The sequence below is a fragment of the Shewanella sp. Arc9-LZ genome, assembly GCF_010092445.1.
Taxonomy (GTDB): Bacteria; Pseudomonadota; Gammaproteobacteria; order Enterobacterales; family Shewanellaceae; genus Shewanella.
Genome location: NZ_CP048031.1, coordinates 2,652,884 through 2,710,554, shown reverse-complemented (window position 1 = coordinate 2,710,554; position 57,671 = coordinate 2,652,884). Strand labels below are relative to the sequence as shown.

Below are 57,671 nucleotides of genomic sequence, written 5' to 3'. Positions count from 1 at the left end.
CAGAACGAAGTTATTCACCAGCACTGTGCCGATCAACAAGAGAAGATACTCTGTCATTGCTACAATTTTTTGACCAATAGATCCTAGTATTATCTTAGGTTTGGCGCCGATAAACAACGGATAAAAAATAAGGTTAAACATAAAATGTTTAACCTTGACATAAAATCGTTATTTTTACCGTTTGTTAACGTTGTTTTTACTGTTTAGTTAACAACGCTTCAGGTTTAGCAATATAATATCCTTGTAGTCCATCCACTAAAAGTTTTTCAAGGGTGAGTTTTTCATCTTGTTTTTCAACACCCGTGGCAATGACTCGAATACTAATGCGTTTGGCGATATCAACAATCATCCGGATAAAGAATTTATTGTTGTTATCCTGTTCAATATTATCACTATAACTGCTGTCCAATTTGATAAAGTCAGGACGGACCTCTCGGAAAAATTTAAATGAGGTAAAACCTAAACCAAAGCGTTCGACAGCGACTTTTGCGCCAACTTTATGGATCTCTGTGACAAATTTATGACTAGACTCTAAGTTAGCCTGCATTCCAGACTCATTGAGTTCAAACACTAATCTAGCCGCAGTACCACGGTGTTTAGATAATATATCCTTCAACCACACGGTAAAACTCTCTTGCAGAGCAGAAGAAGCACTAATATTTACCCCCATTTGGCCTGAAATACTGGGGTTTTCACTTAACACTTTAATGGTTTGAGTGACTATCATTTTATCGAGTTCTACACTCATACCATAACGCTCAGCCATCGCAATCACAGTGGTTGTGGGTAAAGGTTTACCTTCGGAGTTATAAAATCGAGCCAAAAGTTCACGGTAAACTTCGGTGTCATTATTACAGGGCTGAATAGGTTGTTGATAAAATTTAATACTTCGACGGTTAATTAAGTCGTCAATGGTCACTTTCCAATGGTTATTACCAAATTGTTCATTCGCTGATAATTTTTCCAATTGATAGTAGCGATTGGGTCCGAGCGTTTGTGCCACGCTGACAGCGGTATCGGCTAATGCCATCAATGCTAATGGTTCATTTCCTTGTTGATAAGGCACCATACCCGCATGAGCAATAGAGTCACTCTTGATACTCTGGGCATATTCATCAAGATGACGCTTAAGTTGCTCTAAAAATCGTTCACCCTCTTTAAGAGTAATACTTTCAATGAAAACAGCAAAATCACCGCTAGATACCCGAAAACACTCACTCAATCCGAGGTTTGTAACTGACTTTCGAATACAAGTAGCCAGTTTAGCTAAATAATCATCACCAGCAGCACGGCCATGTAGTTGGTTAATCGTTGCCAGTTCTGCGGCCTTAATAACAACGAGGACACCATGCTGTTGTTTATCTGTTTTGCTTATAGTGTCAATATGTTGTGTAAAGCGTTGTCGAGTAGAAAAACCACTCACGGGATCTTGATATGCCGCTTTAGTTAATTGTTCATTTTCTTTGCGTACGCGATCTAAACTGAGTTTTAATTGGCTACGACATGTTTCTAATGCTTTGCCGATGGGATGGAGCACACCTGGGAAGCGAGATTTCTCAATGGCTAGGAACGATAAGTCTGGAATATGAGTAATGTATTCGGCGGCATAGTTAATTCTTTTACGATGTAATTGCATTAACACCGCAAATAACAACATCAAAGCAATATAAGCGGTAATCAATAACGTCGCAGTTTGCTCTAAGTCATTAAAACTAGGGGACAACACACTCGCGGTGTCTAATCTAACTTGTAAACGCCCGTCAGGAAAATCATGCACATGGCCTAATTCAATATTAAAAATCTCGCTGGCAAAATCATCAGAAGGGCGAAGTAAACTGCCATGAGTATAATTTTCATTGCTGTCAGTATTATGGATATATTGGAAAAATTGAAAAGAAAACGCTGTAGACATACGTTGGTATAGCGCTTCTCCGCTACCCTGCCATTGATCAATGGTTTGCACGTATTGCTGGTAATTAGCTCGTGCTATTTCACCTTGTTCTTGTACTTCGTTGTTTTCGACCGTGTAAATTCGAAAAATTAATAAACCGAACACGATAAAAAGGACAAGCTGAAAGGATTTCGATAAGCCCATAAAACAACAATTCCCATGAGTGTATGGCTAAATTTGCTCGGTCTTGCACAAATGTCGTGCTGTAGATGTTCGACCGTGGTATTTAATCAATAATATAATGCTTTAAATAATAATGCTTTAAATAGTTTATATAATAACCAATATCATCATAGCAGAAATGAGATTAAATGATTACTAATCTAAGGTATTATTTATAATAGAAAAACTAGCGATTTAGTACTAATTAATACCGATGAATAAGCGATTATAGCTAAGGTAAATTAAACTATTGATTAAAATATTGAAATTATAGGGTAGATTAAGCAAGAGTGTGTTTTGCAGATGATAACGTTGCGGGATTTCTGTGGCTATTGTTGCGTTTCATGTTGCGTTTAATAATGGCTCCCCAGACTGGACTCGAACCAGTGACATACGGATTAACAGTCCGCCGTTCTACCAACTGAACTACTGGGGAATTAATTATTACTATAAATACTTAATTTGAAATGGCTCCCCAAACTGGACTCGAACCAGTGACATACGGATTAACAGTCCGCCGTTCTACCAACTGAACTATTGGGGAAGCGTATTATTTCAAATGTGTTATCTCGATGGCTCCCCAAACTGGACTTGAACCAGTGACATACGGATTAACAGTCCGCCGTTCTACCAACTGAACTATTGGGGAATTATTTCGATAACAGTAAACGATGGCTCCCCAAACTGGACTCGAACCAGTGACATACGGATTAACAGTCCGCCGTTCTACCAACTGAACTATTGGGGAATTACGCTTACATCTCAACTCTGCATACTAAATTGGCTCCCCAGACTGGACTCGAACCAGTGACATACGGATTAACAGTCCGCCGTTCTACCAACTGAACTACTGGGGAAGCGTTTTTAGCAATGTATTGCTGAGAACGGAGCGCATAGTAAAACGCTCTGGTAACTGAGTCAACTCGAGTTATAAAAAAAAACGCATTTATGTGACTAATTGGTTACCAAACACACATCGTGAACGACTTTTGGGCATTTGTGTCGATTTTTAAACAATGAAAACAAAATGAATCACTTACTCTCAACATTCATTTCCTCGATTATAAAGACAATATTTTTGTATACATCATGTTTTTGATGTCTATCGTTGCGTTTTTTCGGCTATCTCGTCGGTGTGGTTTTATGGTGGAACTGAAAACCGTGTTGATATAAGTTCAATTCGGGATACAGAGATTGTATAGATCGGTAAAAACGGATTTTTGGCAAGTCAGCAATATCAAACTTACTATTTGTTGCACTCATTAAGCAGATTTTACATGTGAAAAGGGTGCTTATTGCAAGTCAATGTCACTTTAAGCAAACTGATAGTGCAAACTTTGTGATGTGATAATTCTTTATTATCCTAAATTAAGGTTGATCTTATGAGATTGAGTTATGAGATTAAGTTATGTTTTTATCGACAGCTTCTTGAGTCAAAGTATGTTAATGATATTTAACTCAGCAAAGCATCGATACATAGCGCAAACGAGCTTTTAAACCGAGTAATACATTGTTGTACATTGTTGTTTTTAGCCGTTGAGATTACCCAGTTATCACCAGTGGCATTATAACTATATTGTTGACACCTTGATGAGTCCTATAGTGCAGTTATCACTAAATACTAAGACTTGCCTGAAAAGCAATCAATTTGAGTATGGTTGATATTCACCAGCCATAGCTTCGGCTGAGTCAACCATGCTTAGCGATACGAGGGAGGTGATATTTGTTGAATGTGTACCAGCGTCAGCGCTCACTGATCGCAATGTTGATCGGTGTTCAAGGCGTTGCTAATATATGAGGCGACTACAAATTTAAAACAGCAACTGAACTATTGTCGCTATCTTTCGTATTAATGTGCAAATGTAATTAAATTTCATCACAATTTTCTTACGTTTTTATGAAACTCACTTGGTCGCTACCCCGCAGTAGTATTGGGCTTTTGTGACTTATCCACTAAATCTGTGGATAAACTTGTGGACTTCTACTGTAAATAAGCGGCTAACCCTTGTTGCGCTTGAGTCGGACTTAAATTGGTACAAATATTTAGCGATAAGTTAAGTTGTTTTTAATCAAACAGATACAAAAATCAACAACTTTATTTTTTCACTGTTCTGTCAATTGCAAAATTGTAATCTCTTTGAATAGTAGATTGTGTATTAAATTGTGCTTTAAGCTCGATTTTTAGCGCATTTGTGGCCTAAAATACTGATCGAATCGATTTGTTTATAACTTTCATATTACGATCATTATGCTGTCATATTGAAGAACCAAGTGACAGAGAATGATCTGCATGAAACACACCAATATTAAATAATATTCTGCAATTTTTCCTTCAATATAGTTACTGCCTCAAGTAAAAACACCAGAGATTTAGTACTATTATGTATCGCCATTAACCTGTGTTTAGGTATATGATAATTGGTTCAATAGAATAGGAAACCATGTTGTGTCAGAGTCAGTATTTTCCCTAGAGTCCAAATTCGAACCCGCCGGCGATCAACCTACAGCAATAAAAAAATTAGTAGAGGGCTTAGAGTCTGGCGTTGCTAGCCAAACGTTATTAGGCGTAACAGGGTCAGGTAAAACCTATACTATCGCGAATGTGATTAAGCAAATGGGCAGGCCAACCATTATTATGGCGCCTAACAAAACACTTGCCGCGCAACTCTATGGCGAAATGAAAGAGTTTTTTCCACATAATGCGGTTGAATATTTTGTTTCTTATTATGATTACTATCAACCAGAAGCTTATGTACCCGCTTCTAATACCTTTATTGAAAAAGATGCATCGGTGAATGCCCACATCGAGCAAATGCGTTTATCGGCCACTAAAGCGTTATTAGAGCGTAAAGATGTGGTGCTTATTGCCTCTGTGTCAGCCATATATGGTTTAGGCGATCCCGATTCTTATATGAAGATGTTATTGCATTTGCGTCAAGGCGATTTTATGGGCCAACGTGACATCCTCATTCGGCTCAGTGAATTACAATACAAACGCAATGACATTGAGTTACAACGCGGGACATATCGAGTTCGCGGTGAAGTGATAGATATTTTTCCAGCAGAATCTGAACGCGAAGCCATTCGAATAGAATTATTTGACGACGAAATAGAACGCTTAAGTGAGTTTGATCCCTTGACCGGACAGATTAACAAACGAATAGCGCGTGCCACCATTTATCCCAAAACGCATTATGTGACACCAAGAGAGAAAATTTTAGCGGCAACTGAAGATATTAAAGAAGAACTCAGAGAACGTCGTCAATATCTACTCGATAACAATAAATTGATTGAAGCTCAGCGGATCACTGAGCGAGTTCAATACGACATAGAAATGATGGTCGAGCTAGGATATTGCTCCGGGATTGAAAACTACTCTCGATATTTATCAGGCAGATCGCCTGGAGAAGGTCCACCAACATTATTAGATTATTTACCTGCAGATGGTCTACTGATTATTGATGAGTCACATGTGACGGTACCGCAAATTGGCGCTATGTACAAAGGTGATAGAAGCAGGAAAATGAACTTAGTAGAGTATGGGTTTCGATTACCATCAGCACTAGATAATCGGCCGTTAATGTTTGAAGAGTTTGAACGATTAATGCCGCAAACCATTTTTGTTTCAGCTACACCTAGTTTATACGAGCTTGAAAAAAGTACCGGCGAGATTGCTGAGCAGGTTGTAAGGCCAACCGGATTACTCGATCCTGTATTGGAAGTTCGGCCTGTGGGCATTCAAGTTGACGATCTTTTGTCTGAGATCCACAAACGCGTGGCGGTTAATGAGCGTGTGCTGGTGACCACATTAACTAAACGGATGTCTGAAGATCTGAGTGAATACCTTGACGAGCATGGGGTTAAAGTTCGTTATTTACATTCGGACATTGATACCGTTGAACGAGTTGAAATTATTCGTGATTTACGCTTGGGACGTTTTGACGTACTGATTGGCATTAACTTATTACGTGAAGGGCTAGATCTACCTGAAGTGTCATTAGTGTGCATTTTAGATGCAGACAAAGAAGGCTTTTTACGTTCAGAGAGATCACTTATTCAGACCATCGGCCGTGCTGCTCGTAACGTTAACGGTAAAGTTATTCTATATGCGGACCGAATAACAAACTCAATGGCTAAAGCCATGGGGGAAACAGAGCGTCGCCGTGAAAAGCAACACCTACATAACCTTAAACTCGGTATTGTGCCTCGTGGAGTAGTGAAGAGTATTACCGATGTAATGGATGTAGGTGACACTAACTTCAGTAAAGGTACTCGTAAAAATCACTCTAAATTTGCTGAAGTGGCAGAAGAGCGAGCGAAATACACCAGTATTGCCGATTTGAGTTATCAAATTGATAAATTGGAAAAACAAATGCATGAACACGCTAAGAACCTAGAGTTTGAACAAGCTGCTGCCGTGCGTGATGACGTCAAACATTTACGTGACCTGATCATTGTAAACAGTTAATTTACTGAAAAATATAATTTTAGGTGAAAATAGATAGCCAGTTTATCAATGAAAATATGAAAAACTGGCTGAGAATGTTCTCTAGATGACATTGTAGCGTCAGTTAATTGATTTTAAATTGACCAATTTGAGCTCTTAACTGTTGTGATAACTGACCAACTTGGATACTGGCAGTATTTGATTGCTGGGCATTGGTCACTGTCAAACGAGCTTCATCGCTAATATTGACAATATTACGATTAATTTCATCGCTTACTGCAGTTTGTTCTTCTGCTGCGGTCGCTATTTGAGTCGCCATATTGGCTATTGTCGCCACAGACTGAGTAATTTTGGTTAGCGCATCACCAGCTTGCGCCGCTTGCTCCGTACTGTTAATGGCTTGCTCTCGACTCGATGCCATTACTGTCACGGCTCCTTTTACGCCTGATTGTAATTGGCCAATCATTTGCTGAATTTGGTTAGTCGAATCTTGAGTTCGTTTTGCTAGGGTGCGCACTTCATCAGCGACAACAGCAAAACCTCGTCCTTGCTCTCCTGCACGCGCAGCCTCAATCGCAGCATTCAGAGCCAGTAAGTTGGTTTGATCTGCAATGCCTCGAATGACTTCTAAGATAGTGCCAATATTATCGGCATCTTTTTGCAATTGATAGAGTGCATTAGCGGCTTGTTCAACCCCTTTAGCAAGATGATCAATCGAAGTAATCGTTTTCTTGACAATGTTGTCACCATGCAGTGCTTGTGCATCAGATTCTTGAGCTGCTTGAGCGGCTAACTCTGCATTATTGGCAACTTCAATGACGGTGGCTTGCATTTGATTCATAGCGGTAGCGACTTGTTCAGTTTCACTTTGTAGTCGTTGCATCCCACTCAACGTTTCGTTACTAGCCGAAGTTAATTGGTCGCTTGCTGTACCTAATTGTTGGGTATTATGATTAAAGTCAGTAATTAATTCGCCAATATTACCAACAAACGCATTAAAACTGGCGGCAACTTTGGCAATTTCATCATCACTGCTATCATCTAACCTTGCGGTTAAATCTTTGGCGCCAGAGGCCACATTGCGCATTGAATCATCAAGTTTTTTAAGTGGTGTTAAAATACGTTGGTATAGCACTATCATAATGATCACTATAAACAATCCTATGCCAATGCTTCCCCATAATTGCACTCTAGCAGCGGTAGTGGTTGCCCTGAGAGTTTCATTAACGGTGAGTATAAATTGCTGATCGAGTTTTTGAGCCAATAGATCCAAGTTATCAGCTAAATCGCCAGCCGCATCATCAAAACCACCAGCGCTTTTCATTAATAAATTGCCGGCATCAGTTCCTTGAGTCAAATAAGCATCAGCCATTTTTATGCCTGAATCATGTAATGAATTAACTTGGCGTTTAATGTTTTGTGCCTGAACGGTAAATTCAGGAGCATATTGAATCAATTTTTCAATATGTTCTAGGGCGCTTTGCTTACTTTCGAGTGCTTCTGACTTTGCTTCATCACTTTTTGTTGCACCGACATCTGTTAGAAATTGCTGTATTTGCACGACAAAATAACGAGTATCTTTTAAGGCAAATATGGCATTAACTTGTTGTTCTTCATGTTTAACATTTACATGTATACGTGATTGCTGAACACTCATAACCCAAGCTAATAGTGTCAACGCAGTTAACGTTAGCATAATGGTAATTTGGAGCATTCTCTTAATTGAGAACTTTATATTCATAGAAATATCCTTGATGTAAGCATTACGGCTAGCGACGTTATAAGAATAACGATTGGGATAATTTATGTCATTAACTGGTAGCTGTTATTTGGACCAATGTCAGATATATAAAGTATTTAATAGTCATCTTTTGGTTATGGTCACACTTATTATTTTCAGCTATTTATTTCAGACAGAAAAAGCATAGGTTAATTTTATAACAGCTTTTAATGCATTCCTTTTTATAATCAGATGCTTGGGGTGTTAAATCGAGTTGGAAAAGTAATTAAAATAACAATGCTTGGTTTCTATATTTAATTGCGAGCCATTACGATTAATGTCCATTGAGAGTGTGATGTAAGGAGTTCTCTAGTTATCTTAAATTATTCATTTAAATACCGACTACAGGATAAAAGTTATTTAAACAATTAGTAAAACAAAATGGTTTGAGTTTTTAACGCATCATTATAATAGTGTTAATGCAATTAAAGATTATATTTATTAATACCTTAAGGTGTCATTGGCTTGTAGCTGACTCTATGAGGACTAATACTTATGAGGGGGGGCTTGTTTCGAAAACTAGCCTGTTGAGGGTGAGCTTTAATACCTTAGCTGGATGTTGAAATGATGTTATCAACCCATAATCATTCACGTTAACGCAAGTTAACCCATTTATTGTTAAGCAGGATTAAGAAACCGTTCACTGTGCAAAAATAGCTTGCGTAAGTTGCATGGTGAAAGTTGTTTGGAGCGTTCAATCTTTATGGTAGAGGTGAAGATAAAGAGCTCCAGTATTTAGTAATCGCGCATTCATTATTCTTCCTGGAATAAGAATGTTGCTCAGGACAACATCATTACATTGGGATGATTTAACAGGTCAATTTATGACTCGTAAATCTCTAAATTATTTTTAAGGATATTACTGATGACAAAACTACTTCCACTAGCCGCTGCGATTGCAATGGTATTCGGTACAGCTCACGCAGCAGGCAGCTCAGCAACGACTATTCAGAGCGGTTCTGGTAACACAGCTACAACTGTGCAAGCTGGCACTAATCACACTGCAAATATTACCACCAATACTGGGACTAATAGTAATGCATCTATTGACCAAGTAGGCGATGCACAAACTGCGAATATCACACAAACAGGTGGCGTCGATAGCTCAAGTGCGATTATCAATCAAACAGTACAAGCAAATACTGCGACTATTAATCAAGTACACATGACTAACACAACGGCTGAAGTTAACCAAAATGGTTTAACTAATACTGCAAACGTTGATCAGCAACACGTAAATGATACTTCTGCCACTGTACAGCAAGACGGCAATAGTAATGATGCCGACATCAGACAGTATGGTTTTGGTATTCATAATCCTGCCGGTTCAAGTATTACCCAAACCGGGAATGGTAACGTTGCGAGTTCAGATCAAGATACTTCTACCGATGCGCTTTCCACGATTGTCCAAACGGGTAATAACAACACGGCAGATGCTGAACAAATGAACGGCTCTGAACGTTCAGAAGTGTGGATTACACAAACTACTGATGGCTCTGATGCTACAGCTAAACAGAATAATTCAGCCGACTCAAACGCAACTATTAATCAAAACAGTTTCAGTGTTGGTACTGCTTCGGTAACTCAAACTAACGGTAGTTTTAATACTGCTTTGGTTACGCAAACAGATTTTAGTAGTAATGCTTCAGCAACTGTTACTCAAAATGGTAGCAATAATGATGTGACTACTTACCAAGAGCACGTATTTGATACTAGTTTAACGGTTTCACAAGATGGTAACACTAACAACGCAACAGTAAACCAGGAGCATGTTAACGACAGTACCGCTTCTGTGAATGTTACAGGTGACAACAATACATCAACCATACGCCAGTACGGGTTCGGTTTTCATGAGCCTGCTTCAGCAACTATTATTACTGATGGTAACTTGAACAATGTAAACATTAACCAAGATACTTCTTATATGGCTGCAGCAAGCGTAACTCAAAATGGTGACAGTAACGTAGTTGTAGTGACTCAATTAAATGAATCGGATAACTCAGTTGTAACAATTACTCAACTTGATGCCAGCCAATCAGGCGATGTTAATGTAGCTCAAAATCAAGCTGCAGATTCTAGCGCAATAGTCGCGCAATCTGCTGTTTCTGGTTCAATGGTTGATATTGACCAAGGTCCTGGTTCTATGTTGATGGCTAATGTCACACAGACTGGCTCAATTGGTGGAAGTGCGACAATATTACAAGATGGTATGACTCAAAGTACTACAGTCGATCAAGGCGGTGAAGGTAACATGGCCAATGTTTATCAAACAGCATCTGAAAACATTGCTGATGTAAGCCAGTTTGGTGATTTTGGAACTGCGGATATTGATCAAACCGGTGCAAACAATGAAGGTTGGGTCAACCAGTCTAGTGGCGAGTACAATGATGCAGTTATTGCGCAAAATGGCTCTGATAACTATGGCATTATTACGCAATCAGGTTTCGGTGCAGCTCTTGCTCATAACGTAGCCTCTATCACCCAGAATGGTATGGGTGACATTGCGTCAATTACACAAAGTGGTGGTGCAGGTAATACAGCGGCTATTACTCAAAATTAATTTTTAATGAGTCTAAATGCTAACAATTTGTTTAATGCCGTTCACTTAAGGTGAGCGGCATTTTTTTATTTTCAAATTGTTCCCTCATTTTTCTGATCTTAAAAATCAGCATATCTTTTCCCTTTGGTCCTTAAGCTATACACTAATCCAGTAAAAACTAATTATGGGTCAGAGTCTTACTTTCATTTAAATCCTGTATTCCTTTATGAAGTGTACGCCTAACACAGCATCATATTTAACCAGATTTATTGACTGAAGAAGCGATTAATCTATAAGGTTTAAATGTGATGGAGGAAGAAATAATCAACATAAATAATGATGTGTGTTTATGTCACATTAATAGTCGAGAGCTGATCTACATTATGGTGAGTCCGTTATTTGACCGCTAAACTTGACAGGTGAAACACCAGATTTCGCCATGTAGATTACGAGACGAAATCATCTTAATGAACTGATCACCTCTGAAAGGAAATTTTATTATAAACTTAACTTCTGTAAATTAACTATCTGATATGGTTAATATTTTCTGGAGTTTCTATTCTCCTAGCATCGAAGGCATAAGGGGGGTTGGATTTTTTAGTCCAGAGTAGATATTAATGATAAGGCTGAGCACTATGAAATTAGTGCAGATTTACCTGGCGTAGATAAAAAAGATATTCACGTTACGGTTGATGGAGATTTGCTCACAATCGAGGCAACTACAGCCGAAGAAAATGAGCGTGTGATCAGAAAAGAACGTCGCTCTGGTAAGTATGTGCGCAGTTTACCCTTGAGAGCAGACCAAATGAAGCTAATATAAAAGCCTAACTTAAAAATGGAGTGCTTCATCTTCAAGTACCAAAAGTGAATGGCAAAGCAGCGGAAAGCAAAAAATACCGATCTTATAATTAGAAATATGTGAAAGATAAGCTTAAGCGATTGTTAGCTGCAACATAAAAATGTATGTATTAACTGCACCTTAATCTTAATGTTAAGATAATCGATAGATAATGTCTAATAAGGAGCCTAGTCATTTAACGGGCTTCTTTTATTGCTAAGCTAAACCACAACTTTGGAAGGAGATGTCTTCTAAATGCCGATTGTGCTTCTTGGTGGATAAATATTGACGATTTCTATTTCACATAAAAATTAAAGCTAATAAAAAACGCGCCAAATGGCGCGTTTATGTCATTTCATATTATCGAGATAATTAGAAACTGGCTGAACGTGGGGCGCGTGGGAATGGGATAACATCACGAATGTTGTTAACGCCAGTAACATACGACACTAAACGCTCGAAACCTAAACCAAAACCTGAATGAGGTACGGTGCCATAACGACGTAGGTCACGATACCACCAGTAATCTTCTTGGCTTAAATCCATTTCAGCTAAACGCATATCAAGCACGTCTAAACGCTCTTCACGCTGTGCACCACCGATAATCTCACCAATACCTGGTGCCAATACGTCCATTGCTGCAACAGTCTTGCCATCATCGTTTAAGCGCATATAGAAAGCTTTAATGTCTTTCGGGTAGTTCTTAACGACAACAGGCGCTTTAAAATGCTCTTCAGCTAAGTAGCGTTCGTGCTCAGATTGTAAATCAATACCCCATTCAACTGCGAATTCAAACTTCTTACCACAGTTTTTAAGGATTTCAACCGCATCAGTGTAATCCACTTGAGCAAAGTCACTGCTAACGAATGCTTGTAAACGTTCGATAACGGTTTTATCAACACGTTCGTTAAAGAAGTTTAAATCATCCATGCGTTCTTCAAGCACTGCGCTAAACGCGAATTTAAGCATTCTTTCCGCTAACTCAGCCGCATCATCTAACGTTGCGAATGCCACTTCAGGCTCAACCATCCAGAATTCTGCAAGGTGGCGAGTGGTGTTTGAGTTTTCAGCACGGAACGTTGGGCCAAAAGTATATACTTTCGATAACGCACAAGCATAAGTTTCAGCGTTTAACTGACCCGACACGGTTAAAAATGATTCTTTACCGAAAAAATCTTTATCGTAATCGACTTTACCGTCAGCAGTGCGAGGTAGATTTTCCATGTCTAAGGTCGACACGCGGAACATTTCGCCCGCACCTTCACAGTCAGAAGCGGTAATTAACGGGGTAGATACCCAGATAAATCCTTCTTGGTGATAGAAGCGGTGAATCGCTTGTGATAAGCAGTTACGTACACGGGCTACTGCACCAATAATGTTAGTACGCGGGCGTAGATGGGCAAGTTCACGTAAATGCTCAATAGAGTGGCGTTTGGCCGACATTGGGTAAGTATCTGGATCGTCTACAAAACCCGTAACCACAATTTCAGTGACTTGTAATTCAAATGCTTGACCAGCGCCAGGAGAGGCAACTACTTCACCCGTCATTACGACAGAGCAGCCAGCAGTCAATTTCAATACATCGTCATTGTAATTGGCTAGGCTATTAGGCAAGACACCTTGAATAGGGTCGAAACATGAACCGTCATACACGGCCAAGAAAGAGATACCCGCTTTTGAATCACGACGAGTTCTTACCCAGCCACGGACAGTGACTTGCGAACCAACGGCGTGTTCACCTTTAAATACAGAAGCGACAGATGCAATGCTCATTGTTGCTTTATTCTCCAACGTATAGAATATAAATATAAAATTGGGGTTTATCTTACCTTGCTGGTGGCTTTTCTCAAGCTGAAAACGCTATTCTAGGGTGATTAATGTGATACTTTTGAGTATGTCGGTTAAATATATGGCTAATTAGCCTTTATATTCTCTCGTAAACCAAGGAAAGGCCATGTCTCGTTTAGGAATTATACAGGTTGTATTGACCGTTTTGTCGTTATTAGGCTGGAGCTTAGCCATTTATGCATTGATTATTTTTGGCGAAGCCAGACCTGATCGTGCGGTAGGTTATTTTTTGAGTAAAGGCGCATCGGTACGATTAAACTGGGACCCTGAGTTAACCATTAAATTAGAATACTTAATATGGTGGTGTGCTGGGGTCAGCTTTTTGAATCTGCTGGTAAACTTTTATGCAAAAGCCACCACTCGAATTGGTTTTTGGGTCAATATTCCATTGTTGTTTTTGGTATCACTCGCAGCAGGTTTGTATATTCGTTACGTGGTGTAAAATAACGCTGATGATGCTTGGAACAATAGTTCTAAGCTAATCAACCATCAATTGGCTGTTTACGTCATGTGCCTACAGTGATTAGTTATCTGCTATATGGTGGCACAGTAAATCTATGATGGCTGCCGTTACCCCCCAAATAAATTTGTCTTCAAATGGCATAAAGTGCACTTGATAATGTGCGCCGTGGCGATAATGAAACATTTTATGACGGTTACTGCGCTCAATAAAAAAATTCAATGGTACTGAGAAACAATCATCCACTTCACCGGGATCGAGAACCAGTTCAAATGGCTGCTTTATCATTGCCACGACAGGGGTGATCTCGAAACCAGTAAAGGTTTTATGAGCTGGAAACACACCTAAAATATCCACATTATCTGCCAATAAGCCAATTTCTTCGTGAGCTTCGCGCAGCGCGGTGTGGATGGCATTAATATCATTTGGCTCAACTTTGCCGCCAGGAAAGCTAATTTGCCCAGGATGGTGACGTAAATGCATCGGACGTCGGGTTAAAATAATATGTAATTGTTGCTCTATTTCGATCACAGGGATTAATACCGCGGCTTCGCGGCCAAGGTACGACGGGGGCGCAGAAGCAATTGTCGAACGCAAACAATGTAAGTTGTAGCGCAAAGTGAATTCGTGTTTATTCATTTATTACGTGTGTATCCTGTTAATGACAAGGGATGTTGTGATCTGGAATCAACCCTGCGTGGTACTTTGGAACGAAGAGATTATCACCCCACCGCTGACAATAGCGATACAGCTAGCATAACAGAAGTATTAATTGGCTATTCTATTTCAGTAACAAGCATCACTGTTAACCGTGGCGTTATAAGGCTTGAACATCTACATAGGGTAATTGAGCCAGAGCAGTTTTAAGACTTAAGCTATTGGCAATACAAAATTATAATAGCAATGATATCAACTGCCTCTTTTTAAGGCGCTTCCACTTGAAATCCGTAGATAATATGCACTGATTTGATTGTTGTGCACTATTTTTGTGCAAAAAACAAACTTAAAACAAGCGTATTAAACGAGCAATACAATCTTAACCTTTCTTTAGTAACTATATGATTTTTAATGAATAGCCATTGTCATCTTACTGCAATTAATCTGTCGTCAATTTGTTATGATGAACTGGCATGGTAACTGCTGGAATTAATGCAGTTAATTATCGCGAGGAAGACAAATATGGGACTAGAGAAGTTGCTATATTTGCAAGGCGTTGGGGCAGAGTTTATCGATTGTTTCGGTAATCTTGTTCACATACCTGCTAAGGACAGGCAGGGCATTTTAACCACAATGTTGTTGCAATCGTCGTTTGATCAACATGAGCACCTTCATGGTATGAATAAGCCTGACCAGCAACTATTCGATGTACAGGCTTTTACTCAGCAGCACTTATCACCACCAAAGATAGACGCCAGAATAGCGCAACTCGATGTACAGCCTTGGTTGGTACCGCTACATGGTTTTCAGTGGTGTACTATTGATAAGCCTCATGTTGATATCTATCTGCCAGAGCATTATTCATCTGAGTTTGTGGTGACCATCAGCGGTGAAAATATTGACACAATTTCGGTGAATGCCGATGTGAGTGATTGTGTTATTGCTGGCGAATATCATATTAATGATCAACGTTATTGCCAATATCGTTTAATACTTGATAAAGCTAAATTACATTTAGGTTATCACCAACTCGATTTAGCGTTTATTAACGATCCTCAGCATAAAGATACCTTACATGGTCAGTTGATGGTTGCACCGTCTACGGCTTATCAAGGTCGCTTAGTGCAACCACTTAACAGCAGTAAGCAATCTTGGGGGCTTAATGCGCAACTGTATGCATTGCGTAATGATGCGCAATGGGGCATTGGTGATTTTGGCAATTTAGCTGAGCTTATTGAGTACGCTGCCCATGCTGGTGCTGATTTTATTCTTCTCAATCCATTACATGCAGTAGACATAAGCCAGCCAGATAACCCCAGTCCATACAGTCCAACAGACCGCCGTCGGTTAAACCCCTTGTACATACAAATAGAAGCCGTTCATGAATATAAAGCCCTTAATGGGGAGTTATCATCACAAAAATGGCAGCAAAAAAGGTTAGTACTGAATCAAGCACATCTTATTAATTACGATGAAGTGTACAGTCTTAAATACGCAGCATTCGAGAAAATGTATCAAATATTTTGTTCTCACCACATCAAGCTAGAAACCCCAAGATACAAGGCCTATAAAGAGTTTGTTTTACAAGATGAAGCTGCGTTAATGCAGTTTGTTACCGTTGAGGTGGCATTAGCATCTAAATATTTCACTCAAGATGTTGGCTTTTATTTGTATCTGCAATTTGTCGCCGATGAACAATTACAAGCTTGTCAGTTGAATGCAAAACAATGCGGTATGAGTATTGGGCTTATTCGTGATTTGGCCGTAGGTGCGGTGAGTCATGGCGCTGAAATTAGTGCCAATGCAGATTTGTTTTGTGATAACGCCAGTATCGGCGCACCACCAGATCCTTTTGCTGAGCAAGGCCAAAATTGGGGCTTAACCCCATTCGACCCCGTGAAATTAAAGCAGCATAATTTTAGCCATTTTATCCAATTGGTTCGCAGTAATATGCAAAGCTGCGGCGCGCTGAGAATTGATCATGTTATGGGATTACTACGTTTGTGGTGGTGGCCTCTGCATGAAGAACTTGGTAAAGGTTGCTATGTATATTATCCGCTGGACACCTTGCTCGCCATTGTTTGTTTAGAAAGCCAGCGTGCTCGTTGCATCGTGATTGGCGAAGATTTAGGCATAGTACCACCAGAGATTGTGTCGTGTTTACACCAAGCGGGCATTTTATCAAATGAATTATTTTATTTCTGTAAAGACCATAATGGGTTTAAACCACCACAAGACTATAAACGTCAAAGCCTGATGATGTTGGCTAATCACGATGTACCGACACTTTCTGCGTGGTGGTTTGCTGCGGATTTACGCCTACGACGTCAACTTGAATTGATTGAAACCGATGACAAGTTACATCAGGTCATGGACCAGCGTCAGCAAGAAAAACAGCAATTGATTGACTTGCTTATCCGCGAACAAGCATTTGAGCTACCAACCCCCATGACATCAGCCGAACAATTAGATTTTGATAGTGTGTTGTTGGCTTGGATCCGCGTTGCTGCTAAGGGCAATGCACAACTATTTAGTGTGCAATTAAGTGATTTAGTCGCTGATAAACACGGGGTAAATATTCCCGGTACTTGGAAAGAGTTCCCTAATTGGCAACGCCGATTACCCCTGTCTATCAAACAAATGTCCCAAAGTCCTAAAGTGCAGCAACGTCTTGAAGCGATAGCATCGGCGCGAAAGTCCCGAACTCACGCCAGTGCAGTTAACACAAGTGCAGTAAACACATAGTCATCCGATAAACTTGCTCATTAATGGATCATTAAATATGACAGTAGCGACCCCGTATTTTCAACAAGGTAGTGAAATGGCCTTATTAAATGGTGAGTACACCGATGTGTTTTCACTGCTTGGTATGCACAGTGTTAATGATGATAAAGCGCTGGTTGTTCGTTGCTTAATACCTGGTGCGCTCAGTGTTGATGTGTTGAATGCTAAAGATCGACGTAAAGTGGCGACGCTTGAGCAAGTGAATGAACAAGGTTTATTTGCCGGTAAAATGGGCCGCAGAGTTAACCATTTTGCTTATCTATTACGGGTGCAATATCCGTTGTGTGAGCAGCTTATCACCGACCCATATCAATTTGACAGTCTACTTAATCCTGACGATGTGTATTTATTTGGCGAAGGAAGCCAGCTGCAAACATACCATTTTCAAGGTGCTAATTGGCGTGAACATCACGATGTAAAAGGGGTTCATTTTTGTGTTTGGGCGCCAAATGCTAAGCAAGTTGCGGTGATTGGTGATTTTAATTTATGGGACAATAAGCGCCATGTGTTGCGTCATCATCCAGCCAGTGGGCTGTGGGATATTTTCATTGCCGAGGTTGAACCCGATCAACACTATAAATATGCCATTAGCGATATGCATGGCAATCAAGTTATTAAGTCCGATCCTTATGCGGTCGCCATGCAACCGTCACCTCATAATGCGTCGAAAATACCTCGAGTAGAAGGCTATGACTGGCAAGATAGTCAATGGTTAACAGAACGGGCAAGTCATCAACCACATGTACAACCTATGTCTATTTATGAGGTGCAATTAGCCTCATGGCGCCGCAAGGGGGATGACGGCCAAGATTATACCGATTACTCGCAGTTAATAGCCGAGTTGGTGCCTTATATCAAAGAAATGGGGTTTACCCATTTACAGCTAATGCCAATCAGTGAATATCCGTTCGATGGCTCTTGGGGTTATCAACCCGTGGGGTTATTTGCGCCGACGTATCGCTTTGGTGATGCCAATGGCCTTAAATCTTTTATCGATGCATGCCACCAGCAAGGCATTGCGGTGTTACTCGATTGGGTGCCAGCTCATTTTCCTCGCGATCCTCACGGTTTGGTACGGTTTGACGGCAGTTGCTTATATGAACATGACGATCCCCGTAAAGGCGAACATCCGGATTGGGATACATTAATTTATAACTATGGCCGCGCGGAAGTGCGCAGTTTTTTATACAGTAATGCGCATTACTGGCTAGATGAATTTCATTTTGATGGCTTACGCCTTGATGCTGTGTCGTCAATGCTCTATCTCGATTATAGCCGTACAGCTGATCAATGGATCCCCAATGAGTTTGGCGGCCGTGAAAATCTTGAGGCAATCAGCTTTCTGCAAGAATTAAACGCACGTATGTATCAGTGTTTTCCTGGTATTAACATGATTGCTGAAGAGTCCACCGCATGGCCTGGGGTGACACAAGCCACCAGTAATAATGGCTTAGGATTCGGCTTTAAGTGGAATATGGGCTGGATGAACGACACACTGCGTTATATCAGTTGCGATCCCCTTTTTAGGCGTTATCACCATGGAGAGCTCACTTTTAGCTTAGTTTATGCCTTTACCGAACAATTTATTTTGTCACTCAGTCATGATGAAGTGGTTCACGGTAAGGGCTCGTTACTGCATAAAATTCCTGGTGATGACTGGCAGAAGTTCGCCACATTACGCGCTTATTATGGCTTTATGTGGACCCATCCGGGCAAAAAACTGTTGTTTATGGGTAACGAGTTTGCCCAGCGCAACGAATGGAATCATAACCAGAGCCTCGACTGGCATTTATTAACCTATGCACCACATCAAGGTGTGCAAGATTGGGTGCGCGATCTCAATCAATGCTATCAACAATATCCTGCCTTATATCAACGTGATCATCATAGCGACGGTTTCCAATGGCTCGACTGCAACAATGCTGAAAATAACATTTTAGTATTTTGTCGTTTTGGCATGGATAAGCAACAACATGTCGTGATTGTGGTCAACATGTCTCCACAGGTTTATCACGATTTCAGAGTGGGTGTACCTGCGGAGCAATGCTACAGCGAAATGCTCAACAGCGACCATCGTCACTATGGCGGCAGTCACGTCGTCAATGATAATCCCTGTGAAGCTCAAGCGACGCCATGGCAGGGCATGTCACACAGTATTGTCATTACTGTCCCTCCGTTAGGTTGCAGCATTTGGGCTCCAGAACTGGACGAACGAACTGGGCTAACCAGAAAGCTAGATGAGTCGACGGAATAAGTGGGTACAGACACTATGGTTTCAACTTTACAGGGGCATGTTATGGATATGACCAGCGGTTATCCTTATCCACTAGGGGCGACACTCGATGATAACGGGGTGAATTTTTCGTTGTTTTCGGCGCATGCCACTCAAGTCGTATTGTGTATCTTTGATGCCACTGGAGAAGTTGAGGTCGCGCAATACATCATGAGCGAGCAAACTCGACAAATTTGGCACTGTCATCTTGCTGATGCACAAGCAGGGCTATTGTATGGTTATCGTGTCTTTGGCCCATATCAACCTCAATTAGGTCATCGCTTTAATCATCATAAATTGTTACTCGATCCCTATGCAAAAAAGCTGGTGGGCGAGGTGATATATCATCCTGCGCTTTATGGTTATGACATTGAAGCCAGGGACGAAGATTTGTCATTTGATACCCAAGATAGTGCGCCATATGTGCCTAAAGCACAGGTTATTGATTGCGGCTTTGTCAATGATATTCCAATTGAGCCGCTTAATATTAGCCTTGCGCGCAGCATTATATTTGAAACCCATATAAAAGGGTTTACCCAACAGCATCCCAAGGTCAGCAGCGAGCAACAAGGCACCTTTGCAGGTTTAGCGAGCCAACCTATCATCGATTATTTACAAAACTTAGGCATAACCTGTATAGAGCTATTACCCGTGCATGGTTTTTTTGATGAGCCATTTTTAATTGAAAAGGGCCTCAATAACTATTGGGGATATAACAGTATTGCTTTTATGGCGCCGCACAGCGCTTATTTGTCTGCATCGGATGACATTGCTGAATTTAGGCAGATGGTTTCTACACTTCATCGAGCCGGCATTGAAGTCATTTTGGATGTGGTATTTAACCATACTGCAGAAGGTAACCATTTAGGGCCAACGTATGGTTTCCGCGGGATCGACAATGCCAGTTACTACCGTTTATTACCCAATGATAAGCGTTTTAACATTAACGATACCGGTTGTGGTAACACCTTTAATCTTAATCATCCCCAAGTACTGATGCTGGTAATGGATTCGCTGCGCTATTGGGTTGAAGTGATGGGCGTGGATGGATTTAGATTTGATTTAGCCAGTTGCCTTGGACGAGAAGCCTATGGCTTTGACCCAGGAAGTGGATTTTTTGACGCCATCACTCAAGATCCTGTGCTGTGTAAAGTGAAATTGATTGCTGAGCCATGGGACATTGGACCTGGTGGTTATCAGTTAGGCAATTACCCTGTGGCATTCAGTGAATGGAATGACCGTTACCGTGATGCTATGCGCAAATTCTGGCGCGGTGACAGTGGTTTGTTACCTGAATTTGCTAAACGATTTCATGGTTCGAGTGACTTTTTTGAACATAACGGTCGCGGGCCAGCAGCCAGTATCAATTTTATCACCAGTCATGATGGTTTCAGTTTGCATGATGTAGTCAGTTATGACGATCGTCATAACTTGGCCAACGGTGAAGACAACCGCGATGGACATCAAGAAAACTGTAGCAGTAATTATGGCATAGAAGGCGAGTGCGACGATGTCGCCATCAATGCCATTCGCAACCGACAAAAGCGCAATTTATTAACGTGCTTGTTGCTATCTCAGGGGGTGCCGATGCTATTGGCTGGCGATGAATCTAGCCAAACTCAACAAGGTAATAACAATGCCTACTGCCAAGACAATCCGATTGGTTGGTTCGACTGGCAGCAAATAGATTGGTCGTTGGTGAATTTTACCGCTCAGTTGATCACCTTACGTAAACGCTTTCCGATGTTGTGTCATCAAGCATTTATTCATAAACCAGAAGCATTATTCGATAACGGTTTAGCGTGGTTTAACCGCCAAGGTGAAGCGATGACGAAATCACATTGGTGTGAACATCATACCCGCACCTTAAGCGTTATTTTAACCGGTAATTTAGGTGATGCCGATGTTGGCGCCGTTGCTGAAAGTACTGAAGCCTTATTGTTGATGATCAATGTCGATGAGTCCCCACATACATTTACATTACCGCAATTGCCTCACTTTCGTTATTGGCATTGTTTATTGCATACCCAAGAAAGTGAGCCAGTGGTGGATGCCAGTCAGCAAGTCAATTTAATCAGCCGTAGTTTAATGTTATTTCATACCGAGTTTACAAGGAGCAATTGATGACCACAGCGAAAACTAACGCCAGTGCGACTAAACCGACTGCCCGTGCCAGTCGAGCTAAAGCTAACAGTAAGACCAGTAGTAAAACCAAAGTCGCAACACAAACCGCAGCAGATAATCAGCTCAGTTCCCATGCAGAGCCTTGTGAACCTTGCGACAGTTTAGCAGCCTCGTTAGCCAGACATATTCGTTATGGTTTATGTCGCGATGAACATGAGCAACATGAATTGTTTAATGCCGTGGCGCAAAGTGTTAAAGAGCAAATGCTGGATAACTGGCGTCAAACACGGATAAAAGATAATCAATACCAACAAAAACAAGTGGCTTACTTGTCGTTAGAGTTTTTGATGGGCCGAGCATTAGGTAATGCATTACTGAGTTTAGACATTACCGCCGATGCGCAACAAGTCATGACTGAATACGCGACTAGTTTAGAAGAGCTTGAGCAAGTTGAGCAAGATGCGGGCTTAGGCAATGGCGGGCTTGGACGACTTGCGGCGTGCTTCCTCGACAGTTGTGCCAGTTTAGATTTGTCGGTTACTGGTTACGGTATTCGTTATCAATATGGCATGTTTGTGCAAAAAATTGTCGATGGTTACCAAGTTGAGCGTCCGGACCGTTGGTTACGACACGGTAATCCATGGGAAGTCCGTATTGCCAATCGTATTGTGACCGTTCCCTTTTTTGGCCATACCGAAACCTATGTCGATAAACAAGGGCATCGACACCATGTGTGGGCGGAAACTCAAAATGTACTGGCCGTGCCTTATGACGTGCCGATCCCAGGATTTAAAAATGGTCGAATTAATACGCTGCGCTTGTGGAAGGCAGAAGCCAATGACGAGTTTGATTTAGCAGAGTTTAACGAAGGTGATTATGCTGAAGCCGTCGCGACGAAAAACCTAGCCGAACAAATCACCATGGTGTTGTACCCCAATGATTCGAGTGTTAACGGCAAAGAATTGCGGTTAAGACAACAGTACTTTTTGTCGTCTGCCAGCTTACAAGACTTGCTGGCCCGTTACGTCGGTCAATTTGGTGAAGACTTTAGCCAGTTTAGTACTCATAACGTGTTGCAACTTAATGATACTCACCCGAGCATTGCAGTACCTGAGTTAATGCGGTTGTTACTTGATCAATATGGCTTGAGTTGGGATACCGCTTGGGCGATCACCAGTGAATCTATGGCGTATACCAATCATACTTTATTACCAGAAGCACTAGAGCGTTGGTCTGTGCCGATGATGAAAAACATGTTGCCGCGAATTGTCGAAATTATTTTCGAAATCAATGCACGTTATCTTGAGCAAGTGGCTCATCATTGGCCCGCAGATATTCAAAAGTTGGCCAACATGTCGATTATTGAAGAAGGCCCAGAGCAGCAAATACGGATGGCATATTTAGCGATTGTTGCCAGTTTTTCGGTTAATGGTGTGGCGGGGTTACATACTCAGTTGCTTAAAGAAGGGTTATTCAATGACTTCTATCAACTGTGGCCCCACAAATTTAATAACAAAACCAACGGTGTCACCCCTAGGCGTTGGCTCGCGTATTGTAATCCTAAGTTATCTGAGTTGATTTGCCGACGCTTAGGCGATGAGTGGATTAACGATTTATCACGTCTTACCGCGTTAAATGCTTTTACCAGTGACAAAGCATTTGTTAAGGAATGGGCGCAAATAAAACTCGAGAATAAACAAGTGTTAACCACTTTTGTGCATCAGCAATGTGGGATTGAATTTGACCCTCTGATGATGTTCGATGTGCAAGTAAAACGTATCCATGAATACAAGCGCCAATTATTGAATATTCTGCACGTTATTCATTTATATCGTCGAATTTTAAATGGCGATACTCAAGATATGGTCCCCCGTTGCGTATTAATTGGTGGCAAAGCTGCGCCAGGGTATGCCATGGCAAAACAAATCATTAAGTTAGCAAGCAATGTCGCCCATATGGTCAATTCTGATCCACTGGTGACGCCGTATTTACGTATGGCTTTCCTGCCTAACTATAACGTTAGTGCGATGGAAAAAATCTGTCCGGGTACCGACTTATCTGAGCAAATATCAACAGCAGGTAAAGAAGCTTCAGGCACAGGCAACATGAAATTCATGATGAATGGCGCTTTGACTATCGGCACATTAGATGGTGCCAATATTGAAATGCTTGAAGAAGTGGGTGATGAGAACTTTTTCTTATTTGGCTTAGATGCTAATCAAGTAAGCCAAGCCCGAATGAATTATCAACCTCAGCACATCGTTGAACATTCTAAAGCCCTTCATGGGGTGATGGACATGCTCAAAAGCGCTCATTTCAATTTGGTCGAACCGGGTATTTTCGACAACATTATTGCCTCGATTGTCGACCCTAACGACCAATGGATGACCGCTGCCGATTTTGACAGTTATTGCTTGGCACAAGAACAGGTGGCAAAAACCTATCTTGATCAAGATAGTTGGCAAAAAATGAGTATTAGAAACACCGCCGCAAGCGGGCGTTTTTCAAGCGACAACACTATAGCGGGTTACCGCGACGAAATCTGGATGAAAAAGTAATACAGGGATGGCGGTGTTATGCCGCTTAGTTAACAAGTAAGTCGTAGATCAATGCTTATTTATTGATGGCTATCTTTGATAGTCAAATGGAGTCTGCTTATGAGTAATGTTCGTTATATTAGTAATTTAACTCGTGATACCTATGCGCTTATTTTGGCGGGTGGTCGTGGTTCTCGGTTGTACGAATTAACCGACTGGCGCGCTAAACCGGCGTTATATTTTGGTGGTAAATTCAGGATTATTGATTTCCCATTATCGAATTGTATTAACTCTGGAATTCGTCGCGTGGGAGTGGTGACACAATATAAATCACACTCACTTATTCGGCATGTTACTCGTGGTTGGGGCCACTTTAAGAAGGAATTGGGTGAATCGGTTGAGATATTACCGGCGTCGCAACAAACATCAGGTAATTGGTATCAAGGTACCGCAGACGCCGTGTTTCAAAATATCGATATTATTCGCCATGAAATACCTAAATACGTGATGATTCTATCTGGCGATCATGTATACCGCATGGATTATGCCGGCTTGTTAGCCGCCCATGCAGAATCGGGTGCCGACATGACCGTGTGTTGTTTAGAAACGCCGATAGCCGAAGCTGCGGGGGCATTTGGGGTAATGGAAGTCGATAGCACTAATCGGGTGATTGGATTTGAAGAAAAACCAGCTGAGCCTAAACCGACACCAAACGATCCGGAAATGTGTTTAGCCTCGATGGGCAATTATGTGTTTAATACCAAGTTTTTGTTCGATCAATTGAAAAAGGATTCGAACAACGAAAACTCAGACCGTGACTTTGGTAAAGACATCATTCCGTCAATCATAGAAAAGCATAATGTGTTCGCGTTTCCTTTTACTAGTGCCGTTCCAGACGAACCTGCTTATTGGCGCGATGTGGGTACCTTAGATTCATTTTTCCAAGCCAATATGGAGCTATTATCACCTACGCCGGCATTGAATTTGTATGATGCCAAATGGCCTATTTGGACCTATCAAGAACAATTACCTCCGGCTAAATTTGTGTTTGATGATGAAGATAGACGCGGTATGGCGGTTGATTCTATTGTGTCCGGTGGTTGTATTATCTCCGGCGCAAAAGTTAAACGTAGCGTGTTGTTTGATGAAGTGCGGGTATGTTCTTATTCGTCGGTAAAAGACTCGGTATTATTACCCGATGTGGTGGTATTAAAGAACTGTAAAATCCAAAATGCCATTTTAGATCGGGGTTGTATCATCCCAGAAGGCATGGTGATTGGTTATAATCAAGATCACGACAGGGCAAGAGGTTTTAGGGTATCCGAAAAAGGTATTACCTTAGTAACTCGTAAAATGTTGGGTTTACCTGTTGGTTACGAATAAGGACCGTAAATGACTCTTGTGAGTGTAAAGCGAGTACTGCTGGTGGCAGCAGAAAACGATGCACTGCACGGCGCTAAAGTAGGTGGCATGGCGGATGTTATCCGCGACTTGCCACCCGCATTAGGCCAATGCAGCGTGATAGCCGATGTCGCTATGCCTAATTATGGTTTTTTAGCTCAACAATATTGTGCCGCACATATGGCTGATATTGAAGTTGATTTTGCGGGTGAGCGTCATGTGGTATCTGTGTATCGGATGCCTAGGCCGCAAAACAAAGACGAAATGGTCGATATCGGTGAGCAAGACAATACTGGCGCCCAAATTTATCTATTCGATCATCCGCTGTTTAACCATCAAGGTCAGGTTTACTGTAATGGTTCAGCCGACAGACCGTTTGCCGAAGATGCGACCAAGTTTGCTTTGTTTTCATTGAGTGTTGCCACATGCCTTGTTAACAGGCTATTACCTTATTTCGATGTGTTGCATCTGCATGACTGGCACACCGCAATGGTGGCAATGCTTCGCGGCTGCGTGGCGGAGTTCTCGGCATTGCAGGCGATGCCTTGTGTGTTCACTATCCATAATTTGGCTTTGCAGGGGATCCGCCCCTTCAGCGGTGATGATTCATCGTTTGCCCATTGGTTTCCACAGTACATGGATAAATTGAATGCAGTTGCAGATGTAAGTTTATTTGATCCACGTTACAACAATTGCATTAATCCAATGCGAATGGGCATAGTACTGAGTGATAAAGTGCACTTGGTGTCGCCCAGTTATGCCCGCGAAGTGTTAATGCCATCGGATTATCATAAAGGCTTTTTTGGCGGTGAAGGATTAGAGCTAGATTTAGCCACTAAAGCGCAGCAAGGTAATGTCGTTGGGATCATTAATGGTTGCGTTTATGATGATAAGCCCCTAAATGATGTTGATCATCAAACAGGATATGCAGGGTTATTGCACCAAGCAGAAAACGCGATTATCAAATGGCAAGCAAAGGCCAATAATGTCAGTGTATTAGACACCATTGCGCTCACGCGAATGAGTCAGTATAAGCATGCTGTATTGGCGGAGCATCTGCGATCGTTAGAGGTAAATAGCCAAACGTTTGATGATGACAAGCAACGGTTTTTACTGACATCAGTAGGTCGGTTAACTGAGCAAAAAGTGTTGATTTTGTTGCAACCGTATAGTGCAACGCAAATAGATAAAAGCCTTTCCTCAGCAAAAACAGTACTAGAAGCGGTACTTGAATCATTAAAGCGACAACAACCCAACGGGGTGTTTATGTTGCTTGGTAGTGGTGATCTGCATATTGCTAAGGTTCTGCAAGCTACAGCTGCGCGTTATGATAACTTTTTATTTTTACACGGTTATGATGAAGCATTGTCTGAGCAACTTTATCAATCGGGCAGTTTATTTTTAATGCCAAGCTCATTTGAGCCATGCGGAATAAGTCAAATGCTGGCAATGCGGGCAGGGCAACCTTGTTTGGTTCATGGCGTGGGTGGACTGAACGACACGATTACAGATAATGTCAGCGGCTGGGTGTTTAATGGTGAAACGCTAGCTGCACAAGGACAAGCCCTGGTTGAACGTGTTAATCAAGTTCTTGCGTTATATGGCAGCGATACTTGGCAACAGGTGAAGCATAATGCCGCCAAACAGCGATTTAGCTGGGACGATGTCGCGAAGCAATATCTAGCAAAGCTCTATGTAGCGAATGATAATGATCAGTAAACAACGTCAGTAAATACAGTCAGTAAATATTAGTCCGTTAGCAAGACAACTTAAACTAATGTTCTTAACCAATCGTTTTATGTTCAGCTTGATGTAATGAAAAATGCCAATCAAATATGATTGGCATTTTTGCGTTTCAGCGTGGTTATCGGCTGAAAATACTGACTAATAACTAATCTTTTAGTAGGTATAACGTAGATCTAAGTAATAGTAACCACCGTTAAATCCAAACGGAGTATTGGTCAGTGGGTATACAAATATGCCGTTAAAATTATTATCCTCTGGGCGTTTCTCTGGATAAGTATCAAATAGGTTTTGTACCCCTAACGTCACTGAAAGGTTATCGGTTGCACGGTAACGAGTACTTAAATCAGTGGTCCATCTCGCACCATATTCTACTTCACTAGATGAATAACCCACGGTATATTCACCGAAATAGCTGAAACGTAAGTTAGTGGTGAAGTCATCGTATTGATGAGTAAAACCGATGTTAGCGGTATTTTTCGGATTGGCTTCCGTCATGCGAACGACTTCAATATTATCAAATAGCTCGTCTTCTAATCCATTGAGGATCGAAGGCAAAGAAATTGACTCAATTTCAGTTTCTTTGTATGAGTAAGCAAGGTTTGCTTTTAGATCGCCGTATTCACCAAGGTCAAAACCTTGAGTGATAACTAAGTCTACACCTTGAGTTTTAGTATCAACCGCATTCATAAAGAAACGCGCCGAGTCGGCATTGGTGCCTTCAATAATCGCAGCAATGGCGGGTGAGCTTTCTTTGTCGATAGAACCAGACAAAATGATTCTGTCATCAACATTGATTTCATAAGCATCTAATGTCACTGCAAAGCCATTGTCGCCAGTGTAAACAATACCTGCACTATAAGAGTGTGATACTTCCGCTTTAAGATCGGGAATACCTAGCTCAGCTCTAACCGGTGATAACTGGTTAAAGGTACCTGACTCTCTAGGAATAAATTCACCAGTGACCGGATCAGGGTCAAAGAAAGTGGATACGTTGGTAAAATAAAGCTGTTGTACACTTGGCGCGCGAAAACCCGTGTCGGTGGTTAAACGAAGTGCCACTCGGTCTGTTAGCTCATATCGACCAGACAATTTCCAACTGGTATTGCCACCGAAATCTGAATAGTCTTCATATCGAACAGCTGCCGCCCAATAAAAGTCATCGGTAAGTTGGTTTTCAAGTTCGATGTACAAACCAAGGTTTGTACGGTCTTCATCTACTTCAGATTCTTTAGTGAAACCACCAAATCCCTGGCTACCACCCGATTTATCTTGGTAATCGCCTTGGATATACGATTCTTCTTGGCCAGCTTCAATTTGATAGCCACTTTCGCGCCATGTGATGCCCATTGCCACGAGTAAGTCAGAGTCATTGGCAAAATCGTAGTAGGTTGAAGCATCTAAATTTAGATTCAGCTCACTGGTCGACAATGTACCAGCATCAAAGCTTGTTGGGCTGTTAGGGCCAAGCGAAGCGTTAATGCTGTTTTCAACATTGTATTCAAAGCTGTTGCTACCAAAACCAACTGATGAATCAATTTCCCATTGGCCCAACTCAAACTCATAACCGGTGACTAAAGAGTAATCGATAATCTCTGGGCTAATTTGTGGTAAAAAGCCGTCTGGATACACTTCAATAACGTTACGAGAATCCAACGCACGACGATAAAAAGCGCCTGAAGTTGAGCTGCGTTTGCTAATACCACCAAAGGCATAAAGCTTACCCTTGGTATCTAACCCTTGCTCAGCATTTACAAATAAACCGTAGTTGTCATAATCACTGTCGCCAACATGATGATTTTTACGATCGAATGTGGCTTCACGTGGATCAAGGCTACCATCTGCTAGGGTCGGGTATTGCTGGCGTGAATCAAAACCGGCACGATTAGTTGAATTTTTCTGATGTGCTTCTAAAGACACATTCACAAAGCCGTCTTGGCTAAAACTAAAGCCTTGATTAATGCCTAGGCGTACTTGTTCACCGTCGCCTTCGTAGGTTTGGCCAACCTGGGCGGCAATGCTGCCACCTTCGTCGCTGTCTTTCAGCACGACGTTGATGACACCCGCAATCGCATCAGAGCCGTATAGCGCTGATGCACCGTCGCGTAAAATTTCAATCCGTTTAATTGAAGTCATTGGAATGGCGTTAAGGTCAACGTTTGATGAACCTTTGCCTAAAGTACCGGCTAAGTGAACCAATGCTGAACCATGGCGGCGCTTACCATTAACCAACACTAAAGTGTGATCAGGTGACATGCCTCGTAAGCTTGCAGGGCGAACCGCGTCGCTGCCATCGGTAATTGACGAGAATGGAAAGCTGTAGCTGGGCGCAGCAAACTGCAATGCCTTAGCGGTTTCGGTTATACCTGTTGCTTCAAGTTGTTCTGAGGTAATAATATCGACAGGGGTTGCACTGTCTGTGGCGGTACGAAGGGCAATACGCGATCCAATAACTTGAATGCGCTCTAGGTTTTCACCTTCTTCTGCAGCGATTGCTACTGGGGCTGAAATACTGGCAATAACGGCCAAAGATACGAGACTTTTATACATTAGCAATCCTGCGATAACGTTATGATTAATTTTGTAACATTATAGATCATTTTCGCTGGTACATAGGTCGCTTTAATATAGGCTTGGTTAGTTCAATCAGGCATATCTCATGACACTCTGATCTAGTTAAAGGCGATAATTACTCCATTGTGGTCACAACTACCCACAGCCATAAACAAACGCCTGCTACTAGTAACAGGCGTTTAACATTTATTTTGTTAATGAGGCTTAAGTATTGTTAATGAGACTTAATCGCTTTATGAGCCGCTAGCTGGGTAAGCTCGTTTGGTGCGATGTAATGAAGGTCGCCATGGCATCCTCTGCACGAGTTTGTGCCGATGCCCAAGTGTCCGAGCTTGTCATGGTTTCAACCACTTCGTAATAACATTTAATTTTAGGTTCAGTACCCGACGGGCGAACAATGACTCGAGCGCCACCTTCTAAGGCATAAATCAACACATCGCTGCTAGGTAAATCAATGGCTTGTTTGCTGCCATCGGCGTCAGTGCGCTGTAGACTTTTTAAATCGTCGGTCGAGATCACCGCATACTCACCAATTTTCACGGGTGGATGTTCGCGTAAATAGGCACCAATATTTGGCGTGTCAGCATTAAGGGCAATACTCACTTGTTTATTAAGGTGAAATCCATGTTGGCGATAAATCTGCTCGAGTTTATCCCAAATGGTTTGTCCATTATCTGCAAGTTCTGCAGTCAGTTGGGCAAAGGCCACTAATGCCGATAATCCATCTTTATCCCACACTAAGTTACCAATGGTGTAACCGAGTGCCTCTTCATAAGCGAATAAGAACTGATTGTCAGCTTGGTGCTTGGCAATACCGACATTCATTAACCACTTAAAGCCGGTAAGAGTGGTATAGCTTTGGCTACCAAACTCAGTGGCAATTTTAGACAACAGGCTTGAGGACACGATAGTAGTGCCAGTAAGTTGCTGATTTCTAGGCGCATGGCTGAGTAAGTAATGACCAAATAACACTCCAACTTGATCGCCTGTCAACATTTGGTAGTCGCCATTTTCAGTGCGAGCGGCAACAGCAAAGCGGTCAGCATCAGGGTCGTTGGCACAAGCAAGTGTAGCATGGTGCTTTTTGGCTTCTGCAATCACCAAATCCATTGCGCCTTTTTCTTCAGGATTTGGAAAGTTTACCGTAGGAAAGTCGCCATCAGGTTCACGTTGAGCCGCCACTGAATACACTTGGGTAAAACCAGCATCATTTAATACCGTTTCAGCCATGTCGGCACCAACACCGTGCATTGCGGTGTAAGCTAAACTGACCTTGTCTTGTCCGCTGTGGTATTGCAGCTCTTTAGCTTCACGAATTCCTTGGCGATAGGCTTGATAGAAATCGTCTTGTAACCAAGTAAGCTTATCTTGTGAGATAGCATCGTCTAGTGCTAAAAAGGGAATAGTCAGAGTGGCAGCCCGAGTAATTTGGGCGGCTATGCCTGTGTCGTGAGGAGGAATAATTTGTGCGCCATTTTCCCAATAGACTTTATAGCCATTGTATTGTGGTGGGTTATGACTTGCGGTAACCACAATGCCAGCCGCAGCGTTAAGATGTTTTACCCCAAAAGCGACTAACGGCGTGGCGGCAACCTTATAGGTTAAATGCACGTTAATGCCCATAGCGGTTAATACACTTGCGGCATCATGGGCAAAGGTAAAGGAATCATGACGACCATCGTAACCTATCACGACACCACGCTCGGCAGCATTGTCGATTTGCTCGAGTAAGTAAGCCCCCAGACCGGCAGTAGTTTGGCGGATAACCAAACGGTTCATTGCCATAGGCCCAACGCCCACTTCGCCTCTAAGCCCTGCAGTGCCAAATGCTAAACGACCCGCAAAGCGTGCCGCTAGTTCTGTTTCATTACCGTTATCAATTAACGTTTGCAGTTGTGAGCGGGTGTGTGGGTCGGGATCGTTATTGAGCCATTGGTTGATTTGATGTTGAAGATGGGTATTCATGAGTAACCTCATTGATAATCATTTTCAATAACAGTAGGAAAATACCGCCGCAAGAACAAGTAAATTCGTGTCAAAGTGGATAAAAATAACAAATTGTATTCATGATTTATACGCTTAATCTACATGCATAAACGCGATCATTAGCTTATAAACAACCAGTTGCAGCTAAAAATCAAACCTAAAAACCGTGTAAATCAACTTTAAAGCTTTATATATAAACTTAAAAACATTGTATAGATAGAAACCTATAGTGTGCACAGTGGCGTTACAGCAAGAGTGGCGTTACATAGGCAATACAAAAAAGGCTTATGGATATCATCCACAAGCCTTTTATAACGCGATTTAAATAACGCGATTAAAATCTATTTTGCTTAGATAACATAATTTTGTGGGAAAAACGCACGTTTTGCGTCTTCATCAAATTCTGCTTTAAATTGAATGTCTTTACCCATGTTTCTGGCGCGTTCAACTGCAGGACGGTTGTTGATGCTGTTAAACCAGCGTTGAACATTCGGGTAAGTGGCAAGGGCATCTTGGCCTAATACATAGCCGATTTTATCAACCCAACCCCATGCAGCAATATCGACAATGCTCAATTCATCACCGACGATAAACTCACGGTTATCAAGATGTGCGTCAAGTACTTGGTAATGGCGCTGAGTTTCACGTTGATAACGGTTTGTTGCGTAATCTATTTTCTCTGGTGCATGGTGAGTGAAATGGACACATTGACCAGAATAAGGGCCTAAACCAGTGGCGACGAACATTAACCACGACAGAAGCTCACCACGATTGTCCGGGGTTGCAGCTAATTGACCGGTTTTGTCAGCAAGGTATAAAAGAATGGCATTAGAATCGAATACACGCACGCCGTTATCTTCAATGGCGGGTGTTTTACTGTTTGGGTTAATCGCTTTAAATTCAGCGCTATGTTGCTCACCTTTTAAGGTATCCACTGGCACGAGTTCAAACTCAAGGCCTGTTTCTTCGAGGAACAGAGCAATTTTCATTGGGTTAGGGCCTGGATGGAAATAAAATTTAATCATGTGAACTCCTTAATAAGTAAGAAGTGTATTTAAGCAGGTTTTGAACGAATGCTCAATATGTTTTTGAGCGATCGTTCATGCTTGGAGATAATTTGAGTGAATATTATAAATAATGGTTTAAAAACACGGATTAAAAAACAGATTCAAGCATAAGGTAATGTTATTAAAATCGATGATGTCTAGAAAGCATTAAGGTTGCTGACCTTTGATAACAAAAGATAATCTGAGCCTAGAATTCATTAACTGAAGTTAACAAGCGTACTCAATATGGGCGCTGTGAGTAAGATAAACCTAGCTTGAGTACTTTCATGGCTTATCCACTTAGATAAGCAACTATTCACTTTTAACTCGTCTAAGCGCTTGCACCATTGAATTAATGCTATTACCGCCATTCTGCTGGTGACAATCTTACTAACGACTATTCTTTACACGCAATCATCTACTCGCAATCATCCACTCCAGTGGGAAGCGTCAGTATATTAATGATTGTCGACCGTTGTTTGTTGCTGATTTAGATTCGCCAACAAAGGTAATATTTTACTGACTTTATCAAAGCTTTCTTGATACTCCGCAGCGCCATTGGAGTCGGCAACAATACCACCACCTGCCCAGCAGTAAATGTGATTATTTTCAGTGACCAAAGTACGAATAGTAATACTGGTGTCCATGTTTCCATTTTGGCTTATATAGCCGATGCTGCCGCAATAAAGGTTACGTCTGGACGGTTCTAATTCTTCAATGATTTCCATTGCGCGGATTTTTGGCGCACCGGTAATTGACCCTCCAGGAAAGGCGGCGTTAAGTAAATCGAATGCTGTTTTGTGTGGTGCAAGTGTGGCGGTAACCGTACTAACTAGATGATGCACCGCAGGAAAGCTTTCAATGGCGAATAACCTAGGCACTTTAACCGAGCCTGGGGCAGCGACTTTACCGATATCGTTTCTGAGCAGGTCAACAATCATCACATTTTCGGCGCGGTCTTTCTCGGAAGTGATTAATGCGCTAGCGGCTTGTTGATCCAAAATGGGATCATGATGGCGCGGCATGGTACCTTTAATGGGTTTAGTTTCGATATATTGATCGTTAAGTTTAATAAAACGTTCTGGTGAGATAGATAACATGCAGTGGTTATCAACTCGCATAAATGCCGAAAAAGGCGCTTGGTTTGCAAGGGATAAAGCACAATAAGCTTGCCATTCATCTCCTTGATATTGAGCTTCAAATCGTTGGGTTAAATTGATTTGATAACAATCACCACTCAATAAATACTGCTGCACTTGAGCAAATTTATGTTGATACTGCTGACTGTCTATCTGATTACTCCAAGCCGTAGTTAATCTGAAAGGCCTTGATGTTATCGCGTTACTGGCTGATTTTTGTATTTTAGATTCAATTAAATTCAACTCAACTTTTAACGCTTCAGATCCATCATAATGGTAAGCATACCAAGATTTATCAACGTAACTGTAGACGAGTGAAAAATCATAAAAACCAATATTCATATCATCAAGATGAATATCTTTAATGGAAATTTGTGGCAGCTTTTCAATATTTCGGCCCAGGTCATAGCCAAATGCGCCCAGGGCTCCGACACTAAATGGATGTTGGCTGTCTTGCGCTGAAGGATATAACCGCGCTTGCAGTTCAGCTAATGTGTTAAAGGGGTTGGCGTGGCGATCTATTTTAATATTGAGTGCTTTGATGACCGAGTCTTTGGCACTAAATCGACTGATGCCATCGCTGCTGGTTAACGTTGCAATAGGATTAAAGCCGATGATGTCGAATTTGGCATCTTGGTGCGGAGCATTGGCTGAGTCGAGTAATATCGCCCATGGCTGGTGGTTTACCAGTGAAAATAGCTGCTTTGTGTTTATTTTCCAGTCCAGTTTTTGCATGAAGAGTGCGTTTTTTGCCCGCGCAGACATCGATAACCCTTATCTAAAATGTGATGTAGCCCAAAAAGGATGGAAAGAGTATCATATTGGTCTTAATAGTTAATATTAAATCGATTCTAATAAAAACGATAACCATGTTAGGCCGCAATGGCTGCTGGAGCACCCCATATGTCGACGAATACCACATCTCACTCTACAACTCATTCACCTATATCTAGTCAAGCTGTCGTGATTAAACAAGCTGACTTTATTGAAAGTATTGCTGATTCTCTGCAATACATCTCGTATTACCATCCCAAAGACTTTGTTGATGCAATGACCAAAGCTTACGAGCGTGAAGAAAGCGCTGCCGCTAAAGACGCCATTGCCCAAATTCTGATTAACTCCCGTATGTCAGCCGAAGGCAAACGCCCTTTATGCCAAGACACTGGAATTGTCACCACCTTTGTTAAAATTGGTATGTCTGTTCAGTGGGATAAAACTGACATGACAGTTCAAGAAATGGTCGATGAAGGTGTACGTCGTGCTTATACCAATCCAGATAATCCATTACGTGCATCAATAGTGTCAGACCCTGCCGGTGCGCGTAAAAATACCAAAGACAACACACCATCAGTGGTTCATATTGATATGGTTGCTGGTAATCAAATAGAAGTGATGATTGCAGCCAAAGGTGGTGGGTCGGAAAATAAATCCAAAATGGCCATGCTTAATCCGTCAGACGATATCGCCGCTTGGGTAGAAAAAACATTACCAACAATGGGCGCGGGCTGGTGTCCACCGGGTATGTTAGGCATAGGTATCGGTGGTACTGCTGAGAAAGCGGCCGTTCTGGCCAAAGAATCATTAATGGACCCTGTTGATATTCATGAGTTGATGGCTCGTGGTGCAGAGACCACAGAAGAAAAGCTTCGTTTAGACATTTTTGAACGCGCAAATAATTTAGGCATAGGCGCTCAAGGGTTGGGCGGACTCACTACAGTATTAGATGTTAAAATTAAATCTGTACCGACTCATGCAGCGTCTAAACCGGTGGTGATGATCCCTAACTGCGCAGCAACGCGCCATGTGCATTTTCATTTAGATGGCACTGGTCCAGTCGATTTAGTACCACCATCTTTGTCTGATTGGCCTGAAATTACTCGTGAAGCGGGAGAAAACACTCACCGTGTCAATTTAGATACGGTCACTCAAGCTGAAATCGAAACTTGGAAGAGTGGTGATACCTTATTACTCAACGGTAAAATGCTGACTGGCCGCGATGCGGCCCATAAAAGGATTCAAATGTTGCTTGAGTCTGGTGAAGGTTTACCAGCAGGTGTCGATTTTACCGGTAAGTTTATTTATTACGTTGGCCCAGTAGACCCAGTCGGTGATGAAGTGGTTGGCCCTGCAGGCCCAACAACGGCAACCCGTATGGATAAGTTCACTGACATGATGTTAGACCAAACAGGCCTAATGGGCATGATTGGTAAGTCTGAGCGTGGTCCTGAAACGGTTGCTTCAATTAAAAAGCACAAAGCAGTGTATTTAATGGCTGTTGGCGGCGCGGCATACCTAGTGTCGAAAGCGATTAAGAAATCACGTGTTGTCGCATTTGAAGATTTAGGCATGGAAGCGATTTACGAATTTGATGTGCAAGACATGCCTGTGACCGTGGCGGTTGATACCAATGGTGTTAATGCGCACGAAACTGGCCCAGCGATTTGGAAAATTAACATCGCTAACAGTAAAGCTAATAAGTAAGCCATCGATAACATTGTGCTTAGACATAAGCGATAAGTGTCAATGTGATTAAACGCTCGGGTTTACAGCTTTTTACAAAAGGCTTGTTGCCTGAGCGTTTTGCTTTGGTTAGTCTGCAATATACATTTTATGATTACGTTTGATATTGGCTGTATTTGTGGCCTAAACGTAATACGTTTTATTTAAACAACTGAGACATGATAACAATGAAAAAGTCTTCTGTATTATTCGCACTGGTTGCTGCTGGTATGGCAACATCAGTGTCTGCGGCAGAGCCCGCAGCTTTTAATGTTCAGCAACTGGTTAACTTAAATAAGTTGCATTCAGCGGCCGTATCAAATGATGGTAAAACCATGGTGTACGGCGTAAAAGTGGTTGATGATAAAGGCGAGGGCAACTCAGATCTTTATCTTCTCGATTTGAACGATAAAAATGCTAAGCCAAAGCAACTTACCTCGGCAGCCGGTACTGAACACGATGTCAGCTTTTCGCCAGATGGAAAATCGATTTATTTCCTCGCCACGCGCTCCGGCACCAGTCAATTGTATCAATTGGCCCTTGATGGCGGAGAAGCTATCGCGGTTACTGATTTACCGTTAGATATCAATGGCTACAAATTGTCTAACGACGGTAAGCAAGTTGTTATGACGCTGCGGGTATTTCCAGAGTGTAAAGACTTAGCGTGTTCAAAAGACAAGTTTACTGCCGAAGCTGAACGTAAAAGCACCGGGCGTCAATACAAGCAGTTGATGGTACGTCATTGGGACACTTGGGAAGATCATGCACGTAATCATTTGTTTGTCGCCTCGCTTAATGGCAACAAAATTACCACAGCAACAAACGTAACAGCGGGCCGTGACACTGAAACACCGCCTAAGCCATTTTCTGGTATGGAAGAAGTCACCTTTACTGCAGACGGTAAGTACGTTGTTTATAGCGCGAAAGCGCCGAGCCGTGATCAAGCTTGGACTACTAACTACGATTTATGGCAAGTGCCTGTAGCTGGCGGTGAAACGGTTAACTTAACCCCAGATAACCAAGCATGGGATGCCCAGCCAACGTTCTCTGCCGATGGCCGTTATCTTGCTTATTTAGCCATGACCAAGGCGGGTTACGAAGCTGATCGCTCCCGCATTATGTTACGTGACAATGTTACAGGTCAGGAAAAAGAAGTCGCACCATTGTGGGATCGCAGTGCGAGTTCATTAAATTTTAGTGCCGATGGTCGTACTTTGTATGTGACAGCACAAGATCTTGGGCAAGTGACCATTTTTGAAGTGAACACTCAGTTTGGTGATGTGCGTCCTATTTACAACCAAGGCAGCAACAGCCTAGTGGCTGTGACCAGTAATCGTCTTATTTTCCAGAAGTCATCATTAGTTGAACCTGGCGATTTATTCAGTGTGTCACTAGAAGGTGAACAACTTAAACAGCTAACCAACGTCAACAGTGAAAAATTAGCTGACATTAAGTTTGGTGATTTTGAACAGTTCAACTTTAAAGGTTGGAATGACGAAACTGTTCATGGTTATTGGATCAAACCTGTTAACTATGAAGAAGGTAAAAAATACCCAATAGCTTACCTGGTACACGGTGGCCCACAAGGCTCATTTGGTAACAGTTTCAGCAGCCGCTGGAATGCTCAGTTATGGGCGGGTGCAGGCTATGGCGTAGTGATGGTCGACTTCCATGGTTCTACTGGATATGGTCAAGCGTTTACCGACTCTATTGGCAAGGATTGGGGCGGAAAACCGCTTGAAGATCTTAAAAAAGGCATGGCAGCAGTTACCGCGCAGCAACCTTGGTTAGATGCTAACAATGCATGTGCACTGGGCGGTTCTTACGGTGGCTATATGATGAACTGGTTCCAAGGTAAATGGAACGATGGCTTCAAGTGTTTAGTCGACCATGCTGGTTTGTTTGATATGCGTTCTATGTATTACGTTACAGAAGAATTATGGTTCCCTGAATATGAATTCGGTGGCCCATACGATCAAAACAAAGAGCTATATGAAAAGTTTAACCCAGTAAACTATGTTGAAAACTGGAAAACGCCGATGCTCGTCATCCATGGTGAAAAAGACTACCGTGTACCTTATGGCCAAGGTCTTGCTGCATTTACCTTTATGCAGCGTAAAGGTATTCCTTCAGAGCTATTGGTATTTCCAGATGAGAATCACTGGATCTTAAATCAAGATAACCTACAGCTATGGTACAAGAATGTACTAGGCTGGATGGATCGTTGGACAGCTAAATAACCTGAAATTGGGATAACAAACGTCTCTCAAACAGCTCTTTGCCTTGCTAACGTTGTTGAATTAACTTGCAATAGACCCGCTATTGACGCGTCAATTCGCCTTGTTCGTAAAACAAATGACAAGTTTGAGAGTTGTTAACGTATAAGACTATGATCTTTATAATCATATATTTGTCTCTTATCCCGAGTTCAGGTTAAATAGTGTGTAGTTTCTCTGTAGAGGGTTTACGCAGGTCAGTATTGAAATAATGGCCTGATCTTCACAGCAGAGTTACTTTCAGAGTTAATTAAAAGAGATGTTGCCACTGGCAACATCTCTTTTTTGTGCCTAAGCTATTGTAGCTTCGGATATTGTGGGTCAAGCCAATCGCAGTTTTACCAGAGGTAATGAGTTATTCATTAGTCAAGGTGATGCTGGAATCGATATATACAGTTTACCTAAAAAATACACTTACATACTGTCAAAATAAACTGACCGGCTAAATGTATACTTTTAGGAGAAATAAAAACTCCGCTATCGTTAGTATTTTTCATCATAAGGCTATTCTTATTTTGTTGAATAATATGTAGGTTAACCACAGACAAACAAGATTTTAAGTTATGTTGTAGGTTAAATCATCATATTGATGCTAATTAGAACTGTATAGTGAAATAAAATAACTAAAAGTGCGTGTTTACGTTAACTGTCATTATGATGTAAAAACACAAATAATAGACGTTGCATTAGTTTTTGTATTGTAAAACGGTCTATCAAATATAAAAAATTTCATTTGGGGAATGGCAATGTTTCAGCTACATTAGCGCCCTCAGAATCGAGCTTCAATACAGGTAATATCAAGAGGGTTATACCAAGTGGATTTCATGCTTTATATCAAGTTCTTTCTAGGACTATTAGCCATTATTAACCCAGTAGGGTTATTACCTGTTTTTGTTAGCTTAACCAGCCATCAAACTGAAGTTGAGCGTAGACATACCAACCGGGTGGCAAACTTTGCCGTAGTGGTCATTTTATTGGTGACGGCAATAGCAGGGCATTACATTCTTAGTATGTTCAGTATTTCATTATCGGCTTTTCGTATTGCCGGTGGTAGCTTGATTTGTATTATTGCCATGTCGATGCTGCAAGGTAAAATCAGTGAAGTGAAACGCAACCAAGAAGAAGACCGTGAGTCTTCAGGTATGGAGTCTGTTGCGGTTGTCCCTTTAGCTTTGCCATTAATGGCTGGTCCTGGTGCCATTAGTGCGGTGATTGTGTTTGCGGCGGAGCATCACCAAATAACCAACTACATTGGTATGTTTTTAACCATTATTATCTTAGGTCTTGTTAGTTGGGGTTTATTTCGTATGGCGCCAATGCTGTTTAAACTATTAGGTAAAACTGGCATTAACGTTATTACTCGTCTAATGGGTTTACTGATGTTGTCTTTAGGCATTGAAGTGATCGCCGCGGGTGTTAAAGGACTTTTCCCTACCTTAATAGGTTAGTTAGCTTGCTAGTTGCTGTGCATTTGTGCAAACGCTTGATAGTGGGGATTTTTAGCTTGACCCGCTATCATCATTTGCGTAAAGTACGCCTCGATTAGCACTGCCGCGGTTAGTATTAAGTGGTTTTGTATTGTTGAGAGGTAATTATCCTACTCAACAGAATTAAATATTAAGTACTGCCTTTTTATCTGATGTCTTTTAATAGTATGGATAAAAAGTCAGTCACAAATTGGTGAGCTGGCTGAGTGGCTGAAGGCGCACGCCTGGAAAGTGTGTTTAGGTTTATCCCTAACGAGAGTTCGAATCTCTCGCTCACCGCCATATTATGAAAAAAGACGTCTTCGGACGTCTTTTTTCATTTGTGTTTTAATACAATACTGACAATTTGGCTGATGCTTCGTCTCGCCGTTGTCTAGTATGACTTTATATTAACGAGGTGTTAGCGCTTGTTATGCGTAGCCTCTATAATGCTTTATTCTTGTTTTACTACTGAGACCCACTTTCATGCCTTTTTCGACACTTGGATTACGCGACACGATTGTCAATGCCCTACATGAAGTGGGATACAGTCAGCCGACACCGATTCAACAACAGACTATTCCGGTTATTTTAAAGGGTAAGAACCTGCTTGCCGCGGCGCAAACGGGCACCGGTAAAACCGCAAGCTTTGTATTACCAATATTAGAACGCTTAGCCGACACTGAAACCCAGCGTGCAAAACGTATTCGAGCGTTGATTTTAACCCCAACTCGCGAACTCGCAGTGCAAGTTCACGCCAACGTAGTGCAGTACGCCAAGCATTTATCGTTAACCTCTATCGCCATTTATGGTGGGGTTGATGAGAAGCCGCAAAAACAAGCCTTAATTGATGGTGTGGATATTTTGGTGGCGACACCAGGACGTTTACTTGACTTATATACCCAACGTGCTGTGCACTTTGATGAAGTTGAAGTGTTGGTGCTTGATGAAGCCGATAGAATGCTCGACATGGGCTTTATCGAAGATATTAATAAAATCATCGATAAATTACCTTCTGAACGTCAGAGTTTATTGTTTTCCGCGACATTATCAAACCAAGTGCGTGCGTTAGCGAAAACGGCCATTAAGCGTCCTGTGGAAATTTCGGTGATTGCTGATCGCGATTCAGCACCGAAAATCGAGCAGTGGTTAACGACGGTTGATAAAGATAAAAAATCAGCTTTATTAAGTCATTTAATTAAAACCGAAGAGTGGAATCAAGCGCTAATCTTTATCGAAACTAAGCAAGGTGCCGCTAAATTAGTCAGTCAGCTTGAAAAGCGTGATATTGCTGCTGAGTGTATTCACAGTGGCCGCAGCCAGCCGGTGCGTGAACAAATTTTAGCTGATTTTAAATCGGGTAACATTAAATACCTAGTAGCCACCGGTATTGCGGCGCGTGGTATTGATATTGACGATTTATCTCGTGTAATCAATTATGACTTGCCTTATCCGGCCGATGACTACATTCATCGTATTGGTCGAACCGGTCGTGCGGGTGCTGCTGGTGTCGCTATTTCTTTTGTGTCCAATGATGACTTTAAAAACCTGTGTATGATTGAAAGTCGTTTGGGGCATTTAATTGAACGCAAAGAAATAGTCGGTTTTGAACCATCTAAGCCTATTCCTATTTCGGTGTTGAATTTTATCCCAAAAAATCGTCAGCATAAATCAACCTCAACGACAGACCGACCTACGCTGAGTTTAGGCAAATCGAAAACGGCTTCAGCTGACTTTAGAAAAACCAAAACAGCTAAAGCGCCAGCCTCGCCGAAAGGTAATAAACCTAATCCCTGGAATATCTAAACTGATTAAATAAACGATTAACTCAGTTGTTGTATCGGCGATTAAAGCGGAATTTACTTTCCGCTTTTTTGTGTGGATTTCTCAAGGCATGGACAGTCTGGCGGTAACACAAACTGAATGGCTTTTGGGAGTACTTCAAAACGCATTTGCTCTGTTGGATAGGGTTCGCCATCTAAATTAAGCGGTAACTTGATAGGGAAATCAATTTCTAGCCAACGGGTTTGAAAATGATAACAAAACCTGGCTTCATGACTCATGGCTTGTATTTCTTCTATCACCACCGGGATATCAAAGGTTGAAAATGACTTCAGCAGGGTGATATCCATCAAGCCATCATCAATTAACGCATTGGGCGCCAGCATTTGTCCGCCGCCAGCTTGCTTATTATTGCAAATGGCGCCTACCAGAATATCGCCATCGAACGTGCCTTTATCGGTGGTAATACTGCCTTGATAAGGCTTAAAGCCTAATGCTTTTGCCAATCCTATTAAGGTATAAGCCCCGCCGCCCAGAAAATCTTTTAACTCTGTTGGTGTTTCTGCAGTCACTTGCGCGCCAAAACCGGCGACAGCCGCATTAATAAAATAATTATTGTTGGCTCTGATGATATCAATAGGGTAGCTGTCACCATGAATCGCCAGTTCCAAAGTGGAGTGAATATTATTGCTAATGCCACACGCAGTGGCGAAATCATTTGCCGTGCCTAATGGCAGCACGGCTATTTCGAGCATATGATCCTGTTGTGGCAGTTGCATCAGGGCATTAACAGCCTCATTAAGTGAGCCATCACCGCCTCCAATAACCACTCTGCCGACATTATCGGCTATTGCTTCCGTCATAAAACGCAACATATCGGCACTTTCCCAAGAGACCCGCACATCAACAGTATGGCCCTTTTCACGTAAAGCGATAACCGATTGTCTGATGTCGACATTGGCGGCTTTTTTACCATTAAGCAGTAGTCGGATATGTGTTGAAGGCATCGTTAAGACCTCTGTTGATTATTATGGACACGGCTATGTAACTAAAAATCGGTTTCTAGGCTACAAGTAGTTGATCGATTCACTATTTTTATGTCACAAAAGGTGTCTGCATGCTGCAAAACTGTGACGAACATGATTAACTCATTATAATTGCCGTAAGATGAATTTTTATTCGTATCTTCGCAACAAAAATCTTTGTGCACGAAAGCGATATGCATCAAAAAATAAGTTTATATACACTAAAAAATAATAACAATGTAAGGGATAACTCATGAAAAAATCTTTACTTGCTTTGGCGGTTACTTTTGCCATGGTCGGCTGTGGCGATGACTCGGTTAAGCCAAGTCCACAAACAAAGGCAGTTACTGCAGAGGCTAGCACAACTACAACCGTGACAGAATTAACCTTTAACAAATATTCACAACAGTTTATTGATGAGCTGTGGGCGTTATCACCAACCTGGGCTCTGTACAGTGGCAAACATGTTAATGATGGCTATTTAGAAATCCCTAATCAATCTAGCCGCGACAAAACGCTGCAATTTGTTAAGCAACAGCAAGCGGCACTAGCCCAATTCGATCCGCAGTTATTATCTGCTAACGAGTTAATTGATTATAAATTACTGAGTAATTTAGTGGAGTCAATGCAATGGGAAATTACACGCTTTAAAGGTTGGCAATGGGATCCATCTAATTACAATGTTGCCGGTGGTTTTGCGCAAATCATCAATGAAGACTTTGCCCCGTTAGATGAGCGCTTAGGCTCTGTTATTGCACGTCTTGAAAATGTGCCCGCTTATTATGAGGCCGCGCGACAAAATATTAGTGAGCCGACACTTGAGCATACCCAATTAGCGATTATGCAAAATCAAGGCGCATTTTCGGTATTGTCTGCCGAGTTAGCCCAGCAAGTCACTGATTCAGGCTTAAGCGCAGAGCAGAAAGCGTTATTTACTCAACGTTTTGATGCAGCAACTGCAGCGATTAAACAGCACATTGAGTGGTTAACCGCGCTTGAAACTAAGCTAACCGAAAATGGAGGCCGTGATTTCCGTATTGGTGAAACCTTATACGAAGAAAAATTCGCCTTCGATATTCAGTCTGGTATGACCGCTAAACAGTTATATGACAAAGCTGTGGCAGATAAAAATCATGTTCAGCAAGAAATGGCTAAGATCACCGATACCATTTGGTCAAAGTATATCGATACCCCAAAACCAGACGATGAGAGACAAGCTATTCGGCAGTTAATTGATGTGTTATCAACCAAACATGTTAAACGAGAAAACTTTGTTGCTGAAGTGCGTAAGCAAATTCCAGAACTGATTAAATTTGTCAATGATAAACAACTGGTGACTCTTGATCCTAACAAACCGTTAATTGTGCGTGAAACCCCTGAATACATGCGCGGTTTTGCGGGTGCTTCTATCAGTGCACCAGGGCCTTATGACAAAGGCGGTAATACTTACTACAACGTTTCGCCCCTCGATGACATGAGTGATGAGTCAGCCGAAAGCTATTTACGTGAATACAATCACTGGATTTTACAGGTACTGAATATTCATGAGGCTATCCCAGGGCATTACACACAATTAGTCTTTTCTAACCAATCTCCTAGTTTAGTGAAAAGCTTATTTGGTAACGGTGCCATGATTGAAGGTTGGGCAGTGTATACCGAGCGTATGATGCTGGAAGAAGGTTATGGTAATTTTGAACCTGAAATGTGGTTGATGTATTACAAATGGAATTTACGGGTCATTTGTAACACTATTTTAGACTACAGCATTCAGGTTAACGGAATGGGTGAGCAAGAGGTGATTGACTTGCTCGAGAATGAAGCATTCCAACAACGCGCTGAAGCTGAAGGAAAGTGGCGTCGAGCGACCTTAAGTCAAGTGCAACTGACTAGCTATTACGCTGGCTATCGTGAGATCTATGATTTCCGCGAACAACTTAAAGCTAAGCAAGGTGAAAACTTTGATTTAAAGCAGTTTCATGAACAGTTTTTAAGTTACGGTAGTGCGCCGGTTAAATTTATTAAACAGTTGATGACAGATAAATAGACCAATGATGTCTCATTCATTATTGTGACAAATGTCTCAAGGCCTGAAGTTTCAGGCCTTTTTGTTAATGAAAAGGGCTACAGGGTCGATTAAATCTGGTTTTGGCTAAATCAGTATGATAATCTTAATGGTAATCGTTATCATTAAGTAGCTGAGCATGAAGAATATCCTATTCATTGAACATACCCTTTCCGATAAAAGTGACGTAACTCGACAGCTAAATGAGCAGGGCTACAGTGTTCATCGGGTTAATAATGCCTTTGATGCGTTGATCCAAATGGAAACTGAGCAGCTTGAAGCCATATTATTAGATTTTTCGGTTCCCAAAATGGAGTCATTTTGGCTGCTCGTTGCACGACAAACCCGAACGCCTATTATTGTATTAGCAGAAAGTAACAGCGAACTGGAGCGCATTAATGCGCTAGAGTTAGGCGCCGACGATTATCTCACTCGACCGATTAATATCCGCGAATTGCAGTTACGTCTTAATGTACTCCATCGACGCACCCAAGCACCAATTAATGACGCGGTTAATGACTATATTGGCTTTGATGATACCTGCTATACCATTAGTTTTGCAGAAAAGTCGCTAGTGTTGACCCAAACGGAATATCGGTTATTTAAATATTTATTTGATAGACAAGGTGAAGTTGTCACCAAAGAAGAGCTGCAACTACGGGTATTACACAAAGAACTTGGACGTTTTGACCGTAATTTAGACATGCATATCAGTAATACACGCCGTAAATTAGTTAAACGCAATTTACCACGCGAATTGATTAATACCGTTCGCGGTCAAGGTTACAGCTTTAGCTTTTAATGGTTCACACCTATTGCCGCATTTGATAAGCTATGGCGCATAAAATAAGGCTGATACCAATCGTTATTAAGCCCAAAATAAGCGCAAGCACATAAAGGATAATCTAATGCGGATTACAGCAAACTTTGACGGCGGCAATATTGACGTCATTAACCTAGACAAACATGACGATATACAGCTCGCCATTCGTCCCGATTTTGGTGGTGAGTTTTATCAATGGTTTAACTTCCGTTTAGAAGGGGAAGTCGGCCAGACATATACCCTTAACATCCTCAATGCAGGTAGTGCCTCTTATCCAGCTGGCTGGGACGATTATCAAGCAGTGGCCAGTTATGACCGCCAATCGTGGTTCAGATTACCGACTCAGTATGTCGACGGAAAATTAACCATCCAAGCTGAGCTAGATTGTGAAGCCATTCAAATAGCTTATTTTGCACCGTACAGCTACGAACGTCATTTAGATTTGATCAGTGAAGTGCAATTACATCCTGCTGTGAGTCTTGAGCACCTTGGGTTAACCCTTGATGGTCGCGACATGACCTTGTTAAAAATTGGTGATGCTAACCCAGATAAAAAGAATATTTGGATTACAGCGCGTCAACATCCGGGTGAAACGATGGCTGAATGGCTAGTTGAAGGCTTATTAAATCAATTGCTTGATAGTGATTGTCCAACATCTAAAGCCTTATTAGACAAAGCCAATTTTTATATTGTGCCAAACATGAATCCTGATGGCAGCGCACGCGGCCATTTACGGACTAATGCTGTTGGTACTAACTTAAATCGCGAATGGCAAACACCGAGCTTAGAGAAAAGCCCTGAAGTGTATTATGTCGTTAATAAAATGCATCAAACTGGTGTTGATTTATTTTACGATGTGCACGGCGATGAAGGCCTGCCTTATGTGTTCCTTGCCGGTTGTGAAGGCGTTCCGAGCTACAACGATAAAATGGCTCAATTACAGCAGCAATTTCTCAGTGCATTGACCATTGCCAGTGCGGATTTCCAAACAGAGTTTGGTTACGATAAAGATGAGCCAGGTAAAGCTAATTTAACGGTAGGTTCTAATTGGGTTGCTAATACGTTCAGTTGTTTATCGAACACCTTAGAAATGCCATTTAAAGACAATGCCAATTTAGCCGATCCATTTGTGGGCTGGTCTCCAGAGCGTTGCGTATATTTAGGTGAAGCGTCTTTAGTTGCGATGTTAGCGGTGGTTGATAATTTATAATCGCGACAGTACGCGGTAATTTTTATCTTCAGATAATCAAGCAGGTAGAATGAATTATGGCCTTAGTTGCATGTCCTAAATGTCAAAAGCGAATTTCAAGTCTGGCTAAGCAATGTGAGCATTGTAAAACCGATTTGAGTGGTAATACTGAGTCATTAAAGATTATCAGTCACATTGAGCGTTCAAATAGCTTAATGACTCAAAGCTTTATTTTTTTGACATTATTTATCGCAGGAGTTGTGGTGTGGTTTTGGGGAGGAGAGCCTGCACAGGGGTTAACTTCTTATATCGCGATCGCAAGTTTTGTTATTGGTTTTACGGGTTATCTTGTTACCCGAGTCAGAATAGTGTTACATAAACGGAAATCAGTATGAACGATATCAATAAAGTCATTGATGAAATGCCTGAAGAAGTATACCTGCGCTTATTGTCTGCGTCTGAGTTAGGTAAGTGGGATGATGGTACAGTATTAACTCAGCCACAGCGTGAATCGACTTTGCAAGTAGTGATGTTGTATCAAGCACGTAAGCTGCAGCAAACTGAACATTTTACCATCGCAGCCGGTGGTAACATTAATGAGCTGTCTAAATCAGAGCTGAAAAAACAGTTTAAAGGTGCGCCCATCGCCGAGTTTAAAGAAGCTGATTTGTAATTATCTGATAATAAATAATATTTGTTATCAATAATGGATATTATAACATCAAAAAATGCGAGCTCATTAGCTCGCATTTTTATTTAGCTGTTATCTGTTAATACAATAACCCCGTAACAGTATCAATAACCTAAACTAGTCTGTTGTCAGTTCACCAACAAGGTTTTGCTGCATACGTTGCTTAATTTGCGCCGACGTTAATCCAATAGACAACAAATAATGCAATTTGGCTAACGCCGCTTCAATGGTCATATCAGCACCACTTATTACCCCAGCTTGTGCTAAAGCATTACCTGTAGCATAACCGCGCATATTGACCTTACCCTGGAAACATTGAGTCAAATTAACCAATATAATACCGCGTTCATCGGCTTGTTTAAGTGTATCAAGTAGCTTCTTATCTTGTGGTGCATTCCCCACGCCAAAGGTCAATAAAATCAGTGCTTTTACCGGTTGCTGTAAAATATTATTAAAAATGTCAGTGGAGATCCCTGGATAAAGTGTCACCACACCAACAGGTTGTGGACTAATTGTCACCACTTCTAAAGGCTCACCTGTTGGTTTGGTTATTTTCCCTGCTTTAAGGTTTATTTTAATGCCTGCCTCGAGCAGCATAGGAAAATTAGGCGATGCAAACGCATCGAATCCGTCAGCATGGGCTTTGGTTGAGCGGTTACCACGAAACAGTTTGTTATTAAAAAATAAACAGACTTCTGCAACGGGGTAGTTGGCTGCAATATACAGCGAATTGAGCAAGTTGGTTTGACCGTCTGAACGTAATTGAGCTAACGGAATTTGTGAACCAGTAACTATGACAGGTTTTGATAGACCTTGCAGCATAAATGACAATGCAGATGCGGTATAAGCCATGGTGTCTGTACCATGCAAAATAACGAAACCGTCATACTTTTCATAGTTGGCTTGAATATCATTAGCAATCAATTGCCAATCCGGCGGTGCCATATTGGATGAGTCAATTAATGGGCTGTATTCATGAATAACGAATTCAGGCATTTCTTCATGATAAAACTCAGGCATTGACTGAACACAATCGGTTAAGAACCCTGATACTGGCACAAAACCATTATCGGTCTTTTGCATCCCGATGGTACCGCCAGTATAGGCAACGTAAATGGAACGTTTTGTCATGTATGTAGGCTCTTCTTTAACAGCGATTGCAGATTGTGGAAATTATACGAGTTTATTTATCGATCCCCAATAAAAAAGCCTGCTAAGCAGGCTTTTTTTGAATAATCTTCATATTGCGGTCATTTGAGTGATTAGTAATTACAGTTTTCGCAATACATATAAACATGATTAGGGTCATCAAACATCGACAATGTTTCAAATGCGCCAGCCCACTGCTTGGCAAAGCGCTCAATGAAACTGGTTTGACGAACACTGTCTGGAATATAAGCCACAGTAGCGCCCATGATTTGCTGCATCAGTTGTTGTTCAGCGCTAAGCTCTTGTTCAATCAATTTAACGTCGAACTTGTCCATTTTCGCTAAATCAGCAGCTTTGGCTAATGCCACATCCATATCACCTAGTTCATCAACTAGGCCTAAGGTGAGTGCGCGTTTACCAGTCCATACTCGGCCTTGAGCAATGTTGTCAACTTGCTCTAGTGTCATATGACGTTCTTTTGCTACCAGAGAAATAAACTCATGATAACCACGTTCAATATGGCGTTGTACAACAGCAGCCACTTGCGGATTTAATTCGCGTGCAGGCGATAATCCGGCCCAATCAGATGTTGCGACACCATCAGAGGTCACACCAAAATGATTCAGTGCTTGCTCAAATGTAGCAAACATACCGAAAATACCGATAGAACCCGTTAGGGTTGTTGGTGTTGCAACAATATAGTCGGCACTGGCTGATATCCAATATCCGCCAGATGCAGCAAGACTACCCATGCTAACAACCACAGGCTTACCTGCTGCTTTTAGGGCTAACACTTCTTGACGAATTTGTTCTGACGCAAATGCACTACCACCAGGGCTATCAACGCGAAGCACGACGGCTTTCACCTTATCGTCAAAGCGTGCTTTCATTAGCAATGCAGAGGTACTTTCACCGCCAATTTGTCCAGCAGGTTGTTTACCGTTAAGAATCGTGCCTTTAGCAACGATAACGGCCACTGCGTCTTTTTCAACAAAGCTAGGCATAGGTGCGGTTAACGCTCGGTAATCATTAAAGCTAATTTGCTTAAAGTTTTTACCTTCTTTATCACTGCCAACACGTTCAATCATCGCGACACGGAACGCATCAGCCGAAACCAGTTCGTCAACCCATTTCATGTTGACAGCCATTTGAGCACTGTCACCTTCAGCTTTATCAAGCTGAGCAAGGAATTCATCTGGAGTTAACACTAATTGATCTGGGGCTATTTGACGGTTACTGGCCACAATAGTTGAATAACTTTGCCAAATATCGTTTAACAATACTTTACTGGCGACTTTATCGGCATCAGACATATCGTCGCGAATAAAGGGCTCTACAGCTGATTTAAAGGTACCCACTCGAAATACGTGAGTGGTAATTTTGAGTTTTTCGAGTGCAGCTTTGTAATATAAGCGATAACGGCTTAAGCCATCAAGCGCTACCATACCTTGATTATTAAGGTATATTTTGTCTGCAAAGCTGGCTAAAAAATATTGGTTTTGATCATAACCATTGGCCATAGCGATAACGGACTTATTAGCGGCTTTAAATTGGGTTAATGCTTCACCTATAGCGGTCATTTTACTAATACCGGCATCACGAAGATCCGCTAAGTCCAGTACTATACTGTTAATGCGGGCGTCTTGAGTCGCATTATTAATAGTATAAAGTACATCGGCTAATAGAATTTCACCTTCTGGATCATTCGCTTGCCCTTGGCTAAATGCCATTTCTATTGGGTCTACATAATGTTTTTGGTCCACTATGCTCCCAGACAAGTTCAGCACTAATGCTGATTGATCTTCGACGACAATTTCATCTTCGCTGTTGAGAAGTACTACAGCGATGACAGCCAACAAACCAAAAAATATAACGTTGATGATGAACTTACGGATACCGTTTACTGTATTCCATAACAGTAAAAACATCCTTTTTAAAAACGAGGGTTTAGCGGACATTTGCCACTCCTTTATCAGTCTAATGTAGTCATCCTAACTGAAAATCAATAAAAATGTGAAATTCAATTGTAAAGGTTTTTAACAAACGAGCGTTTAAATGATTGAGCAAACTTTACTGTCGGGGTATGCTGGTTTAAATCACTTGTTTAAAAAGGATGTTTGAATGTCGTTTCCACACTTATTAGAACCTTTAGATCTCGGCTTTACACAGCTGAAAAACCGCGTGTTGATGGGCTCAATGCACACGGGGTTAGAAGAAGAAAAAGGCGGATTTGAGAAACTGGCAGCTTTTTATAAAGAGCGTGCTCAAGGTGGCGTGGGGTTAATCGTTACTGGCGGTATCGCACCTAATTTACGTGGCCGTTTAGCGCCACATGCCTGCCAATTAAGCTTTTCTTGGCAAGTGGGTAAACATAAAATAGTGACCGATGCTGTGCATGAAGCGGGCGGTAAAATCTGTATGCAAATCTTGCATGCGGGCCGTTATAGCTATCATCCTTTTAGCTTAGCGCCGAGCAAAGTAAAATCGCCAATTACCCCGTTTACCCCTTCAGCGATGTCTGCTCGTCAAGTGCGTTCGACAATTAAAGATTATGCTACCAGCGCGGCATTGGCGAAAAGAGCCGGTTATGATGGCGTTGAAGTCATGGGCTCTGAAGGCTATTTGATCAACCAATTTATCAGTACGCGCACCAATAAACGCACCGATGAATGGGGCGGCAGTTATGACAATCGGGTTAAGTTTCCGATTGAAATCGTTAACGCTATTCGTCAGAAAGTAGGCAGTGACTTTATTATTGTGTTCCGTTTGTCGATGCTCGACTTAGTCGACAATGGCTCAACGTGGGATGAAGTGGTTCAGCTGGCAAAATCGCTTGAACAAGCCGGTGTGAGTATTATTAATACCGGTATTGGTTGGCATGAAGCACGTGTACCGACGATTTCGACCAGTGTACCGCGTGGTGCTTTTTCTTGGGTAACAGAAAAGCTCAAAAAAGAAGTCAAGATTCCGTTAATTGCCACCAACCGAATTAATACCCCAGAAATTGGCGAGGCGATTATTGCATCAGGTCAAGCTGATATGGTATCGATGGCTCGGCCATTTTTAGCAGATGCAGAGTTTGTGAATAAAGCGGCAGCTAATACCCCAGAGTTGATTAATACCTGCATTGGTTGTAATCAAGCTTGTTTGGACCATACTTTTGCGATGAAGCGGGCAACCTGTTTAGTTAATCCTCGTGCTTGTTATGAAACCGAAATTAATTTTACCCCAACAACCAGTAAAAAACGTATCGCTGTTATGGGCGCCGGTCCTGCGGGAATGGCGTTCTCGGTATACGCAGCGTCTCGTGGACATGAAGTGGTATTGTTTGAAGCCAAGTCTGAAGTCGGTGGTCAGTTTAATTTAGCGCGTAAAATCCCGGGTAAAGAAGAGTTTAGTGAAACTATTCGATATTTCATTAACCAAATTAAACTGCATAACGTTGAACTGCGTCTAAACACTAAATTGGATGCGGCAGTGCTGGCCAATGAGAAATTTGATGAAGTGGTCATCGCCGCTGGTGTGGTACCACGAGCGTTGGATTTACCGGGTTTTGATAATCCTAAAGTGGTCGATTACCAACAAGTATTAACGGGCCAAGTTGAAATGGGTAAAACGGTAGCATTAATTGGTGCTGGCGGTATTGGTTTTGATATGGCGCATTTCTTATGCGAATTAGAATCGAGCACTTTGCAACCCGATAAATGGTTAAAACAGTGGGGCATTGATAAAACCTATCAGAATGCTGGCGGGTTAACTGAAGAAGCCGAACATATTCCTGGTCGTGAAGTGTATTTACTGCAACGTAAAACCACCAAAATGGGCAAAGGTTTAGGTAAAACTACTGGCTGGATCCATCGCAGCGTGTTGAAGCAACATCAAGTTCATATGAAAACCGGCGTAAGCTACGAAAAGTTTGATGAACAAGGCCTTCACATTAAAATAGGTGAACAATCTGAAATTCTTGCTGTAGATAATGTGGTGTTGTGTGCCGGACAAATGTCGAATCGCAGTTTGGTTGATGAAATGAAAGCCACAGGATTACCTGTACATTTAATTGGTGGGGTAGATGTGGCGGCTGAATTAGATGCCAAACGCGCTATTCGCCAAGGTGCAGAACTCGCGATGAGTATTTAATTGTCACAGAGTTTCTAGTGTGAAATAACGTCCACAATTTGCGTTGTTTTGTACTGTCGTTGTTTCGAACTGAAATACGGAAACAAAAAAAGCCTTCTGTAATGCAGAAGGCTTTTTAATATGGCAACAAAATAAGTCAGTGAAACAATAGCGCCAAACGTTGACGACTACGTTATTTTACTGTGCTAGGACGCAGTTTTAGAACCTTATCAATATCTTCAGCGCAATGACGCTCAGGAACTTGTTCCCATTCTTCGCCCCAAGAGCGATTGATGATACGACCACGTTGGACCCCTTCACGAGTTTCAAGCAATTTAGCCCAACGAACAACATTGGTATAAGTCTCTACTTCTAGGAATTCGGCAGCCTCATATAAATTGCCCAAGACTAAGTTGCCATACCAAGGCCAAATAGCAATATCTGCAATGCTATATTCTTCACCAGCAATAAAGGTGTTTTTTGCCAGTTGTTTATCTAGCACATCTAACTGGCGTTTAACTTCCATAGCAAAGCGATTAATTGGATATTCCTGCTTTTCATCGGCATAAGCATAGAAGTGACCGAAGCCGCCACCGAGGAATGGCGCTGAACCTTGGGCCCAGAACAACCAGTTAAATGTTTGCGTTCTGGCTTTGCCATCTTTAGGGAGGAATTGGTTAAACTTCTCTGCTAGATGAACCAAAATTGAAGCAGATTCAAACACGTTTTCGTCTTCATTAGCTGATTTATCCAATAAAGCAGGAATTTTTGAGTTTGGATTAACGGCAACGAACCCTGACGAGAATTGATCCTTTTCCCCGATGTTAATCAGATAAGCATCATATTCAGCTTCTTTAATGCCTAAGGCCAGTAGCTCTTCTAACATGATAGTTACTTTTTGCCCGTTTGGTGTGCCAAGAGAGTAGAGTTGCAAAGCATGCTCTCCGACAGGCAGCACTTTATCAAATCTTGCACCTGACTCAGGGCTATTAATGTTCGCCCACTTATTAGCGCCATTGTTATTATTTTGCCACACTTTAGGCGGGGTATATTGGTTAGTCATAAAATATCCTTGTACAACCTGTTAGCAGGTTAAGTAAATTGATAATGCGCTTAGCACAATGTGGTTAGTGTAGCGTGTAAAGTTTTAATGTATTAGCATCAACGCGTATGAGTTATGCTTATATTGTTTAAATACAGCATGTGAGTTATTTATTACAGGGCATCCAGTTGTTCACTTAATTCGATTAAACTACTGGCGGTTATGTCTGGTTCAATGCCCCACGGGTCAAATATTTTTTTACTGTCTCTTTTGATCCAAGCCGTATTCAGTCCGGCGGCTTTTGCACCAATCACATCCCATGGATTACTCGACACCATCCAACAATGATTGAGGTCAGATTGGGTGCGAGTCATTAAATAATGGTAAACGGCGGGGTTAGGTTTAAACGTCTTTAGGTCATCAACACTGATAACGTCATGGAGCTGCGGTAAAACGCCTGAATTTTGCATCAGTGTACGAACCGCAACTTCAGGTCCATTTGAAAAAGCGGCGAGGGTATGACCTTGATTGCGCAGTAATGCTAGCCCAGGAATGACATCATCAAAAGCCGTGAGTTGACTAAATTTAGCCAGTAAATCTTGTTGTTCGCTGTTTGACAGTGTGACGTTGAAAACAGATAAACAATATTGTAAAGCTTGTTGAGTACACACACCGAAATCTTCATATTGTTGCATTAAGCCACGACGAAATGCATATTCGACTTTTTTATCGTGCCACAATTGACCAAATGCTTGTGCCTTGTCGCCAATCAATTGCTGCAGATGCTGGCCCATATCCACTGGATCCACTAATGTGCCGTAAACATCAAATCCAATCATTTTATGCATGTTCATTGTTCCATTTGGGTTATGAGCCAAGTGCTTAAGCTCTTTATCATTTGATATACTTGCCAATAAGTTCTATTTGTAGCGAGTTAGCGTGCTCATAATGTGAGCCATGAGTTACTATAAACTAACTATATCATTCGTTCAATTACTATTTTGAACGAACGTTCCAAATGGTGTGAGTTATTAAATGATATTAGCTTGCTCTGCAATATTGGCTCTCAAGGAAAACTTTGATGTAGAGTTAATTCATTGTATTATATTGATAAAATTTATTGAAGGTAATGTTAAATGGAGTGTCCTCGTTGTAAGGGTATCTTTGCCCGTAAAGCGCTTAAACAAGTCCGTAAAGGTAAACATGGGGTTGAAACACAGTGCCCTAAATGTGATCAATGGTTGATGTTCGAGCCTAAAATGATGATGACCAAAAATATTGGCTTATTCATTTTGTTGGTATTCAGTGTGGCTAACTTCTTCATCGACAACACTGATTATCGCTTAATATGCTCGTTTTTAGGTTTTGCTGGTGCTTGTATTGCTTTTTATGGCGTATTTAAAAGTAAGCTTATTGCAGCGCAGGAGTAATGGGTAATGAGTAATGAGTAATTTTAGCGATGGTGTGGAAAAATAGCGCTATATCTTGCAGGTGTAGATACAACTAAGTCGTTTGCTATGCTATAGCGTATTTAAAAGAGAGGTGATGCTGATTACCTCTCTAAAGCGATGTTGATTATTATCCCGAGCTGAGATTATGTAGATATCCCAAACTGTGATTATTTAGAATTTCTCATCATTTCGTGATGAGATTGAAACTCTTCAGTATCAATAAACTTATTGTGGTCCAAATCGATACGCTCAAACATTTCATCACAATCCGATGCGTTTTTTAATAGTCGCCCTTCAGATTGATGCAATGCTTGCCTGGCTTTTTGAAAGCGTTCAAATTCCTCTTCAGATATCAATTTGTCTTGATTAGTATCAAAATCGGAAAATGCAGGCATCTGAGACATTCTCATCATTCCATTTTCATTTCCAATAACATTAGCTGACATAAAAATAGTCAGACAAACGAGTAATACTGATAGAACATAGCTACTCATAATATTCTCCTTGTTAACTTTCCAATATTATTATACGCCTATTTACCCATGTAAAAAACAAGGTTATATAAAGTGTGCAAATTGATCATATTACTTTTTAGCAAACATAACGATTCACTCATGACTATGTGGGAAAAAGCAATTGATTGAGGTTTAGCCAGTAATGAGACCATTGTGTTTGCTGACAAGAGGGTTAACTATCGCCTCAGAAATGTGCAGCGTTTAGGCAACCAGCGGTTATGGTTAACCCACTTGCTGCTTAATTAAAAAAAGCGGTTTAATTCGGTATTAACTCGGGGGGAATTCGCTGTCAACTTGAGTTAGCTTGGCGTTAATTAAAGGAGAAGGGCTAATTAAATAGGGAGACATTAACCTGACAATTTATTCGATAGCGTATTCGATCACTTATTCGATAATTTGTCGGAATGTCTCCCTAGGTGTTCACATGAGTGAATAAACGATCGATTTAATACTCGTCGCTGTTTGCATCACTCATGCGCTCGCGTCTTTCTTGGGCTTCTTCAAATGCAGCGTTAATTTCTTCTAATACAGAATCGACGTCAGCCGCTGTTGTGTCTTCTTCAAATAAACCGGTCAATTGTGTTTCCGGCGTTAATTCACCTTGTTCGTACAAGGCCCACATTTCTTTAGCATATTTTGTTGCGGCTAATTCTGGGGCAAATTGAGAATAATAGTCTGTCATATTATTCACATCACGAAATAACATCGCTTTGGCATTATTGTTTGCTGATGCATCAACAGCTTGGGGCAGGTCAATGATAACCGGTCCATTCTGATCTACGAGCACGTTAAACTCTGATAAATCGCCATGAACAATACCTGCACATAACATTCGTACGACATAACCCATCATAACGTAATGCTGCGTTTGCGCTTGTTCAGCACTCATCTGAGTAACATCATTTAATCGAGGTGCAACATCACCATGAATATTGGTGATCAACTCCATCAATAGCACTCCATCAAAGCAGCCATAAGGCACTGGTACTCTAATTTTAGCGGCGGCGCATTTATATAACGCGTCGACCTCGGCATTCTGCCAAGCTTTTTCTTGTTCTTCACGACCGTATTTAGAACCTTTTTCCATGGCTCTACCACGACGACTGTTTTTGGTTTTTCGACCTTCTTGATATTGTGCTGCTTTTTTAAAACTGCGCTTAGTGGCTTCCTTATACACTTTGGCGCAGCGAATCGCATCGCCACATCTGATCATATAGACCGTAGCTTCTTTGCCACTCATGAGTTGGCTTATCACTTCATCGACGAGACCATCGTCAACCAGTGGTTGTAATCGTAT

Annotated in this window: 37 protein-coding genes and 6 tRNA genes (2 of these 43 running past the window's edge); 22 read left to right on the top strand and 21 right to left on the bottom strand. The window is 41.6% G+C overall.

The window, feature by feature from the left end; all coding sequences use genetic code 11:
* The 7 genes from rsxA to GUY17_RS11560 all read right to left on the bottom strand — a co-directional run.
* Positions 1-57 carry the beginning of an electron transport complex subunit RsxA gene (gene rsxA / locus GUY17_RS11590; RefSeq protein ID WP_101087227.1) on the bottom strand. The gene continues 522 nt to the left of window position 1, outside the view, so the window shows 57 of its 579 coding nt (coding positions 1-57); it begins with the start codon at positions 55-57; the stop codon falls past the left edge of the window.
* Positions 58-196: 139 nt separating this feature from the next.
* The gene (locus tag GUY17_RS11585) at positions 197-2,095 is read right to left on the bottom strand and encodes an EAL domain-containing protein (RefSeq protein WP_162023251.1); all 1,899 of its coding nucleotides are present in this window, start codon (positions 2,093-2,095) and stop codon (positions 197-199) included.
* A gap of 378 nt (positions 2,096-2,473) precedes the next feature.
* A tRNA-Asn gene (locus GUY17_RS11580) sits at positions 2,474-2,549 on the bottom strand.
* Between the two features lie 32 nt (positions 2,550-2,581).
* Positions 2,582-2,657 (bottom strand) — tRNA-Asn (locus GUY17_RS11575).
* A gap of 29 nt (positions 2,658-2,686) precedes the next feature.
* Positions 2,687-2,762: transfer RNA gene (locus GUY17_RS11570), tRNA-Asn, on the bottom strand.
* A gap of 23 nt (positions 2,763-2,785) precedes the next feature.
* Positions 2,786-2,861: transfer RNA gene (locus GUY17_RS11565), tRNA-Asn, on the bottom strand.
* Positions 2,862-2,894: 33 nt separating this feature from the next.
* Positions 2,895-2,970: transfer RNA gene (locus tag GUY17_RS11560), tRNA-Asn, on the bottom strand.
* Positions 2,971-4,559: 1,589 nt separating this feature from the next.
* On the opposite strand from GUY17_RS11560, the gene uvrB reads away from it, so the two are divergent.
* Positions 4,560-6,581: an excinuclease ABC subunit UvrB gene (gene uvrB, locus GUY17_RS11555; protein WP_162023250.1), complete on the top strand. Its 2,022-nt coding sequence runs from the start codon at positions 4,560-4,562 to the stop codon at positions 6,579-6,581.
* A 103-nt stretch (positions 6,582-6,684) separates the two neighbouring features.
* Here uvrB and GUY17_RS11550 read toward each other — a convergent pair whose 3' ends face one another.
* Positions 6,685-8,301, bottom strand: a complete 1,617-nt coding sequence (locus tag GUY17_RS11550; RefSeq protein ID WP_101087041.1) for a methyl-accepting chemotaxis protein — start codon at positions 8,299-8,301, stop codon at positions 6,685-6,687.
* A 904-nt stretch (positions 8,302-9,205) separates the two neighbouring features.
* Between GUY17_RS11550 and GUY17_RS11545 the strand changes: the two genes are divergently transcribed.
* Entirely contained in the window at positions 9,206-10,900 is a 1,695-nt protein-coding gene (locus GUY17_RS11545) for a hypothetical protein (RefSeq protein ID WP_162023249.1), read from the top strand.
* Between the two features lie 592 nt (positions 10,901-11,492).
* Entirely contained in the window at positions 11,493-11,699 is a 207-nt protein-coding gene (locus tag GUY17_RS21340) for an Hsp20/alpha crystallin family protein (RefSeq protein ID WP_162024346.1), read from the top strand.
* A 390-nt stretch (positions 11,700-12,089) separates the two neighbouring features.
* On the opposite strand, the gene asnS is transcribed toward GUY17_RS21340, so the two are convergent.
* Positions 12,090-13,490 carry an asparagine--tRNA ligase gene (gene asnS, locus GUY17_RS11535; RefSeq protein ID WP_101087044.1) on the bottom strand — a complete coding sequence of 467 codons (1,401 nt, stop codon included), beginning with the start codon at positions 13,488-13,490 and terminating at the stop codon, positions 12,090-12,092.
* Between the two features lie 181 nt (positions 13,491-13,671).
* Between asnS and GUY17_RS11530 the strand changes: the two genes are divergently transcribed.
* Positions 13,672-14,007 carry a hypothetical protein gene (locus GUY17_RS11530; protein WP_011637624.1) on the top strand — a complete coding sequence of 112 codons (336 nt, stop codon included), beginning with the start codon at positions 13,672-13,674 and terminating at the stop codon, positions 14,005-14,007.
* Between the two features lie 81 nt (positions 14,008-14,088).
* On the opposite strand, the gene GUY17_RS11525 is transcribed toward GUY17_RS11530, so the two are convergent.
* A complete protein-coding gene (locus GUY17_RS11525) occupies positions 14,089-14,664 on the bottom strand; it encodes a CoA pyrophosphatase (protein WP_162023248.1) in 576 nt (191 codons plus the stop codon).
* A 540-nt stretch (positions 14,665-15,204) separates the two neighbouring features.
* Here GUY17_RS11525 and malQ point away from each other — a divergent pair.
* The 6 genes from malQ to GUY17_RS11490 all read left to right on the top strand — a co-directional run bounded on the left by malQ (position 15,205) and on the right by GUY17_RS11490 (position 27,519).
* On the top strand, positions 15,205-17,427 hold the full coding sequence (gene malQ / locus GUY17_RS11515) for a 4-alpha-glucanotransferase (protein WP_162023246.1): 2,223 nt from the start codon (positions 15,205-15,207) through the stop codon (positions 17,425-17,427).
* 37 nt (positions 17,428-17,464) lie between these two features.
* Entirely contained in the window at positions 17,465-19,720 is a 2,256-nt protein-coding gene (glgB, locus tag GUY17_RS11510; RefSeq protein WP_162023245.1) for a 1,4-alpha-glucan branching protein GlgB, read from the top strand.
* 42 nt (positions 19,721-19,762) lie between these two features.
* A complete protein-coding gene (glgX, locus tag GUY17_RS11505) occupies positions 19,763-21,862 on the top strand; it encodes a glycogen debranching protein GlgX (RefSeq protein WP_254439814.1) in 2,100 nt (699 codons plus the stop codon).
* Positions 21,862-24,420 (top strand): glycogen/starch/alpha-glucan phosphorylase, encoded by a 2,559-nt coding sequence (locus GUY17_RS11500; protein WP_162023243.1) that lies wholly within the window; start codon positions 21,862-21,864, stop codon positions 24,418-24,420. The genes glgX and GUY17_RS11500 overlap by 1 nt, the downstream gene beginning before the upstream one ends.
* 99 nt (positions 24,421-24,519) lie before the next feature.
* A complete protein-coding gene (gene glgC / locus GUY17_RS11495) occupies positions 24,520-25,782 on the top strand; it encodes a glucose-1-phosphate adenylyltransferase (RefSeq protein ID WP_162023242.1) in 1,263 nt (420 codons plus the stop codon).
* Between the two features lie 9 nt (positions 25,783-25,791).
* On the top strand, positions 25,792-27,519 hold the full coding sequence (locus GUY17_RS11490) for a glycogen synthase (protein WP_162023241.1): 1,728 nt from the start codon (positions 25,792-25,794) through the stop codon (positions 27,517-27,519).
* A 180-nt stretch (positions 27,520-27,699) separates the two neighbouring features.
* Here GUY17_RS11490 and GUY17_RS11485 read toward each other — a convergent pair whose 3' ends face one another.
* The 4 genes from GUY17_RS11485 to pabB form a co-directional block, all read right to left on the bottom strand.
* On the bottom strand, positions 27,700-30,093 hold the full coding sequence (locus tag GUY17_RS11485) for a TonB-dependent siderophore receptor (RefSeq protein ID WP_162023240.1): 2,394 nt from the start codon (positions 30,091-30,093) through the stop codon (positions 27,700-27,702).
* 267 nt (positions 30,094-30,360) lie between these two features.
* Positions 30,361-32,082, bottom strand: coding sequence for a phospho-sugar mutase (locus GUY17_RS11480; protein ID WP_162023239.1), 1,722 nt, complete (start codon positions 32,080-32,082; stop codon positions 30,361-30,363).
* A 371-nt stretch (positions 32,083-32,453) separates the two neighbouring features.
* Positions 32,454-33,128: a glutathione S-transferase family protein gene (locus GUY17_RS11475; protein WP_162023238.1), complete on the bottom strand. Its 675-nt coding sequence runs from the start codon at positions 33,126-33,128 to the stop codon at positions 32,454-32,456.
* 479 nt (positions 33,129-33,607) lie between these two features.
* Positions 33,608-35,053, bottom strand: coding sequence for an aminodeoxychorismate synthase component I (gene pabB, locus GUY17_RS11470; RefSeq protein ID WP_162023237.1), 1,446 nt, complete (start codon positions 35,051-35,053; stop codon positions 33,608-33,610).
* A gap of 138 nt (positions 35,054-35,191) precedes the next feature.
* Here pabB and GUY17_RS11465 point away from each other — a divergent pair, with 138 nt between their 5' ends.
* The 5 genes from GUY17_RS11465 to GUY17_RS11445 all read left to right on the top strand — a co-directional run bounded on the left by GUY17_RS11465 (position 35,192) and on the right by GUY17_RS11445 (position 42,335).
* On the top strand, positions 35,192-36,769 hold the full coding sequence (locus GUY17_RS11465; protein ID WP_101087056.1) for a fumarate hydratase: 1,578 nt from the start codon (positions 35,192-35,194) through the stop codon (positions 36,767-36,769).
* A gap of 206 nt (positions 36,770-36,975) precedes the next feature.
* Positions 36,976-39,027, top strand: a complete 2,052-nt coding sequence (locus tag GUY17_RS11460; RefSeq protein WP_162023236.1) for a S9 family peptidase — start codon at positions 36,976-36,978, stop codon at positions 39,025-39,027.
* A gap of 851 nt (positions 39,028-39,878) precedes the next feature.
* Positions 39,879-40,511: a YchE family NAAT transporter gene (locus GUY17_RS11455; protein ID WP_101087058.1), complete on the top strand. Its 633-nt coding sequence runs from the start codon at positions 39,879-39,881 to the stop codon at positions 40,509-40,511.
* 231 nt (positions 40,512-40,742) lie between these two features.
* Positions 40,743-40,832: transfer RNA gene (locus GUY17_RS11450), tRNA-Ser, on the top strand.
* Between the two features lie 183 nt (positions 40,833-41,015).
* Positions 41,016-42,335 (top strand): DEAD/DEAH box helicase, encoded by a 1,320-nt coding sequence (locus GUY17_RS11445; protein WP_162023235.1) that lies wholly within the window; start codon positions 41,016-41,018, stop codon positions 42,333-42,335.
* Positions 42,336-42,388: 53 nt separating this feature from the next.
* Here GUY17_RS11445 and yegS read toward each other — a convergent pair whose 3' ends face one another.
* Positions 42,389-43,318 (bottom strand): lipid kinase YegS, encoded by a 930-nt coding sequence (gene yegS, locus GUY17_RS11440; protein ID WP_162023234.1) that lies wholly within the window; start codon positions 43,316-43,318, stop codon positions 42,389-42,391.
* Between the two features lie 271 nt (positions 43,319-43,589).
* On the opposite strand from yegS, the gene GUY17_RS11435 reads away from it, so the two are divergent.
* The 5 genes from GUY17_RS11435 (at position 43,590) to GUY17_RS11415 (ending at position 48,083) form a co-directional block, all read left to right on the top strand.
* Positions 43,590-45,380 carry a DUF885 domain-containing protein gene (locus GUY17_RS11435; protein WP_162023233.1) on the top strand — a complete coding sequence of 597 codons (1,791 nt, stop codon included), beginning with the start codon at positions 43,590-43,592 and terminating at the stop codon, positions 45,378-45,380.
* 157 nt (positions 45,381-45,537) lie between these two features.
* Entirely contained in the window at positions 45,538-46,200 is a 663-nt protein-coding gene (locus GUY17_RS11430; RefSeq protein WP_162023232.1) for a response regulator transcription factor, read from the top strand.
* Positions 46,201-46,306: 106 nt separating this feature from the next.
* On the top strand, positions 46,307-47,431 hold the full coding sequence (locus GUY17_RS11425) for a carboxypeptidase family protein (protein ID WP_162023231.1): 1,125 nt from the start codon (positions 46,307-46,309) through the stop codon (positions 47,429-47,431).
* Positions 47,432-47,487: 56 nt separating this feature from the next.
* Complete coding sequence (locus GUY17_RS11420) at positions 47,488-47,805, top strand: zinc ribbon domain-containing protein (RefSeq protein WP_162023230.1); 318 nt, start codon at positions 47,488-47,490, stop codon at positions 47,803-47,805.
* On the top strand, positions 47,802-48,083 hold the full coding sequence (locus tag GUY17_RS11415) for a YeaC family protein (RefSeq protein ID WP_162023229.1): 282 nt from the start codon (positions 47,802-47,804) through the stop codon (positions 48,081-48,083). The genes GUY17_RS11420 and GUY17_RS11415 overlap by 4 nt, the downstream gene beginning before the upstream one ends.
* A 135-nt stretch (positions 48,084-48,218) precedes the next feature.
* On the opposite strand, the gene ansA is transcribed toward GUY17_RS11415, so the two are convergent.
* A complete protein-coding gene (gene ansA, locus GUY17_RS11410; protein ID WP_101087066.1) occupies positions 48,219-49,232 on the bottom strand; it encodes an asparaginase in 1,014 nt (337 codons plus the stop codon).
* Positions 49,233-49,363: 131 nt separating this feature from the next.
* Positions 49,364-51,208 carry a signal peptide peptidase SppA gene (sppA, locus tag GUY17_RS11405; protein WP_162023228.1) on the bottom strand — a complete coding sequence of 615 codons (1,845 nt, stop codon included), beginning with the start codon at positions 51,206-51,208 and terminating at the stop codon, positions 49,364-49,366.
* Between the two features lie 163 nt (positions 51,209-51,371).
* Here sppA and GUY17_RS11400 point away from each other — a divergent pair, with 163 nt between their 5' ends.
* Positions 51,372-53,387: an FAD-dependent oxidoreductase gene (locus GUY17_RS11400; RefSeq protein WP_162023227.1), complete on the top strand. Its 2,016-nt coding sequence runs from the start codon at positions 51,372-51,374 to the stop codon at positions 53,385-53,387.
* Positions 53,388-53,559: 172 nt separating this feature from the next.
* Here the strand turns inward: GUY17_RS11400 and yghU are convergent, their stop codons facing one another.
* Together yghU and GUY17_RS11390 are read right to left on the bottom strand one after the other, a co-directional pair.
* Positions 53,560-54,429 (bottom strand): glutathione-dependent disulfide-bond oxidoreductase, encoded by an 870-nt coding sequence (yghU, locus tag GUY17_RS11395; RefSeq protein ID WP_101087069.1) that lies wholly within the window; start codon positions 54,427-54,429, stop codon positions 53,560-53,562.
* Positions 54,430-54,581: 152 nt separating this feature from the next.
* The gene (locus tag GUY17_RS11390) at positions 54,582-55,256 is read right to left on the bottom strand and encodes a haloacid dehalogenase type II (RefSeq protein WP_242445141.1); all 675 of its coding nucleotides are present in this window, start codon (positions 55,254-55,256) and stop codon (positions 54,582-54,584) included.
* 288 nt (positions 55,257-55,544) lie between these two features.
* On the opposite strand from GUY17_RS11390, the gene GUY17_RS11385 reads away from it, so the two are divergent.
* Positions 55,545-55,838, top strand: coding sequence for a hypothetical protein (locus GUY17_RS11385; protein ID WP_101087071.1), 294 nt, complete (start codon positions 55,545-55,547; stop codon positions 55,836-55,838).
* 188 nt (positions 55,839-56,026) lie between these two features.
* Here GUY17_RS11385 and GUY17_RS11380 read toward each other — a convergent pair whose 3' ends face one another.
* Complete coding sequence (locus tag GUY17_RS11380; RefSeq protein ID WP_101087072.1) at positions 56,027-56,353, bottom strand: EF-hand domain-containing protein; 327 nt, start codon at positions 56,351-56,353, stop codon at positions 56,027-56,029.
* Between the two features lie 466 nt (positions 56,354-56,819).
* Positions 56,820-57,671 carry the 3' portion of a PA4780 family RIO1-like protein kinase gene (locus GUY17_RS11375; protein ID WP_101087073.1) on the bottom strand. The gene runs 12 nt beyond the window's last position, so only the last 852 of its 864 coding nucleotides appear in the window; its start codon lies beyond the right edge, outside the window; it ends in the stop codon at positions 56,820-56,822.

Excerpts from the sequence above, each read along its gene's own strand:
- GUY17_RS11460 (WP_162023236.1), top strand. The coding sequence starts at position 36,976 with ATGAAAAAGTCTTCTGTATTATTCGCACTGGTTGCTGCTGGTATGGCA.
- GUY17_RS11475 (WP_162023238.1), bottom strand. The coding sequence starts at position 33,128 with ATGATTAAATTTTATTTCCATCCAGGCCCTAACCCAATGAAAATTGCT.
- GUY17_RS11445 (WP_162023235.1), top strand. The coding sequence starts at position 41,016 with ATGCCTTTTTCGACACTTGGATTACGCGACACGATTGTCAATGCCCTA.
- GUY17_RS11425 (WP_162023231.1), top strand. The coding sequence starts at position 46,307 with ATGCGGATTACAGCAAACTTTGACGGCGGCAATATTGACGTCATTAAC.
- GUY17_RS11390 (WP_242445141.1), bottom strand. The coding sequence starts at position 55,256 with ATGCATAAAATGATTGGATTTGATGTTTACGGCACATTAGTGGATCCA.
- yegS (WP_162023234.1), bottom strand. The coding sequence starts at position 43,318 with ATGCCTTCAACACATATCCGACTACTGCTTAATGGTAAAAAAGCCGCC.
- asnS (WP_101087044.1), bottom strand. The coding sequence starts at position 13,490 with ATGAGCATTGCATCTGTCGCTTCTGTATTTAAAGGTGAACACGCCGTT.
- GUY17_RS11485 (WP_162023240.1), bottom strand. The coding sequence starts at position 30,093 with ATGTATAAAAGTCTCGTATCTTTGGCCGTTATTGCCAGTATTTCAGCC.
- glgC (WP_162023242.1), top strand. The coding sequence starts at position 24,520 with ATGAGTAATGTTCGTTATATTAGTAATTTAACTCGTGATACCTATGCG.
- GUY17_RS11400 (WP_162023227.1), top strand. The coding sequence starts at position 51,372 with ATGTCGTTTCCACACTTATTAGAACCTTTAGATCTCGGCTTTACACAG.
- GUY17_RS11530 (WP_011637624.1), top strand. The coding sequence starts at position 13,672 with ATGTCTCGTTTAGGAATTATACAGGTTGTATTGACCGTTTTGTCGTTA.
- pabB (WP_162023237.1), bottom strand. The coding sequence starts at position 35,053 with ATGTCTGCGCGGGCAAAAAACGCACTCTTCATGCAAAAACTGGACTGG.
- GUY17_RS11550 (WP_101087041.1), bottom strand. The coding sequence starts at position 8,301 with ATGAATATAAAGTTCTCAATTAAGAGAATGCTCCAAATTACCATTATG.
- GUY17_RS11500 (WP_162023243.1), top strand. The coding sequence starts at position 21,862 with ATGACCACAGCGAAAACTAACGCCAGTGCGACTAAACCGACTGCCCGT.
- glgX (WP_254439814.1), top strand. The coding sequence starts at position 19,763 with ATGGATATGACCAGCGGTTATCCTTATCCACTAGGGGCGACACTCGAT.
- GUY17_RS11480 (WP_162023239.1), bottom strand. The coding sequence starts at position 32,082 with ATGAATACCCATCTTCAACATCAAATCAACCAATGGCTCAATAACGAT.
- sppA (WP_162023228.1), bottom strand. The coding sequence starts at position 51,208 with ATGTCCGCTAAACCCTCGTTTTTAAAAAGGATGTTTTTACTGTTATGG.
- yghU (WP_101087069.1), bottom strand. The coding sequence starts at position 54,429 with ATGACTAACCAATATACCCCGCCTAAAGTGTGGCAAAATAATAACAAT.
- GUY17_RS11585 (WP_162023251.1), bottom strand. The coding sequence starts at position 2,095 with ATGGGCTTATCGAAATCCTTTCAGCTTGTCCTTTTTATCGTGTTCGGT.
- ansA (WP_101087066.1), bottom strand. The coding sequence starts at position 49,232 with ATGACAAAACGTTCCATTTACGTTGCCTATACTGGCGGTACCATCGGG.
- GUY17_RS11420 (WP_162023230.1), top strand. The coding sequence starts at position 47,488 with ATGGCCTTAGTTGCATGTCCTAAATGTCAAAAGCGAATTTCAAGTCTG.
- glgB (WP_162023245.1), top strand. The coding sequence starts at position 17,465 with ATGACAGTAGCGACCCCGTATTTTCAACAAGGTAGTGAAATGGCCTTA.
- malQ (WP_162023246.1), top strand. The coding sequence starts at position 15,205 with ATGGGACTAGAGAAGTTGCTATATTTGCAAGGCGTTGGGGCAGAGTTT.
- GUY17_RS11525 (WP_162023248.1), bottom strand. The coding sequence starts at position 14,664 with ATGAATAAACACGAATTCACTTTGCGCTACAACTTACATTGTTTGCGT.
- GUY17_RS11435 (WP_162023233.1), top strand. The coding sequence starts at position 43,590 with ATGAAAAAATCTTTACTTGCTTTGGCGGTTACTTTTGCCATGGTCGGC.
- GUY17_RS11430 (WP_162023232.1), top strand. The coding sequence starts at position 45,538 with ATGAAGAATATCCTATTCATTGAACATACCCTTTCCGATAAAAGTGAC.
- GUY17_RS11380 (WP_101087072.1), bottom strand. The coding sequence starts at position 56,353 with ATGAGTAGCTATGTTCTATCAGTATTACTCGTTTGTCTGACTATTTTT.
- GUY17_RS11385 (WP_101087071.1), top strand. The coding sequence starts at position 55,545 with ATGGAGTGTCCTCGTTGTAAGGGTATCTTTGCCCGTAAAGCGCTTAAA.
- GUY17_RS11415 (WP_162023229.1), top strand. The coding sequence starts at position 47,802 with ATGAACGATATCAATAAAGTCATTGATGAAATGCCTGAAGAAGTATAC.
- GUY17_RS11465 (WP_101087056.1), top strand. The coding sequence starts at position 35,192 with ATGTCGACGAATACCACATCTCACTCTACAACTCATTCACCTATATCT.
- GUY17_RS11490 (WP_162023241.1), top strand. The coding sequence starts at position 25,792 with ATGACTCTTGTGAGTGTAAAGCGAGTACTGCTGGTGGCAGCAGAAAAC.
- GUY17_RS11545 (WP_162023249.1), top strand. The coding sequence starts at position 9,206 with ATGACAAAACTACTTCCACTAGCCGCTGCGATTGCAATGGTATTCGGT.